General features: G+C 53.4%; 52 protein-coding genes and 2 tRNA genes (2 of these 54 running past the window's edge). 20 read left to right on the forward strand and 34 right to left on the reverse strand.

The genetic code is table 11. The features are described from left to right. A protein-coding gene (gene mtnC, locus SynPROSU1_RS02855; protein ID WP_186571423.1) for an acireductone synthase crosses the window boundary here: on the reverse strand, positions 1–73 show its 5' end (the start). Its footprint begins 677 nt before the window's first position; the window shows 73 of its 750 coding nt (coding positions 1–73); its start codon is at positions 71–73; the stop codon falls past the left edge of the window. Next, complete coding sequence (mtnB, locus tag SynPROSU1_RS02860) at positions 70–690, reverse strand: methylthioribulose 1-phosphate dehydratase (protein WP_255444756.1); 621 nt, start codon at positions 688–690, stop codon at positions 70–72. The genes mtnC and mtnB overlap by 4 nt, the downstream gene beginning before the upstream one ends. A gap of 50 nt (positions 691–740) precedes the next feature. Between mtnB and mtnA the strand changes: the two genes are divergently transcribed. Next, positions 741–1754, forward strand: a complete 1014-nt coding sequence (gene mtnA, locus SynPROSU1_RS02865) for an S-methyl-5-thioribose-1-phosphate isomerase (protein ID WP_186571425.1) — start codon at positions 741–743, stop codon at positions 1752–1754. On the opposite strand, the gene SynPROSU1_RS02870 is transcribed toward mtnA, so the two are convergent. Further along, a complete protein-coding gene (locus SynPROSU1_RS02870) occupies positions 1745–2581 on the reverse strand; it encodes a DNA-formamidopyrimidine glycosylase (protein WP_186571426.1) in 837 nt (278 codons plus the stop codon). The two genes, mtnA and SynPROSU1_RS02870, sit on opposite strands and share 10 nt — an antisense overlap. A gap of 5 nt (positions 2582–2586) precedes the next feature. Beyond that, entirely contained in the window at positions 2587–2796 is a 210-nt protein-coding gene (locus tag SynPROSU1_RS02875; RefSeq protein WP_115022698.1) for a photosystem I reaction center subunit IV, read from the reverse strand. Between the two features lie 41 nt (positions 2797–2837). Here SynPROSU1_RS02875 and SynPROSU1_RS02880 point away from each other — a divergent pair, with 41 nt between their 5' ends. Further along, on the forward strand, positions 2838–3941 hold the full coding sequence (locus tag SynPROSU1_RS02880) for a hypothetical protein (protein WP_186571427.1): 1104 nt from the start codon (positions 2838–2840) through the stop codon (positions 3939–3941). 69 nt (positions 3942–4010) lie between these two features. Next, positions 4011–5471, forward strand: a complete 1461-nt coding sequence (locus tag SynPROSU1_RS02885; RefSeq protein ID WP_186572195.1) for an ATP-dependent DNA helicase RecQ — start codon at positions 4011–4013, stop codon at positions 5469–5471. Between the two features lies 1 nt (position 5472). Here the strand turns inward: SynPROSU1_RS02885 and SynPROSU1_RS02890 are convergent, their stop codons facing one another. Both SynPROSU1_RS02890 and SynPROSU1_RS02895 read right to left on the reverse strand, forming a co-directional pair. Further along, positions 5473–6498 (reverse strand): LysM peptidoglycan-binding domain-containing protein, encoded by a 1026-nt coding sequence (locus SynPROSU1_RS02890; protein WP_186571428.1) that lies wholly within the window; start codon positions 6496–6498, stop codon positions 5473–5475. A 99-nt stretch (positions 6499–6597) separates the two neighbouring features. Next, entirely contained in the window at positions 6598–7977 is a 1380-nt protein-coding gene (locus tag SynPROSU1_RS02895) for an aldehyde dehydrogenase family protein (protein ID WP_186571429.1), read from the reverse strand. A 54-nt stretch (positions 7978–8031) separates the two neighbouring features. Here SynPROSU1_RS02895 and SynPROSU1_RS02900 point away from each other — a divergent pair, with 54 nt between their 5' ends. Then, entirely contained in the window at positions 8032–9693 is a 1662-nt protein-coding gene (locus SynPROSU1_RS02900; RefSeq protein ID WP_186571430.1) for an alpha-amylase family protein, read from the forward strand. On the opposite strand, the gene SynPROSU1_RS02905 is transcribed toward SynPROSU1_RS02900, so the two are convergent. Together SynPROSU1_RS02905 and SynPROSU1_RS02910 are read right to left on the reverse strand one after the other, a co-directional pair. Further along, a complete protein-coding gene (locus tag SynPROSU1_RS02905) occupies positions 9636–11213 on the reverse strand; it encodes a glycerol-3-phosphate dehydrogenase/oxidase (protein WP_186571431.1) in 1578 nt (525 codons plus the stop codon). The genes SynPROSU1_RS02900 and SynPROSU1_RS02905 overlap by 58 nt on opposite strands. Further along, positions 11206–12711: a glycerol kinase gene (locus SynPROSU1_RS02910; protein ID WP_186571432.1), complete on the reverse strand. Its 1506-nt coding sequence runs from the start codon at positions 12709–12711 to the stop codon at positions 11206–11208. Before SynPROSU1_RS02910 ends, SynPROSU1_RS02905 begins: the two co-directional genes overlap by 8 nt. A gap of 51 nt (positions 12712–12762) precedes the next feature. On the opposite strand from SynPROSU1_RS02910, the gene SynPROSU1_RS02915 reads away from it, so the two are divergent. After that, positions 12763–14226, forward strand: coding sequence for a glycoside hydrolase family 13 protein (locus tag SynPROSU1_RS02915; protein ID WP_186571433.1), 1464 nt, complete (start codon positions 12763–12765; stop codon positions 14224–14226). Here the strand turns inward: SynPROSU1_RS02915 and SynPROSU1_RS02920 are convergent. Both SynPROSU1_RS02920 and SynPROSU1_RS02925 read right to left on the reverse strand, forming a co-directional pair. Beyond that, positions 14226–14297, reverse strand: a tRNA-Thr gene (locus tag SynPROSU1_RS02920). The genes SynPROSU1_RS02915 and SynPROSU1_RS02920 overlap by 1 nt on opposite strands. A 10-nt stretch (positions 14298–14307) precedes the next feature. After that, a tRNA-Tyr gene (locus SynPROSU1_RS02925) sits at positions 14308–14389 on the reverse strand. An 84-nt stretch (positions 14390–14473) separates the two neighbouring features. Here SynPROSU1_RS02925 and aroQ point away from each other — a divergent pair. The 4 genes from aroQ to SynPROSU1_RS02945 all read left to right on the forward strand — a co-directional run bounded on the left by aroQ (position 14474) and on the right by SynPROSU1_RS02945 (position 20206). Beyond that, a complete protein-coding gene (aroQ, locus tag SynPROSU1_RS02930; RefSeq protein WP_186571434.1) occupies positions 14474–14914 on the forward strand; it encodes a type II 3-dehydroquinate dehydratase in 441 nt (146 codons plus the stop codon). Further along, a complete protein-coding gene (locus SynPROSU1_RS02935; RefSeq protein WP_186571435.1) occupies positions 14911–15552 on the forward strand; it encodes a tRNA-(ms[2]io[6]A)-hydroxylase in 642 nt (213 codons plus the stop codon). The genes aroQ and SynPROSU1_RS02935 overlap by 4 nt, the downstream gene beginning before the upstream one ends. Before the next feature lie 106 nt (positions 15553–15658). Continuing rightward, a complete protein-coding gene (locus tag SynPROSU1_RS02940; RefSeq protein WP_186571436.1) occupies positions 15659–17860 on the forward strand; it encodes a hypothetical protein in 2202 nt (733 codons plus the stop codon). Between the two features lie 87 nt (positions 17861–17947). Beyond that, positions 17948–20206, forward strand: coding sequence for a hypothetical protein (locus tag SynPROSU1_RS02945; protein ID WP_186571437.1), 2259 nt, complete (start codon positions 17948–17950; stop codon positions 20204–20206). 252 nt (positions 20207–20458) lie between these two features. Here SynPROSU1_RS02945 and SynPROSU1_RS02950 read toward each other — a convergent pair whose 3' ends face one another. Further along, positions 20459–22147 (reverse strand): SulP family inorganic anion transporter, encoded by a 1689-nt coding sequence (locus SynPROSU1_RS02950; protein ID WP_186571438.1) that lies wholly within the window; start codon positions 22145–22147, stop codon positions 20459–20461. 1 nt (position 22148) lies between these two features. After that, positions 22149–22553, reverse strand: a complete 405-nt coding sequence (locus SynPROSU1_RS02955; RefSeq protein WP_186571439.1) for a vitamin K epoxide reductase — start codon at positions 22551–22553, stop codon at positions 22149–22151. Between the two features lie 116 nt (positions 22554–22669). Between SynPROSU1_RS02955 and SynPROSU1_RS02960 the strand changes: the two genes are divergently transcribed. Genes SynPROSU1_RS02960 through SynPROSU1_RS02975 form a run of 4 tightly spaced genes read left to right on the forward strand, consistent with a single transcriptional unit; the run spans position 22670 to position 27486 of the window. Then, a complete protein-coding gene (locus SynPROSU1_RS02960) occupies positions 22670–23641 on the forward strand; it encodes a DnaJ C-terminal domain-containing protein (protein WP_186571440.1) in 972 nt (323 codons plus the stop codon). Between the two features lie 39 nt (positions 23642–23680). After that, positions 23681–24682 carry a porphobilinogen synthase gene (gene hemB, locus SynPROSU1_RS02965; RefSeq protein ID WP_186571441.1) on the forward strand — a complete coding sequence of 334 codons (1002 nt, stop codon included), beginning with the start codon at positions 23681–23683 and terminating at the stop codon, positions 24680–24682. 4 nt (positions 24683–24686) lie between these two features. Then, positions 24687–25085 carry a VOC family protein gene (locus tag SynPROSU1_RS02970; protein ID WP_186571442.1) on the forward strand — a complete coding sequence of 133 codons (399 nt, stop codon included), beginning with the start codon at positions 24687–24689 and terminating at the stop codon, positions 25083–25085. After that, a complete protein-coding gene (locus SynPROSU1_RS02975; RefSeq protein WP_255444758.1) occupies positions 25048–27486 on the forward strand; it encodes an endonuclease MutS2 in 2439 nt (812 codons plus the stop codon). Before SynPROSU1_RS02970 ends, SynPROSU1_RS02975 begins: the two co-directional genes overlap by 38 nt. 32 nt (positions 27487–27518) lie before the next feature. Here the strand turns inward: SynPROSU1_RS02975 and SynPROSU1_RS02980 are convergent, their stop codons facing one another. The 3 genes from SynPROSU1_RS02980 to SynPROSU1_RS02990 form a co-directional block, all read right to left on the reverse strand. Further along, positions 27519–31934, reverse strand: coding sequence for a multicopper oxidase domain-containing protein (locus SynPROSU1_RS02980; protein ID WP_186571444.1), 4416 nt, complete (start codon positions 31932–31934; stop codon positions 27519–27521). 86 nt (positions 31935–32020) lie between these two features. Further along, a complete protein-coding gene (locus SynPROSU1_RS02985) occupies positions 32021–32824 on the reverse strand; it encodes a VOC family protein (RefSeq protein ID WP_222929898.1) in 804 nt (267 codons plus the stop codon). A gap of 57 nt (positions 32825–32881) precedes the next feature. After that, entirely contained in the window at positions 32882–34438 is a 1557-nt protein-coding gene (locus SynPROSU1_RS02990; RefSeq protein WP_186571446.1) for a TolC family protein, read from the reverse strand. 135 nt (positions 34439–34573) lie between these two features. On the opposite strand from SynPROSU1_RS02990, the gene SynPROSU1_RS02995 reads away from it, so the two are divergent. Continuing rightward, positions 34574–35476, forward strand: a complete 903-nt coding sequence (locus tag SynPROSU1_RS02995) for an EthD domain-containing protein (protein ID WP_186571447.1) — start codon at positions 34574–34576, stop codon at positions 35474–35476. A gap of 5 nt (positions 35477–35481) precedes the next feature. Here the strand turns inward: SynPROSU1_RS02995 and SynPROSU1_RS03000 are convergent, their stop codons facing one another. From SynPROSU1_RS03000 to SynPROSU1_RS03055, 12 genes are all read right to left on the reverse strand, one after another. Next, entirely contained in the window at positions 35482–37146 is a 1665-nt protein-coding gene (locus SynPROSU1_RS03000) for an alpha-amylase (RefSeq protein ID WP_186571448.1), read from the reverse strand. Between the two features lie 108 nt (positions 37147–37254). Further along, a complete protein-coding gene (locus SynPROSU1_RS03005; protein ID WP_186571449.1) occupies positions 37255–39279 on the reverse strand; it encodes a PP2C family protein-serine/threonine phosphatase in 2025 nt (674 codons plus the stop codon). Positions 39280–39456: 177 nt separating this feature from the next. After that, positions 39457–40020, reverse strand: coding sequence for a hypothetical protein (locus SynPROSU1_RS03010; protein WP_186571450.1), 564 nt, complete (start codon positions 40018–40020; stop codon positions 39457–39459). Positions 40021–40063: 43 nt separating this feature from the next. After that, the gene (locus SynPROSU1_RS03015) at positions 40064–40423 is read right to left on the reverse strand and encodes a carboxymuconolactone decarboxylase family protein (RefSeq protein WP_186571451.1); all 360 of its coding nucleotides are present in this window, start codon (positions 40421–40423) and stop codon (positions 40064–40066) included. A 41-nt stretch (positions 40424–40464) separates the two neighbouring features. After that, positions 40465–40923: an ATP-binding protein gene (locus tag SynPROSU1_RS03020; protein ID WP_186571452.1), complete on the reverse strand. Its 459-nt coding sequence runs from the start codon at positions 40921–40923 to the stop codon at positions 40465–40467. A gap of 3 nt (positions 40924–40926) precedes the next feature. Then, a complete protein-coding gene (locus SynPROSU1_RS03025) occupies positions 40927–41250 on the reverse strand; it encodes an anti-sigma factor antagonist (RefSeq protein WP_186571453.1) in 324 nt (107 codons plus the stop codon). 20 nt (positions 41251–41270) lie between these two features. Continuing rightward, positions 41271–43376 carry a glycogen debranching protein GlgX gene (gene glgX, locus SynPROSU1_RS03030; RefSeq protein WP_186571454.1) on the reverse strand — a complete coding sequence of 702 codons (2106 nt, stop codon included), beginning with the start codon at positions 43374–43376 and terminating at the stop codon, positions 41271–41273. A gap of 6 nt (positions 43377–43382) precedes the next feature. After that, entirely contained in the window at positions 43383–43703 is a 321-nt protein-coding gene (locus tag SynPROSU1_RS03035) for an STAS domain-containing protein (RefSeq protein ID WP_186571455.1), read from the reverse strand. Between the two features lie 2 nt (positions 43704–43705). Further along, positions 43706–45529, reverse strand: coding sequence for an AGE family epimerase/isomerase (locus SynPROSU1_RS03040; RefSeq protein ID WP_186571456.1), 1824 nt, complete (start codon positions 45527–45529; stop codon positions 43706–43708). A gap of 37 nt (positions 45530–45566) precedes the next feature. Continuing rightward, complete coding sequence (locus SynPROSU1_RS03045; RefSeq protein ID WP_186572196.1) at positions 45567–46148, reverse strand: DJ-1/PfpI family protein; 582 nt, start codon at positions 46146–46148, stop codon at positions 45567–45569. 64 nt (positions 46149–46212) lie between these two features. Continuing rightward, positions 46213–46554 (reverse strand): hypothetical protein, encoded by a 342-nt coding sequence (locus tag SynPROSU1_RS03050; protein WP_186571457.1) that lies wholly within the window; start codon positions 46552–46554, stop codon positions 46213–46215. Beyond that, positions 46526–47710 carry an ABC transporter ATP-binding protein gene (locus SynPROSU1_RS03055; RefSeq protein WP_186571458.1) on the reverse strand — a complete coding sequence of 395 codons (1185 nt, stop codon included), beginning with the start codon at positions 47708–47710 and terminating at the stop codon, positions 46526–46528. The genes SynPROSU1_RS03050 and SynPROSU1_RS03055 overlap by 29 nt, the downstream gene beginning before the upstream one ends. Before the next feature lie 58 nt (positions 47711–47768). On the opposite strand from SynPROSU1_RS03055, the gene cgtA reads away from it, so the two are divergent. Together cgtA and SynPROSU1_RS03065 are read left to right on the forward strand one after the other, a co-directional pair. Beyond that, on the forward strand, positions 47769–48758 hold the full coding sequence (gene cgtA / locus SynPROSU1_RS03060) for an Obg family GTPase CgtA (RefSeq protein ID WP_186572197.1): 990 nt from the start codon (positions 47769–47771) through the stop codon (positions 48756–48758). A gap of 95 nt (positions 48759–48853) precedes the next feature. Further along, on the forward strand, positions 48854–49036 hold the full coding sequence (locus SynPROSU1_RS03065; RefSeq protein WP_186571459.1) for a hypothetical protein: 183 nt from the start codon (positions 48854–48856) through the stop codon (positions 49034–49036). 30 nt (positions 49037–49066) lie between these two features. Here SynPROSU1_RS03065 and SynPROSU1_RS03070 read toward each other — a convergent pair whose 3' ends face one another. The 4 genes from SynPROSU1_RS03070 to SynPROSU1_RS03085 form a co-directional block, all read right to left on the reverse strand. Further along, on the reverse strand, positions 49067–49285 hold the full coding sequence (locus SynPROSU1_RS03070) for a CP12 domain-containing protein (protein ID WP_186571460.1): 219 nt from the start codon (positions 49283–49285) through the stop codon (positions 49067–49069). Between the two features lie 138 nt (positions 49286–49423). Continuing rightward, positions 49424–51325 carry an ABC-F family ATP-binding cassette domain-containing protein gene (locus SynPROSU1_RS03075; RefSeq protein ID WP_186571461.1) on the reverse strand — a complete coding sequence of 634 codons (1902 nt, stop codon included), beginning with the start codon at positions 51323–51325 and terminating at the stop codon, positions 49424–49426. Next, on the reverse strand, positions 51322–51960 hold the full coding sequence (locus SynPROSU1_RS03080) for a DUF2301 domain-containing membrane protein (protein ID WP_186571462.1): 639 nt from the start codon (positions 51958–51960) through the stop codon (positions 51322–51324). The genes SynPROSU1_RS03075 and SynPROSU1_RS03080 overlap by 4 nt, the downstream gene beginning before the upstream one ends. Continuing rightward, positions 51957–52931 (reverse strand): glutathione S-transferase C-terminal domain-containing protein, encoded by a 975-nt coding sequence (locus tag SynPROSU1_RS03085; protein ID WP_186571463.1) that lies wholly within the window; start codon positions 52929–52931, stop codon positions 51957–51959. Before SynPROSU1_RS03085 ends, SynPROSU1_RS03080 begins: the two co-directional genes overlap by 4 nt. Positions 52932–53001: 70 nt before the next feature. On the opposite strand from SynPROSU1_RS03085, the gene SynPROSU1_RS03090 reads away from it, so the two are divergent. After that, positions 53002–53946: an aspartoacylase gene (locus tag SynPROSU1_RS03090; protein ID WP_186572198.1), complete on the forward strand. Its 945-nt coding sequence runs from the start codon at positions 53002–53004 to the stop codon at positions 53944–53946. On the opposite strand, the gene SynPROSU1_RS03095 is transcribed toward SynPROSU1_RS03090, so the two are convergent. Further along, positions 53913–54245 (reverse strand): hypothetical protein, encoded by a 333-nt coding sequence (locus SynPROSU1_RS03095; protein WP_186571464.1) that lies wholly within the window; start codon positions 54243–54245, stop codon positions 53913–53915. The genes SynPROSU1_RS03090 and SynPROSU1_RS03095 overlap by 34 nt on opposite strands. Before the next feature lie 27 nt (positions 54246–54272). After that, the gene (locus SynPROSU1_RS03100; RefSeq protein WP_186571465.1) at positions 54273–54419 is read right to left on the reverse strand and encodes a hypothetical protein; all 147 of its coding nucleotides are present in this window, start codon (positions 54417–54419) and stop codon (positions 54273–54275) included. Between the two features lie 187 nt (positions 54420–54606). On the opposite strand from SynPROSU1_RS03100, the gene psbA reads away from it, so the two are divergent. From psbA to SynPROSU1_RS03115, 3 genes are all read left to right on the forward strand, one after another. Continuing rightward, on the forward strand, positions 54607–55686 hold the full coding sequence (gene psbA, locus SynPROSU1_RS03105; RefSeq protein ID WP_186571300.1) for a photosystem II q(b) protein: 1080 nt from the start codon (positions 54607–54609) through the stop codon (positions 55684–55686). 630 nt (positions 55687–56316) lie between these two features. Then, positions 56317–56454, forward strand: a complete 138-nt coding sequence (locus SynPROSU1_RS03110; protein WP_186571466.1) for a hypothetical protein — start codon at positions 56317–56319, stop codon at positions 56452–56454. 63 nt (positions 56455–56517) lie between these two features. Then, a complete protein-coding gene (locus SynPROSU1_RS03115; protein WP_186571467.1) occupies positions 56518–56724 on the forward strand; it encodes a YqaE/Pmp3 family membrane protein in 207 nt (68 codons plus the stop codon). 8 nt (positions 56725–56732) lie between these two features. Here the strand turns inward: SynPROSU1_RS03115 and SynPROSU1_RS03120 are convergent, their stop codons facing one another. Continuing rightward, positions 56733–57474, reverse strand: the 3' portion of a protein-coding gene (locus SynPROSU1_RS03120) for a DUF389 domain-containing protein (RefSeq protein ID WP_186571468.1). Its footprint extends 506 nt past the window's final position; only the last 742 of its 1248 coding nucleotides appear in the window; its start codon lies beyond the right edge, outside the window — the gene reads right to left on this strand; the stop codon is at positions 56733–56735.

A 57474-nucleotide genomic window follows, 5' to 3' on the forward strand; every position in this document is an offset into this window, starting at 1 on the left:
GGAACAAGATGTTGCTCACAAAAGTGACGGGGCATGTCGTTCCTTCGATGTCCAGTAGAAGATGTTGGCTCATGATTGATTGCTTATCTGCATTTGGGTTAAGTGCACATTGAGCAGAAACTCAAGGATTTCGACGTGCCTTTGACTGGTCTCTAGGCTCTCTCCCCATCCGTAGAGGCCGTGGCCTGCTACGAGAAACCCGCATGGTGCCGCTGCAAGGGAAGGGGCGATGGCATGGCCTAGGTCCTGCATCGACTGACTGTTGCTGATCACAGGAATGGTGATGCTCGTGGCATGGGTGGTGATGCCACTCAGCCCTTTCAACATTTCCCATCCCTCCAGTGTGATCCCTCCCTCCTCTTCGTATTGGCGGGACAGCACCGTTCCGGCCACGGAATGGGTGTGAAGCACTGCTCCAGCCTTGGTGGCACCAACGATTTGGAGATGCAACGCCGTCTCTGCGCTGGCATGGCCTGCGCCCGTTAAGACCTCTCCGTTTTCATCCACCTCAATGAGCTGATCAGCATGCACCTGTCCTTTATTCACACCGCTGGGTGCCATCAGGAGTTGCAATGGCTGACGCTGCAGCACAACGCTGAAATTTCCACCGGTGCCATCGCACCAGCCGCGATGGTGTAGGGCTTGGATGGTCTGAACCAATTGGTCGCGTTGGGTTCGGCTGGTCTGCACAGTCCGTGGATCCCTTCGTCTTCTATACAGGAAACAGAGGCCGTTCTGCATTGACCCTTCCTGCCAGTCTTCGCTGGGCCGGAGACCATCTGGAGTTGCTCGATCAGCGAAAACTCCCTGAGTCCATCGTGTTCCTGCAGCTGACGACATGGGAAGAGGTTGTTGACGCCATTGCGTCCATGGCCGTCCGTGGTGCTCCGGCAATCGGCATTGCTGCAGCATGGGGCGTCGTTCTTGCTGCACAGTCCGGAGATGATCTCTCGAGTGCCATACGAGCCCTTCGAGCATCACGACCGACAGCCGTCAATTTGGGCTGGGCTCTCAACAGAATGCAGGCCGTCATTGCATCCACCGGTCCGGTTGACTCCGACTCGCTCGCTGTTGTGGCCGCTGAGCTTCAAAGACAGGATTGCCTGATGACCCAACGGCTGGTTGATCACGGCGTCTCTTTGCTGGATCAGGGCTGTCGCGTCTTGCACCATTGCCATACCGGTGCGATCGCTACAGCAGGGGTCGGCACTGCTCTCGGTGTGGTTTCAGCCGCCCACGCCCGTGGCGCTCTTCGTCATGTCTGGTTGGATGAGACGCGTCCTCGCTTGCAAGGGGCTGCCCTTTCTGCCTGGGAGTTGGGTTGTCTCGCGGTGCCCTGCACGGTAATTGTCGATGGTGCCAGCGGATTGCTGATGCGTCGGGGCGAGGTGGATGCCGTGATGGTGGGCTGTGATCGTGTTGCCGCCAATGGAGACGTTGCCAACAAGATCGGGACCTACAACCTTGCTCTCGTGGCCAGAGCCCATGGCATCCCCTTCTATGTCTGTGCACCTGGCAGCAGCATTGATCGCACCACGCCCGACGGTGACGCCATCACGATTGAGGAACGCGATGCTCAGGAGATCACCCACGTTCAAGGTCTGTCGGTTGCAGCTCCTGGGGCCCAGGCTTGGAATCCTGCATTCGACATCACACCAGCTCACCTGGTGACGGCGCTGATTACAGAGTTCGGCGTGCTTCGCCCGCCTTATCGGGAGGCGATCGGTGTGTTGCCCCTTCCCAATCAGCCCTGACACTGCGGGCACCAGTGGGTGCTTCGACCAGACAGTTTCTCCCTGCGGATTGGCGTTCCACAGGTGCGGCAGGGTTCTCCTCCACGTCGATAGACCCAGGCCTGTCCGCCGTAATTGCCATTGATGCCTTCTAGATCACGGAAATCGCTGAAGGTTGTTCCACCGGCACCAATGCTGATGGTCAGAACATTGACCAAGGCATCGCGCAGCCTTTCCAGTTGTTCGAGTTTCAGCTGACCCGCAGGCGTGAAGGGGGCGATGCCTGACGCGAACAGACATTCATCGGCATAGATGTTGCCAGCTCCGGCCACAAGAGCCTGGTCCAACAGAGCTGTCTTGATCGGGCGGCTGCTGCCCTTGAGCTTGTGCTTGAGATAAGCGGCGGAGAAGTCTGGGCTGAAGGGTTCAGGGCCGAGTCGCGTTAAACCACTGATCACTGCCTGAACTGCCTGCCCAGGGGGAACCCACCACATTTCCCCGAAGCTGCGCACATCCACAAAGCGCAATTCCTCCTCCTTGGTGTTCCAGAAGCGAACACGGGTGTGCTTGCACGGTTCTGAAGGCTGTCCATGCCATTGGAATTGGCCCGTCATCCGCAGATGAACGCCCCAGACACCGCCATGCGGATTCAGGGATGCCATGAGGTATTTGCCCCTGCGTTGCCACTCGCCCACTGTTTCGCCACAGAGACCGTGGACAAAGGCGTCAGGGCCTCCCGGGCTTGCTATGGCTCTCGGTCGGCAGACCTCAACCTGTGCAATTTTGAAGTCGACAAGACGATCTGCCAGTCCTCGACGGACCGTCTCGACTTCAGGGAGTTCAGGCAACGGCCTCAGGCCGGCTCGAGTTCCGCTTCAGCGAAATTGTTGGTGTTGATGCCGCCATCAACGCCCTGCAGGCCGCTGTAGTTGACCTTCTCAAAGCGGACTACAACGGGATACCGGATTCCCGAAGTGTCGATCGTGGCAACGGTGCCAACTTCGTTGAACCAATAAGACTCTGGACGCTTGATGCGCACCTTGGCGCCGCGGGTGATCGCCATCGCTGGGCATGAGGAGATGCAAATTGAGCGTATCTCGCTGAATGGATGCAGATCACCGCTACGTCACAGAATGTCGTCCCTTCGTTGTTCGCGTCCCTTTGAACAGTTCCATCGCGCCTGATCCAGATCCGTCCCTGCTTCAACTGGATTTGCCGGACCCAGAGCGGGACGACATCAGCACGATGGAATTTCTGGCCCGCCTGGAACAGGCATGGGCTGTTTGCGACCGCTTTGATCTTCAGACCGAGATCTGGAGGGGTCGCATCCTCCGAGCTGTGCGGGACAAGGAAAAGCGCGGCGGCGAAGGGCGGGGTGCCGGATTCCTGCAGTGGTTGCGGGAGCAAGAAATCAGCAAGACCCGCGCCTATGGCTTGATTCAACTGGCGGAATCCGCCGACAGCATGCTCAGCGATGGCACCCTGGAGGAGAGCAGTGTGAATCAGTTCTCCAAGCGTGCCTTCATGGAAACCGCCCAGGCGGTTCCAGAGGTTCAGTTGATGATTTCCGAGGCCGCCAACGAAGGTCAGGAAATCACCCGCAAGCAGGTGCGTCGTCTGACCGATGAATTCACGGCGGCCACAAGTCCCTTGTTGCCTGAAGAGATTCGTCAACGCACCCAGGAAAATTTGCTGCCACCCCGTGCGGTGGCTCCCCTGGTGCGTGAATTGGCCAAGCTTCCGGAGCCCCAGCAGGAGGATTTGCGCAAGGTGCTCCGCGATGAGCCCGAACTCGATCGCATTAAGGACGTCACCAGCACAGCGCGTTGGATCACCAAGGCAACGGAGTCGGGCATTGCCGTGCGGGCGTTTCAGCAGGGAGAACTGGATCTCGACCGTGCCATGCAAGAGGCCCAGCGCCTGGATGCCCTCGGCCTCTTGGCTGATGCTGTAGGCCAGGCCCAGGCCCTTGAGTCGGCTGTACTCAAGCTGCACACCTCCTGGCGGCGTTTGGGCGGTCTGCAGGAGCGCCTATGGGTCGAAAGCGGAAGTAGCACGCCCTACTTGCGCGATGTGCTGAACGCCCTGCAGACCCTCAGTGGCGCCACGCTACGGGTGTCGCTGGGAGAGCTTGCTGGAGGAAAGCGGGTGCGGTTGCAGCTGGTGGAGGAGGCTCCAGATCAATTGGATCCCCCACCGATGCCCTGACTCCAGATCTTGTGCTCGATAATCTGAAGCCTCCACATCTGGTGTGTTCTGGCTTCGCTCGAGCGTGCTCTGCAAACCCACTTCGGGTGGGATGGCTTTCGCCCCGGGCAACGGCCTGTGGTGGATGCTGTGCTGGAGGGACGGGATGCGCTGGCGGTGCTGCCCACCGGCGGCGGGAAATCGCTTTGTTATCAGCTTCCAGCGCTGGTGCGTGAAGGGCTGGTGGTGGTGATCTCACCGTTGGTTGCTCTGATGGAGGATCAGGTGATGGCCCTGCAGCGACGGGGGATCGCTGCGGCCTGTCTGCATGCCGGTCTGGATCCGGCTCGACGCCAGCAGGCCTTGGAGCAGCTGCGGGATGCCACGCTCCGTCTCCTCTACATCGCGCCGGAACGACTCCAGGGTGAGCAGACCCGGCTCATGCTGGAACGCCATGCCATGGAGGGGCGTCTTGTGGCTCTGGCCGTGGATGAAGCCCACTGCATCAGTGCCTGGGGGCATGATTTCCGCCCCGATTACCGCCGCCTTGGCCAGATCCGCAGCCTCTGCCCAGGGGTTCCGATGCTGGCCCTGAGCGCGACGGCAGCCCCGCGGGTGCGGGCCGACATCATCCGCCTGCTTGATTTGCGTCGGCCGCTTGTGCAGGTGAGTTCGGCCCGCCGAGACAACCTCCACTACACGATGCAGCGGCGCCCGCGGGATCCCATGCCCCAGGTGTTGGAGGCACTGGAGGGGGCTCGTGGAGCAGCGCTGATCTATGCCCGCACCCGTCGTTCTGTGGAGCAGTGGGCAGAACGTCTCAGTGATCAAGGGGTTGCTGCAACGCCTTATCACGCCGGACTCGATCCGCAGACCCGGCAACAGGCCTTACGGCTGTTTCTCGAGCACAAGCGGCCGGTTCTCGTGGCAACGGTGGCGTTTGGGATGGGAGTCGACCGTGGGGATGTCGGTTTGGTTCTTCACCTTGATCTTCCAGCCACGCCAGAGGGCTATCTGCAGGAATCAGGTCGCGCCGGCAGAGACGGCAATCCGGCCCACTGCCATGTGCTGTTCTCCCCGGGGGATCGCACCAGCCTGGGTTGGGCCATGCAGGCCTCAGCCCGGGGCAGTGACGCGTTGGAGGATCGTCGGCGGTTGGATTTGGCGCAGCAACAGCTGCGTCGGATGGAGGCTGTCGCAGAGGGCGAGATGTGTCGTGAACAGGCCCTATTGCTCGCTGTTGGCGAGTTGGTGGGTCCCTGTGGTCGCTGTGATCGCTGCATGGAGGCACCCAAACGACGCGACTGGTCAGAACAAGTGGAGACGCTTTTGGCCCATCTGGCTGAGCAGGACGGGACGGAGATGCGGCGCCTCGGTGAGCACTTGAGCCTGCATGAACCCGGACGCCATGACCGCTGGACCTGGTTGGCCCGGCGGCTCGTGCAGGAGGAGTTGATTCAGGAAAGCAATGACGGCGCGCAACGTCTTTATCTCCGCGAGAGCGGCCGGAGATTCCTGGATTCACCCTGGACGCTTGATTACGCCGCCTGAGTCAGGCCTTGGCCTGACAACGATCCTTCACCAGATCTTTTTCGAACCGGTTCTTCGGAGCCTCCCAAACTTTCCAGCTCCCATCGGCACCGGTGGCATTGATCTTTTTGGCGGAACAATTCACGGCCAGGTAAAGGGCCTGACCTTTGGCATTCAGGGTGGGCACCACCTGACTGCCACCCATGGGCTGCCAGTTGGCCCAGTCCACCTGGAGTGGGCCATAGGTGCGCCAGTCAGCGGATTTGGCCAGGGTCTGCTGGGGCTTGGCGGCCTGGACCGGCTTCGCCTTGGCCGCAGGCTTCTTGGTCTGCACTGGTTTGGTTTGAACCGGCTTGGCTGCCACAGGCTTGGCCTTGGCTTGAACCTTTGGCTTCACCGTCACAACTGGCTTGCTCGCGGTTGCAACCGGTTGGGCTTGTACAGGCTGGGTTTGAGTGGTGATGGGTGTCTGGAAGGAGGGATCCGTCAGATAAAGGCGCGTTCCCACCTCCACCTTGTTCGGGTCGCTCAACTGATTGATGCTGATCAGGCTGGCCACTGGAAGCTTGTAGGCCTTGGCGATCTGCGTGAGGGTCTGCCCTTTGGAAACAGTGTGTTCAGTGGCTCCTGGGATCGGGGTCACGGCCACCGGTTTGAAGGCCGGACGCGGCATGACCGCATTGCTGGGGAGTCGGAGGGTCTGCCCGACTTCCACGTGGTTGGCATTGCGCAGATTGTTGAGGGCCATCAGGTCGCGCCCACTGACCTGGTATTTCCCGGCAATGCTGCTGAGGGTCTCACCACTCTTGACGCGATGGCGACCCGAACCCGCCGTCACCGTGGGGCCTGGCACTTGCAAGCGGCTACCGGCTTCGACGAGATCGGGGTTGCGGATCCCATTCATCCGCATGAGGGTGCCGACACTCACCCCGTAGCGGTCGGCGATATCGGAGAGCGTCTCGCCGGATCGCACCGTCACCGAGGCAGCTGTGGCTGACAGGGGGAACCAAGCCGTCAAAAGCAGGGCGGCAAGAGCGGTACGGCGCATTCGTCTCCGGCAGATCTCCGCAAGATACGGTGCCTGACGTAAAGCGCCAGCCCTCCAGAGCACTTGCTGCAGCTGGGATGTGGTGGCGATGAGCGCGCCTTATCCCGCCAGCCGCTTCAGCAGGTTGAGATCCACCTTGTAGGGCGGGTAGCGCAGTTTGAAATCAAACCGGAACGGGCGCTTCAGCACCGCCTTGTGATGGCTGAACGTGTCGAAGCCGCTTTGGCCGTGGTAACTCCCCATCCCGCTGGCGCCGACGCCGCCGAAGGGCAACTGGGGCACGCCGGCCTGCATCACCACATCATTGAGGCACACCCCGCCTGAGCTCGTTGTGGTGAGCACCTGCTGCTGCTGGGCCTCATCCCCACCGAAGAGGTAAAGCGCCAACGGTTTGGGACCTTGGCGGATCTGCTGGAGGGTTGTCGTGAGGTCGTCCAGCACCAGCATTGGCAGGAGGGGACCGAAGAGTTCCTCCGCCATCAGCGGATCGTTGCGGTCATCCACGCGGATGACGGTGGGGGCGATGCGCCGCTGCTCCCGGCTGATTTCACCTCCGATCAGGATGCGGCCGTCCGCTCTGGCGGTCTCCAGAAGCTGCTCCAGCCGATTGAACTGGCGCTCATTGATGATCTGCCCCAGTTGTTGCGAGCTGAGGGGGTCGGCGCCGTACATCTCGGTTCGGGCGGCCTCCATCGCCTGGAGCAGCGGCGAGCGCAGCTCGGGTTGCACCAGCAGGTGGTCTGGAGCGATGCAGGTCTGACCGGCATTGATCCCCTTGCCCCAGATCAGGCGCCGGGCCCCCACCGTGAGGTCGGCTCCGTCCAGAACGATGGCGGGGCTTTTGCCGCCCAGTTCCAGGGTCACTGGCGTGAGGTGTGCAGCGGCCCCCTCCAGTACCTTCCGTCCGATGCTGCCGCCACCGGTGAAAAAGATGTGGTCAAAGGGCATGGCCACCAGGTCTGCAGCCACGGCACCATCCCCCTGGACGACCTGCACCACGTCAGGGGCGAAGTGCTCAGGGATCAGTCGCGCAATGAGATCGGCAATGGCTCCGGCGTGTTCGGACGGTTTGAGTACGGCGGTGTTGCCAGCGGCCAAGGCACTGATCAAGGGCCGTAGCGTCAGTTGAAAGGGATAGTTCCAGGGGCCGATCACCAGAACGCAGCCGAGCGGCTCCGGCATCACACTGGCCTGGCCGGGTCGGAGAGAGAGGGGTACAGCGACGCGCCGAGGACGCATCCATCGCTCCAGCTGCCGCCCGGTGAGCTTGAGCTCCTGCCGCAGGGCCACCAGCTCAAAAAAGGCTTCTGTGGGTGGTTTGCCGAGGTCAGCGGCGAGGGCCTCCAGCACCTCTGATTCATGTTCCTCCACGAGGGCGGAGAGGCGTTGCAATTGCTCTCGGCGCCAGGCCAGGGGACGGGTCAGCCCCGCTCCCACAAGCTCCTGCATCCGGCTCAGTTGCGTTTGGGTGAGGGACACGGGGCTGACGATCAGGCCAGTCGGGTCTAGCAGTGGTGAATCTGCAACCGGGGGATGACCCCAGCGCTTCCGTGGTGGTCAGGGACGGTCATCTACCAGTTGATCGTTCGGAGTTATTCCGATGGGAATGGCGATGGCATCGGTGATTTCAAGGGGCTTGCGGCGCGGTTGCCTTATCTGCGCTGGCTGGGGGTTAACACCCTCTGGCTGACCCCGATTTATCCGTCCCCCTTGCGGGACGGGGGGTATGACATCACTGATTTCACCGGAATTCATCCGGATCTGGGTGATCTCGCCTCATTTCATCGGTTCCTCACGGCGGCCCACAGCCAGGGAATGCGGGTGATCTTGGACCTGGTCCTCAATCACACCAGTGACCTTCATCCCTGGTTCCAGCGCGCCCGTTGGGCTCCTAAGGGCAGTTCGGAGCGGGATGTTTACGTCTGGAGTGACGACCCGAAGCGCTACGCCGAGGCACCGGTTCTGTTCCGGCACTTCGAGGCTTCCAACTGGGAGTGGGATCCGGTTGCCGAGCAGTACTACCTGCATCGTTTCCTTCGTCATCAGCCCGATCTCAATTACGAGAATCCCTGGGTGCAGGACACGATGCTGGAGGTGGTCGACTTCTGGCTGGACCGCGGTGTGGACGGCTTTCGTCTGGATGCGGTTCCGTTCCTGTTCGAGTCAGAGGGCAGCCGCTGTGAAGGGTTGCCCGAGACCCACACCTTCCTCAAGCGGTTGCGGGAACGGGTGGATCGGCATGGCCGTGACGTGCTGTTGCTGGGCGAGGCGATTCAGCCGGTGCAAGAGGCCGCTCCATATCTGGCAGATGACGAACTGCATGGTGCGTTCAACTTCGTGCTGACGGCTCATCTGTTCGCAGCCATTGCCAGTGGCCGCATCCAGCAGCTTGGGGAGTGCCTGATGGAGGCCGAGCAGGCGGTGTGTGGTCCTCGCTGGGCTCTGCCGCTGCGCAACCACGATGAACTCTGGCTCGGGGATGGTCATCTCATCAGCGATGAGGTGATTCAGACCATTCGAGTGGGCTTGCCCCAGGGGCAGGGGCACTGGCTGAACTGGGGGATCAACCGACGCCTGGCTCCCCTCCTTAACGGTGATCCGCGCTCCAACCGGTTGCTGCATGGTCTGCTGTACAGCCTTCCGGGGATGCCTTGCCTGTATTACGGCGATGAACTGGGCATGGGCGACTGGCCCGGTTTGCGGGACCGCGATCCCAACCGCACGCCGATGGCCTGGACGCCGGCCCGCAACGGTGGCTTTTCAACCGCCCCCGATCCGTTGTTGGTGCTGCCACCGATCACAGCTCCCGGATATGACTATCGCGTGGTGAACGTGGAGGTGCAGAAGCAGCTGCCAGGGTCGCTGCTGAACTGGCACCGGCGCATGCTCACCTGCCGCCGTCTCCTGCCAGCGCTCAGGCATGGAAGCTTCCGCTTGCTCCACAGCCCCCACCCCGGGGTGTTGGTGTACCTCCGCTGCACCGAGGCGATGACGGTGCTGGTGGCCGCCAATGTCACCGCCGCAGGGGCATCCCTCAGTCTTGATCTGTCGGAGTGGGCGGGCGAGCGCACCCGTGAGGTGATGTGGGGCTGTGAGTTCCCTCCCGCCGCAGCGGAGTGGTTCGTGAATCTTCCGCCCTACGGATTCAATTGGTGGCTGATCGGGGAGGTGGAACCCGCCGCGACGCCGGCTTGATCCAGGAGGGCATCGACCTGGGGCCTGAGCCGTTCGGCATCGTCCAGGTCCACCATGGCCAGCCGGCAGCGGCGGGCCAGCACATCGCTGCTGCTGCGTGCATGTTCCCGCTGAATGGCGTGGTCCAGTTCGGCTGCACAGAGGGGGATCACCGTGCTGAGGGGCTCGCGCTGGCTCGCCTCGGCTGGTTCGATCAAGGCCACAGCATCCAAGCCGTAGGTGCTTTGGAGATGGGCGACTTGCGCGGTTCGTAGGGGGGTGTCCGGAAGCAGAGCTTCGAGTTGGTGGCTTTGACGTTGAAGGCCGTCCAAGGTCGCTTGCAACGACTCCGCTGCACCCCGAAGCGGCATCGGTTCAGGCTTAGGTAGAGGCCGCCCGAGCTGGCGTTCCACCGCGGCCAGGGTGTCCTCGGCCATGGGGCGGCAGGTGGTCCATTTGCCTCCCATCACGCTCACCAGGCCGCAGCTCAGGGTTTCCACCTCGTGTTCCCGCACCACACGGCTGCTGTCCATGCCCTGGTCGGCTGGCTTCAGCAGCGGTCGTCCCCCCGCCCAACGGCTGGTCACCTTCGGATTCTGGAGTTGGGGAAACCAGTCGCGCACGTAGTCGAGCAGGTAGCTCTCCTCCTCAGGTGAGGGGGATGTGGCGCTCTCCTTCGTGCAGGCTTCATCCGTGGTTCCCACCAGCGTGCGGCCGTGGAAGGGGAGCATGAACAGCACGCGTCCATCCGCGGTGGATGGCACCAGAAGCCCAAGACCCTCTGGGCAGAGGGTCTGCTCCAGCACGATGTGTGAGCCACGGCTGGTGAGCATCCGTGGTGGGGCATCAGCCTCCGCCATCTGTCGGATCTCATCAGTGCGAATGCCTGTGGCATTCACGAACGCCGATGCACACCATCGCTCCCGTTGGCCATTCGCAGATTCGCTGATGGCTGCCTTGAGCTGGCCTGTTGCGTCCGTTTCCAGTTGCACCACCCGACAACGGGTGCGCAGCGTTGCCCCCCGCTGTTCGGCTGTGAGGCCCAACAGCAGGTTGAGGCGTGCATCGTCGAACTGCCCATCGCTGTAGGCCACGCCGCCTTGACATTCTTTCAACAGAGGCAGGGCCTGAAGCATTTGCTGCTGCGACAGCAGACGGCTGTGGCCGATGCTTCGCTGACCTGCCAGGGCGTCGTACATCCCCAGCCCAAGCCGGTAATAGGCCTGTTCACAGAGGTGTTGTGTGGGTAGGGCCAGCTCGAGCCGGCGGGCCAAGAATGGAGCCTGTGCCAACCAGTGGCTGCGTTCGAGCAGGGCTTCTCGCACCAGCCTGAGCTGAGCCAGGTCCAGGGTTTTGAAGGCCAGCTCCAGATAGCGCACCCCTCCATGGAGCAACTTCGTGCTGCGGCAACTGGTGCCGCCGCCCACATCCCCGGCCTCCAGCAGGGCCACGCTGAGGCCTCGCCGCGTGGCCTCATAGGCCACGCTCGCGCCACTGGCACCAGCCCCGATGACCAGCAGGTCCACCTGTTGATCAGCCATGCCACCCCAGGCTTCTGGTCACGGCGTCCTGCCAGCGTGCGCGCCAGCGGCTGCGCTGGGATTCGTCCATCTGGGGCTGAAATCGTTCCGCGCCGTCACTCCGCGCGGTCGCGAGATGTTCCAGGTTGCTGATCACCCCCGCTTGCAGGCCTGCGAACAGCGCTACGCCCCGTGCGGTGCTCTCAAGGCTGGCGGGCCGCCGGACCGTCAGCCCTGTGCAATCTGCCTGCGCCTGCAAGAGGGGATCGGAGGCAGCGGCGCCACCATCCACGGCGAGTTCTCCCAGGCTGGTGCCGAGGGCCTGTTCCGCAAGGTCCACCAATGTCGCCACCGATAGGGCGATTCCTTCCAGAGCCGCACGGGCGATGTGACCGCGCCCACTGTCACGGGTGAGGCCCACCAGAACACCGCGAGCCTGGGGATCCCAGTGCGGTGTCCCCCAGCCGGTGAAGGCGGGCACGAGCATCACACCTCCCGAATCCGGCACAGAACGCGCCAGGTCGTTGACCTGAGGGGCCTGATCAATGATCTGCAGCCCGTCCCGCAGCCACTGGATCACGGTGCCGGCGTTAAACAGACTCCCCTCAAGGCAGAAGCTGGGCTTGCCGGTGGCATCGGTCCAGCCGAGGGTGCTCAGCAGACCCGCATCCGAGCGACGGAGCACGTCGCCGGTGTTGATCACCAGAAAGGCCCCCGTCCCGTAGGTGCACTTTCCTTCCCCGGGTTGGAGGCACAGCTGGCCAAGGGTGGCGGCCTGTTGGTCGCCGAGCATCGCCTGAATCGGTAGGCCTGCAAAAGGCAGATCTGATCCAATGTGCCCGAACTCCCCGCGGCAGGGCAGCAGCTCCGGCAGAGCGTTGGCGGGTAGCCCTGTTGGGGTTCGGAAGTCATCCACCCAGCGCTGCTGCTCCAGATCCATCAACAGCGTTCGGCTGGCATTGCTCATGTCGCTGCCGTGGCGCTGGCCACCCGTGAGCTGCCAGAGCAGCCAGCTCTCCACCGTTCCGAAACAGAGGTCATCGCTGGCCGCAGCGGATTGGGCGTCGTCGTAGTGATCGAGCATCCAGCGGATCTTGCTGGCACTGAAATAAGGGTCGAGTAGCAAGCCCGTGCGTCGGCGCCACTCCTGCTCCAGACCCTGCTGCTTCCAGGCCTCGCAGATGGCGGCGGTGCGGCCGTCCTGCCAGACGAGGGCCGGTCCGCAGGGGAGGCCGCTGCTGCGTCGCCAGAGCACGGTGGTTTCCCGTTGGTTGGTGATGCCGCAGCTCACCACCGCCTTGCGCTGCCCATCGCTGAGTTTTGAGTCAAGTTGCACCAAGGCCTGCCGCTGGCTGGTCCAAATCGCCATCGGGTCCTGTTCCACCCATCCATCGGCGGGGTAGGAAATTGGCAGCGGTGCACTGGCGCTGATCACCAGATCCCCCGAGCTACTGAACAGCGCTGCCCTGGAGCTGCTGGTGCCCTGATCGAGGGCCAGAAGAAGAGGCTGTTCAGCCATGGCCAATGTCTTTCTCTCCTGCTAGCCAGGAGATGGCTGACTGCAAAGGTTTTGGGAGCGATTACTCCGTTTCGAGACCCACCCGCTTGGGTTGCCGATGCGGTGATCTATCAGATCTTTCCCGACCGTTTCCGGCGGAGTGGACGGGTCGATGCCCAGCGTCATCTCGCTCTGAAGCCGTGGGGGGCCGACCCTCGGGAAGAGGGATTTCAGGGCGGTGATCTCTATGGCGTGATTGATGCTCTTGGTGAGCTTCAAGGCATGGGCATCACTTGCCTTTATCTCACGCCCATCTTCAGCTCAGCCGCCAACCATCGCTATCACGCCTACGACTACTTCGAGGTTGATCCTCTTTTGGGGGGCAACGCAGCCCTTACGGAACTCATCGACGCTGTGCACCAGCGCGGCATGAAGCTGGTTCTGGACGGTGTGTTCAACCATTGTGGCCGCGGCTTTTGGGCCTTTCATCACGTGGTGGAGAACGGTGCGGATTCGCCGTACCGGGATTGGTTCCATGTGCACCGCTGGCCCCTCCAGCCCTATCCCGCTGAAGGCGAGGACTGCGGATACGACTGCTGGTGGGCACTGCCTGATCTGCCCAAGTTCAACCATGGGAACCCTGGGGTCCGGGAGCATCTTCTGGCGGTCGGCCGTCACTGGCTTGAACGGGGGATCGATGGTTGGCGTCTCGACGTTCCAGCAGAGGTCCCTGCGGATTTCTGGGTGGAGTTTCGGCAGATGGTTCGTTCCACCAACCCGGATGCCTGGATTGTTGGAGAAGTGTGGGGTGACGCGACGACATGGCTGCAGGGCGACCACTTCGATGGCGTCATGAACTATCGGCTTGGTTGGAGCAGCATTTGCTGGGCAGCCGGTGAGACGCTGCGTCAGGACTATCGCAACCCTGAATACCCCCTTGATCCCCTGGATGGCCAGGCCCTGTTGCCCATCTGGACGGCGACAGCGAGCTCCTATCGGGATGTGGTGAACAGGGCTCAGATGAACCTGCTCGACAGCCATGACGTCCCCCGCGCGCTTCACAGCCTCAGCAATGACCAGGCTGCCCTGAAGTTGGCACTGCTGCTGCTCTTCCTTCACCCAGGAGCGCCCTGCATCTACTACGGGACGGAAGCTGCTCTTGCAGGTGGTCCTGAACCAGGCCCATCCGGCGGGCCCGGACCAGCTTGCCGTGAGGCTTTTCCCTGGGATGTTCCCTGGACAGCGGACCTTCGTCCTTTCATGCGATCTCTCGCGGAACTCCGTCGAGCCCATGGAGCTCTGCGTCGGGATGGCCTGCAGTGGTCAGTCCATGGAACTGACGGACTGGAGGGAGTCGCGGATGGCCTACGGGTTCTGATCAACCGCAGTCGCTCAGAACACCTGCCCTTCTCCCTGGAGCCCGACAGTTCCATGCTCTGGACCCTCGGATCAGCCGACAGCCGAGGTCTTGGTCTGCAATCAGCAGTTGTCCTCGGGTCGAGAGAAGTCTCCCCTGGTGCCGAGGGGAGCAAGTAAGCCCTTGTCGAGACTTGAACTCGAGACCTCTCCCTTACCAAGGGAGTGCTCTACCGCTGAGCTACAAGGGCATGTGGAGGATGGGCCGGGTTGGATTTGAACCAACGTAGGCAGAGCCAGCGGATTTACAGTCCGCCCCCATTAACCACTCGGGCACCGACCCGAACCACACCGCAAGAACTTACCAGTCGGTGTGTCCTTCCCCACGATCTCGATACGATCTGGCGAACTGAGGCGGCCTACAGCCATGCACGTTCTGCTGCTGAACGGTCCAAATCTGAACCTGTTGGGCCAGCGTGAGCCAGGGATCTATGGCCAGTCCTCTCTGGCTGATATCGAGGCAGCACTGACCCGAGAGGCGGCGCAAGAATCAATCCAACTGGACTGTTTCCAAAGCAATTTCGAAGGTGCCCTGGTGGATCGGATTCACCAGGCGATGGGGCGTAGCGATGGAATCCTGATCAACGCTGGGGCTTACACCCACACGTCCATCGCGATTCGCGATGCCCTTGCCGGTGTTGCAATCCCCTACGTGGAACTTCATCTGAGCAACACCCACGCTCGGGAAGATTTTCGCCATCACTCGTTTCTTGCCGAGCGCGCCGTCGGTGTCGTCTGCGGATTCGGACCAGCGAGCTACAGCCTTGCTTTGAAAGGATTGCTCAGCCACCTGAGGCCGAACGCATGACCCTCACCGTGCCGCCGAAAACGGTCGCGTCGATTCGCTGGTTGGCTGCGCCCACCAGTTGGAGCTGGGTGGAGCAGGCCAATGCCCGGCCGATGGAGGTGTTGATCGATCACGCCCACTGCGAACGCAAAGCTGCTGGTGCTGCGGTGCAGATGATGTTCCGCTATCTCTGTGAACCGGGTCTGGGTGAAGCGCTCAGCCCTCTGGCGCGGGAAGAGCTGGAGCACTTCGAGCAGGTGCTGGCGCTGATCAAAGCGCGGGGGCGCTACCTGGAGCCGCTGCCTTCTCCGGGCTATGGCGCTGAGCTCGCGCGGCAAATTCGCAAAGGTGAGCCGCAGAGAATGCTCGATTCCTTTCTTGTTGCAGGGCTGATCGAAGCCCGCAGCCATGAGCGCATGGCTCTGCTGGCGGAGCACAGTCCGGATCCCCAGCTTCGTGAGCTTTACAGCGATCTACTGGCCAGTGAGGCACGCCATTTCGGCCTCTACTGGGTGCTGTGTGAGCAGCGTTATCCGCGCGAGGTGATCACGGAAAGGCTGGATCAACTCGCTGCTGCCGAGGCTCATGCTCTGGTGGGTGAACTGGAGCATCCAGAGAACGTGCGGATGCACTCCAGCGGCATTAAGCTCAATCCTTAAGTAGAACCGTCTTATTATTTTCTTCCGACTTTTGAAGAAAATATATCGAATAGGTTAAGTTCGAATTCCCTGGATACGTTGAGAATTGACCATTCTCTAACTGACTGTGGCTCAAACGATTTCCCAGGCTTCACAGGCTCTTGATTCGACCCTCCAGAAGCAGCTCACTGCTCTCTATACTTCAGATACGAACGGAACATTTCAATCCACTGGGCAAAACGGCTCTACAATTGTTTACCCGCAGGGAACCGTCAGCTCAAACGTTAATGATGGCTATTACTATCCATCTTTTCAGTCGTTTGATGTCACGGTGACAAATAACGATGGAACTTATTCCACTGGGCCGGGGACTTTAACAAGTTACCTGAACGGAATGTACGGCACAATGGTGTATGCCGTTAGTGCTTCCGATCAGCAGCAACAGAACTCAAACGCTAATGCGCAAACCTCCAACATTAATACGTTTTTTGGAGGAAGTTGGAGTTCCGGGTTTGGGTCGAACAGTACGACATATTCAAATAACGAAGACTCCCAATGGAGTTGGGTGACGGGTCAGGCTAACGGTATTGCCAACATCGGCGAATCTCAGAAATTCGCTATGATCCAAAACTCTCTGCAGTGGGTATGCTTGCAGGCAACAATGTCTAGCAATGCATCTGTAGCTCTTCAAAAGAGTTATCAGAATTACTCATTTTCCGAGCTCCAGACAGCCGTTAACGGTGGAACATTTAAGTATACCGATATTTTTACAGGATTGCTGACTGCAGAGGGTGAACAGAACCCATGGACGCAGCAGATGTATACCTCCTATCAGACACTTAATAATGAGATCACTAATAATTCTAAGAATTCCCAGGACGCTGCGATGAACAGCGGTATTATTAATACCGCTGGCAGTTATCTGGCGAATTACGTAACTGGCAATGATAGCCAGATGGCGGATTCAAATTATGCAACGGTTTACACAGATGGGCAGGGATCAAACCAATATCCTGGTTATCTGCCACAAGTAACGTACAGCAAAACTCCTCAAGCTGTTGCATCCATTATCACGGATACATCTGGCAGTGGTGACAGTGTTTCTGCGGGTGTTTATACAGCAGACGGTAGCTCGAATACGGTCAATATTGGTTCTAGCTCTTCATCCAGCTCGTCTGTCACGGCGACTGCTTCTGATTGGTTCTGGACGACATCTGTTTCGGCTTCGATGAGTTCTTCGAACCAGCAGTCGTTCAGTTCATATGATTCTGCCGCTGCTGCTACGACAGGAACATTTGATTACGGTAATCTTTCCTACCAGAGCTGGGATATTCCTCAGACAGGCAACAACGCCTGGTTGTTGGTCACACAGATTCAACAAGCCGTCGCTAACAGCACGCCGTATGTTTATTCCCCAAGTTTTGGAGGTGGGTACGGCTGGACCAACTCGCAAGATGCTTCGACTTATACAGCGGAAGGTTTGAGCTACATGAAATCCCTTGCATTCTCAGGGGATCCCACCACAACGATCACGGTTCAATCTAATTCCAATGGCTCGACTTATTGGTCTGAGAGCAATTATTCAAGTTCCAGTTACGCTGCATCAGGTGGCTTCTCTTTTGGTGATTGGTTTGGAGGGGTAGGTGTTGGTGCATCAACTAGCAGCAGTTCGACGTATGCAGATGCTCAAAGTAGCTCAACGTGGAATGCTGCTTCCAACACAGCAACTCTGGTCAGCCAGCCGTTAGGTCCTATTGCCACAACGGTGAACAATCCAAATGCTGGTTATCCTGCGATGCAGGTTGGTGCAGGAATTGTTGATGTGGTTGCAGCCAACTCTAATTACAGCTCTTCTGCATCTTCCAGAGGAAAGGTCAAAACGAATTGGCATAATGTTGACCCTGCCAATAGTGGTAAGAACATCAGGATGGACGCCGAAGACAATATTGTCTTTGGAAGTTCAAAGCGGGATGTTATTAAGGCTTCTAAAGGTGATGATGAGCTCTTTGGTCACTCTGGCCGTGATGTGCTCAGTGGTGGTAAGGGCGATGACTTTCTCTCAGGCGGTAAAGGCAAAGATACTTACCAGGGTGGACCTGGTAAAGATTACTATGAACTGAATGCTGATCACTTTGGAACAGGCTTGATTACAATTATGGACTTTAACCCAAGGCGCGATACTCTCTGGTTTGTGCATGTTAACGATGATCTGTTGACTACAAAAAATAAGGGTATTTACTATGATGGCGAAAAAGTGGCTAAAATTTCTAATCTCAATAAAGTCCAAGTAGCTTCTATTGTTGAGGACAATTCGTCCTTCGTTGGTTGATCTAATTCCTCAAGATTAACTTCTTTGTTTCAGGCGTCTGCCGAGAGGTAGGCGCTTTTTCTTTACTTGATTTCGCATATTCTCAAGATGGTAGTTCAAAGTGTCAGCGAGGCTATTGATCTAGTTCTTCAGGACAACGTGCAGGCGTTATACGGTAATCTTCAGCCTGGGCTTCAATTTCAAACTGTAGGCGCGGGTGGTAGTCAATTGGTATATCCACAAGGAACCCTAGAGGTTGACTCTGTTGCACAATATTACTATCCAACTTTTGCTAGTTTTAATAAGCGCGTAAATATTGGAGACGGCCCTAGTTTTCAGGTTTCAAGTGCGAATTTTGCCTCCTACTTGGGGCAGTTTTATTCGACGCTTGTGTATGGACTGTCTAGTGCTCAATATCAGCAATTAGCAGATGAGCAGAATCAGCAAAATCAGTCAATCAGTGACTTGTTTCAATCCATGATTGGTGGGTTGGGGGTCGAATCACCATTGTGGGCTGAAGCGGGTGGATTGCAGTCGTCATGGTCTTGGCCAAGCATTCAGTACGGATTTGACGATCCGGAGACGCCAAGCGATCAAGACTTGCCTGTCAACACGCAATGGTCTGTCTTGACCAATTCCATTTCATACATTTGCAAAGTTGCATCAATTAATAGCTCTATCGCTCTACAGCCTGCCTACCAATCAATCCCCTGGTCTTCCCTCTCGTCTCAATTGTCGGGGGGATTGATCGATAACTGGGATCTGGTCTTTACGGAAGACTTGACGAGCGATTTCAAGAATCCTTGGGATAATGATTCGTATCAAGACTACAAGAATATTCTGTGGAGCCTGGATCAATCAAGTCAGTTGGTGACGGATCAAGCCGTGTACTCCGCTGAGGTGAATAGTGCATCTTCTTATTTGAATAATTACATCACTGGAAATGAATTGCAGTTGGAGAATAATTCTTTGTACGTTGAAGTTGCAAATGCATCCACGAGTGGATATCCGTCAGTTATCCCTTCTGTGTCTTATTATTATACGTCAGATTATGTTCAATTCATTCTGGATGGTTTGGGGGACACGATTTCGATGCAAACGTTGGCAGTAGATTCTGCTGATTTTGAAGGTGTTGACATAACATCCCAAGGTGTTTCGGATCAGCGTGCTCAGTCCAGTATTAATGATTGGGGATTTGTTCAAAATAGTTCGAATGGATCTGCCTCAGGACAGACCGATATCAGTTCTTATGATGCTACGGTTTCTGTTGTTTCTGGAGCTTTTGATTTCGAAAACGTTGGTGTTCAGTTATGGCTCCCTGTCACGCAGGGCAATTCTGCTTGGTTGTTAGTCGATGCAATTCAAGATGCTGTGGATAATCAGACGCCATATATTTATTCCTCAAATTTTCAAGGGGGATATGGCTGGACAAGTAGTAGTGATGCGCAGGTATTTACAGAGCAGGGTGTTGCATATATTTCTGCCATAGTATACGCGGGGTCCGCGGTTTCCACGATAACGGGCGAGTCTTCTGATATTCAGATGTGGTCTCAGTCAGCACTTGATTCTGCTGGTTTAAGTACCAATCTGGGTGTCAATTTTGCGGATTGGTACGGTTCCTCCATCACGAGTTCTCAATCTTCTGCTCAGAATGTTGAGTCGAACTTGTCGACGATAGCTAGCCAATCTGGTTCACAGTTTCAGCTCGTGAGTAACCCTATGGGGCCAATATCATCTCTGGGTGCAACTCCTGCGGGCGGTATGCCCGCAGTTCAATTGGCTATGGGGTTTCAAGTAATTGCTGAGCCCAACAGTGCCTATGATCAATCAGGGTCTCAAAATCGCACTTTTAGGGCATCCAGTCCCAAGCGTTCAAAGGCTCGGCGGTGCTCCTGTGCAGCTGATGTGATCGAAGACAGTTTATGGGTTTGGGCCAGTCAAAAAAAATCATGCAAAAAGATTATTCTCAATGATGACGATAATATTTTGTTCGGATCGCGTTCTCGGGATCATGCCAGAGGTTCCGACGGAGATGATGATTTATTTGGGCATGAACGTGCCGATATCTTAAAAGGTGGACGTGGGAGTGATTTCATATCCGGTGGTGTCGGTGTGAATCAGCTTCACGGTGGAGCTGGGCCTGATTCTTTTGAATTTGATGCGCATAATTTTTCAAAAGGTTTTAAGCATAAAATTAAAGATTTTAAGACCCATAAAGACGTTCTTTGGTTTACAAAAGGTTGGCAGCCGTCACAGATTACTGTAAGGAATAATAAATTGCGTTTTGCGGATAAAACGATTGGCATCTTGGAAGGTCTGCAAAAGAGTGAAGTTATCGCTGCTTTAGAGGACGCGGTGTTTCTCTAGTGATCTATTTTGGCTGTGTTTATAAGTATGCTCTCCATTCCTTACTTGCTCTTTTTTCACTATCCAATGTTAACTGATTTTTCTTGCAATATCTTGTATTGAGCTTATTGCTTGTGTTTTTGCATTATCTTTTGTTCTATTTTGCTGCGCGTTGTTTGGGTGGTTTTTGTTTGACCTGAATCCAATATTCTTCTCTCTGCTTTGATTTGTTGTGCTGTCTGGGCTTTGATGGGGGCGAGTTGGTGTTGAGAATCAAGAAGTAAGGCTGTTGCAGCTCGTGACGGCGGCCTCCAGTGCAGCAATCCTCGTGCTTTGCAGATTTGTGAAGCCAAAGTCACGTAAGCGGCGTTGCAAAGCTGGTTTGGCTCCAGCAACAATGGTTTGCCGTCCCAGGTTCTGTGCTTCATCGATCATTCGTTCGATAGCCAATGTGGCGGTAATTCCTATACGGGGAACATTGGTTAAATCCAGGATCAGGCATTTGCAGGTTCTAATTTTTCCTATGCGTGAAGATATCCCTTTAGCGGCGCCGAAGCTGAGGGGGCCATCCAGTCGGAAGTACATCAGCTGATCCCCGCAGGACCGGATCAGGTCTTTTTCGTGTTCCGTGAGGTTGTGATGTTGTTGGTCCTTGTGGTTCTCCGGATTGGCTTGATCAATTTCATCCAGTTGTACCTGGGTGATCGAATCGACAGTCAACAGATTGGCCACGAACATCCCCACCAACACGCCCCAGATCAGGTCCCAGAACACAGTCATCAACAGAACGGCGTACATCAGGGCGGCCGTTTTCGCTGACAGGCGATGGGCGCGCAGCAGAAAGCCCCAGTCGATGATGTCAAGCCCGACTTTGATCAGGATCCCCGCAAGCAGTGCCGTGGGGATCTGGGCTGCGAGAGGTCCTGCCCCCAGCAGCACGAGCAGAAGAACAAGGGAATGGGTCATGCCTGACCAGGGCGTCTGTCCCCCGGACTTGATGTTGATGACCGTTCGCATCGTGGCTCCAGCGCCCGGGAGGCCAGACAGGAACCCGGCCGCTGTGTTGGCGATTCCCTGGCCGATCAGTTCACGGTTGGAGTCGTGGTTGGTCTGGGTGATGTTGTCGGCCACCAGGGAGGTGAGCAACGAGTCGATGGCCCCTAGCAGAGCGAGAACCATCCCCGCTTTCACCAGCTCCGGCAGGTGCCGGCTGAAATCGGGTATCACCAGTTGCAAGCCGCCTCCGGGGATCGCTCCGATCCGGGCGATGGGTTCAAGGCCGAGTTCCAGCAGCCGGTTGTCGTTGAACAGCACCAACGACAACGGCGTCACGATCAGCAGCGCCAGCAGAGGCGTCGGCACCCATTGACGGACGCGGAGAGGGGTTAGAAACACCACCGCGAGCGTCATCAATCCAACGGCGAGAGCGGCAGGATTCCAGCTTGGTGAGCTGATCAGCGATTGGAGTGATGCAACGACGCCGCCCCGCGTGCTCACCCCAATGAAGGGCCCGAGTTGCAGCACCAGGATGATGAAACCGATTCCCGACATGAAGCCGGAGACCACCGAATAGGGCACCAGGGTGATGAAGCGCCCCAGCCGCAGCACCCCAAGCAGGGCCTCAAACACACCACCGATGACCACGGCGGCCATGACCAGCGGCAGCATCTCGCCGGCACTTAGGTCACGACTGATTCCGACAGCGGCCAGGCTGGACACAATGCCCGCCACGGTGACGCTCATCGGTCCGGTGGGTCCGCTGACCTGGGCGGGAGTTCCCCCAAGCAGGGCCGCCAGAAATCCGGTAACGATGGCGCCGTAGAGGCCATAAATGGCGCCTCCTGGCCCAAGAGCCGCATTGCCGAAGGCCAGGGCGAGGGGCAACGCGACCACAGCTGCCGTCAGGCCTCCGAGCAGGTCGCCTCGGATGTTGCGTTGATGCAGACCGTTAATCAGAGCCATGTCAGTTCAGGCCGCTCCAGCGGCTCAGAACATCCAGGGACTGAACGCCAACTTTTTGGCGTCCATCGCGAAGAACCCACGTTGGATAGGCCCGGATCTCTGCTGCGTTGCAGGCTTCGGCTTGCTTCGGCAGCTGCTTGGGCTTGCGGCACTCCACGTAGGGCAGCTCCGCTCCAGCCTGTTTGCCGAAAAGATTCATCTGTTTGAAGCAGGCCGGACAGGTCCAAGCGCCGTAAAACCGGGCTCCTATCGCCTTGAGATGCTGCGTCAGTTCGATGGCCTCGGGGCTGGAGGCGCGCAGGGGCTCCCCGATCGTGCTGGTCCATGGAGCGGCAAGGCCCCGCAGGACGTCTCCGCCGGCTGCGAGCAGCACGGTTGCCAGCAGGGATGAAGCAACGCCTCTCATGCTGATGCAGCTAATGGCCCGAAGCTAGGTCGCATTGTTGCGTTCGGGCTTCCCTCCATGCGGAAGCAACAACGCGGGGCTTGTTGCGGTGAGACTGGGGGCACCACTGAATGGGTATGGCAGGCAGCGGATACAAGGACTATTTCCAGGTGCTGGGTGTCGATCGCAGTGCCGACGCCAATGCCATCAAGAAAGCTTTCCGCAGCCTGGCGCGCAAATATCACCCTGACGTCAACCCCGGCGATGCGCAGGCCGAGGCACGTTTCAAGGAGATCAGTGAGGCTTATGAAGTTCTCTCCGACCCGGAGAAACGGCGGCGTTATGAGCAATTCGGTCAGTACTGGAATCAAGCCGGCGGCATGGGTGGGGGTGGAGCCCCCGGTATGGACGTCGACTTCGGCCGCTACGGCAACTTCGACGATTTCATCAACGACCTGCTGGGCCGATTCGGTGGACCGGCCGGAGGTGGTTTTCAAGGAGGTGGATTCCCCGGAGGCGGATTCGCAGGGGGCGGATTCCCCCGTGGAGCCCAGCCCTCACGCCCTCCGGTGAATCTGGATGCGGAGGCCTCGGTGAATGTGAGTTTTGCTGAAGCCTTTCGAGGTGGCGAGCGCAGCCTCTCGGTGAACAACGAGCGCGTTCAAGTTCGCATTCCTGCCGGCGTGAAAAACGGCTCTCGATTGCGTCTGAAGGGCAAAGGAAACCTGCAACCCGGAACAGGTCGACGCGGCGATCTTTACCTCAATCTGAAGGTTCAGGAGCACCCGATCTGGCGCTTGGAGTCAGATCAGCTGCGTGCTGATCTGCCCGTGAGCCTCGATGAACTGGCCCTCGGAGGGATGGTCTCCGTGATGACCCCGGATGGTGAAGCGCAGGTGAGCATTCCGGCAGGCACCGCCCCAGGGCGCAGCCTTCGGCTCAAGGGCAAAGGTTGGCCCGCGACGTCAGGTCGCGGTGATCTCCTTCTGACGTTGACTTTGGCCATGCCCCCGTCTTGGAGTGAGGAGGAGCGTCGTTTGCTTGAGCAGTTGCGGGCCAAGCGCACGGGACATCCACGTCAAGAGTGGCTTCGCTCCGCGGCTCTTTGATCGGGTGACCCTTACGATCACACCTTGTGTTTGGGTCTGATGGAGCTCACCTACCGCCCCCGTCGTCTTCGGCGTACGCCAGCGTTACGCGCCATGGTGCGTGAGCACAGCCTCTCGGCTGCAGATTTCATCTACCCCCTCTTTGTCCATGAGGGCGCCGAGGTGGAGCCGATCGGTGCCATGCCAGGTGCCAGCCGTTGGAGTCTGGAAGCCCTGACCGGCGAAGTGCAGCGCGCTTACGACCTTGGAGTGCGCTGCATCGTTCTCTTCCCGAAGGTGTCCGAGGGCCTGAAAACTGAAGACGGTGTCGAGTGCTTTAACGCCAATGGTCTGATCCCTCGCGCAATACGGCAGATCAAGCAAGCCATTCCCGAGATGGCGATCATGACGGATGTCGCCCTGGATCCCTACTCCTGTGATGGTCATGACGGGATCGTCAGTCCAGACGGAGTTGTCCTCAACGACGAGACGATTGAACTGCTCTGCAAACAGGCTGTTGTGCAGGCTGAAGCGGGTGCTGATCTGATTGGCCCCAGCGACATGATGGACGGCCGTGTCGGGGCCATCCGTGAAGCCCTCGACGATGAAGGCTTCGAACATGTGGGCATCATCAGCTACACGGCGAAGTACTCCTCCGCGTACTACGGACCCTTCCGGGAGGCCCTCGACTCCGCGCCGCGTGCGGCCGGCAGCAAGCCGATCCCCAAAAACAAAGACACCTATCAGATGGATCCCGCCAATGCCCGGGAAGCCATCACAGAAGCCCAGCTCGACGAGCAGGAGGGCGCCGACATCATGATGGTGAAGCCAGGTCTGGCCTATCTCGACATCATCCATCGCCTGCGTGAGGAGTCAGAACTCCCTATCGCTGCTTACAACGTGAGTGGTGAGTATTCGATGGTGAAGGCCGCGGCGGAGCGTGGCTGGATCGATGAAAAGGCCGTTGTGCTGGAGACCTTGCTGAGCTTCAAGCGCGCCGGGGCTGATCTGATTCTCACGTACCACGCTTGCGATGCAGCGGCTTGGTTGAAGGAGGCCTGATCCGATGGCAACAGCTGATCAACCGACGGGTGTGAATCGTCTCGGTCATGTGGCGATCCGCGTTGAGAACGTCGATCGGGCTGTTGCCTTCTACACCGATCTGGGGATGCACCTGGTCTGGCGCGCCGACGACTGGTGCTACCTGGAAGCCGGGGAAGGTCGCGACGGACTCGCCTTGTTAGGCCCGGATTACAAGGCCGCCGGCCCACATTTCGCCTTCCATTTTCGCGATCGTGAACAGGTGGATGTGATCCACGACCGTCTCAAAGCGCAGGGTGTGCACGTTGGTGCCGTCCATGACCACCGCGACGGCACGGCGTCTTTTTATCTGAAAGACCCGGAAGGCAACTGGCTCGAAATGCTCTATGAACCCCCCGGTGGCATCCCCTCCAATTGCAGTTGACTTGAGCTTGGAGGCGGACCGGGCTCAGCAGGAAACGCTCGAATTGCTGGAGTGGCATCGGGTCTGTGACCATCTCAGCGGTTTTGCGAGCACCGGCATGGGCCGTGACGCTGCGCGGGTGCAACCCTTGCCGTCCAGCCTGGAGGAGTCGAGAACACGCCTGGCCGAGACCGTTGAGATGGCGGTGCTCGATGACCTCACCGAAGGTGGACTCAGTTTTCGCGGGGTTCAGAACCTCGAGCCGGTGGTGCTGCGCTGCAGCAAAGGGGGAGTGGCCTCCGGTGAAGAGCTTTTGGCCGTGGCGGAAACCCTGGCAGCGGCCCGTCGTCTGCGCCGTCAGATCGACGACCCCGAGCTGCGCCCGGTGTGCACCACCCTGATTGAAACCATGGTGACGCTGCCGGAGTTGGAGCAGCGGCTCAAATTTGCCCTGGAGGAGGGAGGTCGTGTTGCTGATCGTGCCAGCTCTGCACTCTCAGCGCTTCGGCATCAATGGCAAGGGTTGCGCCAAGACCGTCGGGACAAGCTTCAGGAGTTGCTGCGCCGCCTGGCCTCATCCCTTCAGGACAGTGTGATCGCTGAGCGTCACGGCCGTCCGGTCCTGGCGGTGAAGGCCGGTTCGGTGAGCCAGGTGCCGGGCCAGGTGCATGACAGTTCGGCCTCAGGCAGCACGCTTTTTGTGGAACCTCGCTCGGTGCTCACCCTCGGAAACAAGCTGGTGGAACTGGAGTCCCGCATCCGGGATGAGGAACGCAAGGTGTTGGCAGAGCTGAGTGCTCTGGTGGCCGACGAGGCGTCTGCCCTCAATCAAGTGGTGGCCGTGCTGCGAACGCTTGATCTTGCTCTGGCTCGTGGGCGCTACGGGCGCTGGCTTGGTGGTGTGGCGCCGCAGCTTGAGAGGGCTGAGGAGGCCCCCTTTCATCTCACAGGTCTGCGGCATCCTTTGTTGGTGTGGCAGCACAAACGGGCGGAGGGGCCTCCGGTGGTTCCGATTTCCGTGGAGGTGTCGCCGGACCTGCGAGTGGTTGCGATCACCGGGCCGAACACCGGTGGCAAGACGGTCACGCTGAAAAGCATCGGTCTTGCTGCATTGATGGCGCGTGCTGGCATGCTTTTGCCCTGTTCCGGGCAACCTTCATTGCCCTGGTGTGCCCAGGTGCTGGCGGATATCGGGGATGAACAATCCCTGCAGCAGAGCTTGTCCACCTTCAGTGGTCATGTGAAGCGAATTGGGCGAATCCTCGAGGCGTTGCAGCGGGGCGGTGCCCCCGCCCTGGTGCTGCTGGATGAGGTTGGTGCTGGAACGGATCCCAGCGAGGGAACGGCCTTGGCCACGGCTTTGCTCAAGGCTCTTGCTGAACGAGCCCGACTCACCATCGCCACCACCCATTTCGGTGAACTCAAGGCCCTCAAATATGACGACGCTCGTTTTGAGAATGCCTCTGTGGCCTTCAACCCTGAAACGCTCTCCCCCACGTATGAATTGCTGTGGGGCATTCCGGGGCGCAGCAATGCGCTGGCGATCGCGACGCGGTTGGGCCTTGACCCCGATGTTCTTCAGCAGGCGCAGCAGCTTCTGGCTCCTGGAGGTGATGGTGAGGTGAATAGTGTGATTCGCGGCTTGGAGGAGCAACGTCAGCGCCAGCAGGCCGCGGCGGAGGATGCGGCAGCACTGCTGGCCCGCACTGAGCTTCTGCACGAGGAGTTGCTGCAGCGCTGGCAGAAGCAGAAGCAGCAGACTGCACAACGCCAGGAGCAGGGCCGTCAGCGGCTCGAGGAGTCGATCCGCAAAGGCCAGAAAGAGGTCCGCACGCTGATTCGCCGGCTTCGTGATGAGCGTGCGGATGGGGAAACCGCGCGGAGGGCTGGCCAACGGCTCCGCACACTGGAGGACCATCACCGACCCATCCCCGAACGGCGATCACCCACTCCGGGCTGGTGTCCGGCGGTGGGTGATCGGGTGCGCTTGTTGGTTCTTGGGAAGGCTGCGGACGTGTTGGCCATCACGGATGACGGCCTTCAGCTCACGGTCCGTTGTGGGGTGATGCGCACAACTGTGGATCTCGCAGCGGTGGAAAGCCTTGATGGTCGCAAGCCTGAACCGCCTCCAAAGCCGGTGGTGAAGGTGCAGGCTCGTTCTCTTGGCGGAGGTGGTGCTCAGGTGCGCACCAGTCGCAACACCCTTGATGTGCGCGGCATGCGGGTGCATGAGGCCGAAGCGGCGCTCGAGGAACGCCTGCGCAGTGCCAATGGACCGGTGTGGGTGATCCATGGCATCGGAACGGGCAAGCTCAAGCGCGGCCTGCGCACCTGGTTAGACACTGTTCCCTATGTGGAACGGGTCACGGATGCCGAGCAGGGGGATGGGGGGCCCGGCTGCAGCGTTGTGTGGGTGCGCTGAGTGTGATCAGTTGTTTGTCAACTTCTTGATGTTCACATCAGGTGATCTTGGAGCTCACTGGGTTTAATCCCGAGCACGAGAACACTGTTGCTCTTGTCTGTCCATTCGATACGACTGTCGTTGCCATCTGCGATGACTTTGAAGTCTCCAGAGACTTCAATGACATCTGTTGTGGGATCAAAATCCTGGATGGTGTCGAAGCCATTTCCAGCAACAAACGTGTCTTGTCCTGGCCCTCCCTCCAGGGTGTTGTTGCCAAGACCTCCAATCAATCGATCGTTGTCAGCACCTCCGTAGATCTCGTCATTACCGTGACGTCCGATGAGTTGATCATCTCCCTTCAATCCTCTCAGGACTTCATTGGCTCGTCTTCCTTTGATTTGGTCATTTCCTGAAGTTCCTATGAGAGGACTGGTTGTGGAATCATCTTTCGCTGCATCAATAGTTGTGCCAGGTGTCAAAGATATTTTTTGGTGCTTGAACGTACTCCATTTCCCTTGTTGCACCTCATTGTCATCGATGGTGTAGGCATATTGTCGGCCATCTGGGTGTTGTCCTATGAGGGCACCATGACCTCTTTCATCGACGTTAGAGGATCGATCAATAAATGTTCCGTTAATCGAGGAAAGTGGATTCTTGATATTCAGTGACGATTCGAGAGTTGGGACGTCATTATTCATTTTCATCGTGCTCATATCGCCGTGGCCTTCATGGCCTTCGTGGCTCCCATGACCATCGTGGCTGCTTCCTCCTGTGTAATAGAAGGTTTTTATTGAGGGAGATTTTTTCGATGATGGTGAATCAACCTTTAATGCAATTAGGTTGGCGAAGCTGGATTGAATCACCTGCGCATTAACTTCTTCCTGGCTTTGACTTTCTTCTGGTGTTGGAAGAATGTAGCCCGAAGAAACATCAACTGCTCCGGTATAATTGTCATCAGCGAAAGGTCTGAAATGATCTGTAAAAAGGCTTGTTGCTTTAGCGACTTTTGCTCCCTTATGAGGGTCAATGCCTTGAACAGACTTAGCACCGATTTTGCTGCCTTGTGAATTTTTTACGACATCAAAAATTAGGCGACCACTAAAGGCTTCGACGGCACCTTGACCACCTTCTCCTTGCCCAACGATGATGTCGACAAAATTGTCACTGTTGATATCGCCAGTGGCTAGGTTGATCGTGGTTTTTCCTTTTGCGTGGAAAGGTTTAATCCGGCCCATGAGCGAGTAGTCTGCGCCGCTATAAATCTCGATTATTGGCTTCATATTGCTACCTCCTATGCCCGCGACAATGTCAGCATGCCCATCACCATCAATGTCACCAACGGCCAATGAGGTTTCACTTTTGTTGGTGTAATTTATTTTTTTGAAAGGGGTTATGTCCTTCAAGACATAGTTGTTGTCTGTTCCGTCGATAAACGTTTGTGGCTTGGCTTGAATAAGTTGTTTCGGATTAGACGCGAGTTTGATATCCGCACCACCCCAGAAGTATTCCTTGCCAATGATTTCTCCGCTGGATGCCCCTTCAAATCGACCGGTACCGCCAGTTATTTGATAATGTTCGATGGCTAGATTGTTCTCGACGTCATTAACTTTATGGTATTCATCTGAGATGAGAGAGTCTTGTTTGTCTGCTGAAGTAAAGACAAATCGCCCATTGTCGTTCGAGTCAGGGATTGTTTCGCCATTTGTTCCTGTTACTTCCTTAGGGTCTGTATTGGCATTCCAGCCGACGTAACCTCCATCTTGGTTGAATACATCATTGATGTAGGTCTCACCCTCAAGATGTGAGATGCCCCAGCTTCCAGGGCCGCCAGTGCCCTTGTGATTATCGAGATCGGTTGATTTTTTGTCTGAATAGACATCTGCACTTACAGCAAGTTTCTTGAGATTGCCTTCTGTACTGATTACATCAGACTCCAATGCGTCTTTCGCTACAGGTGCAAAACCTGCAAACTTGTAATGTCCTGTTGCCGCTTGCTTAACAGCATCTCCATCAAAGATGCGGATCTTGTAGTTTGCATCAGTGGATTTTTGTCTTTGTATTGTCGCAATGTCGGTAATATTGTCGCTGTATCCTTTTGTTCCGCTTTTGTAGTTTGTATCATTCTTAAGATCGCTTTGGCTAAAGAAGTTTCCGTAATTAATGTCGCCTATGGCAACGTTAAAGTTTTCGTTGTCAGACTCGTTTTTATAGGGTTTGAGTTCAAAGTTGGCTGAAGTATCATTCCCAAGACTAAGATCAACAGATTGACTTGCCAGTTTGGGACCTATAAATGTTGAATCAGTGTTGAGTATGACTTTGACTGCCTGCATCATTCCTGCATCTTCATGGAAGAGGATATGGCAGTGATTTACATACGCCCCTGGAAAATCCTCAAAACGCATCCGGATTTTCGTTGAAAAAGGCTTGCTTCGCTTGTTTTTTACGGCAGCAGCTTGTCCGTAAGGATTATCGGCTGTCTGGGTTCCATCGAGGTAGGCAGCTCCGAGTACAACAGTGTCGGAGAGTTGATTTGTTGGGTAGGCTGTGATTTCGTCTGTAGTTAGGCCATTGATTTCGGTGACGACAAAATCATTTTGGTGGATGTGGAATGGGTGAGCTTCTCCCCACTCTCCTTTGCTGTCTCCATAGGATTTATTGACAATACTCCATTCTTCCGTTGTACCCAACATGGGTAACGCCACCACAGTCTGCTGCTGAGGGGTGTGGCCAAAATAACGTCCATTGACTCTGTAAGCACCTTCAAAATCCTGGGGATTATTATCCGATGGAGGGAATGACCCAACTCCACCCTCACCGAAGTAATTGTAAACAGGCTTGCCATCGGCATCTTTAAGAAAGGCACTCCATACAAATTCTCGTTGATTAATCTGGCCAGCTTCAAGTTGCGCGGAAGTTTCCTTCATCCACTTGTTGATTTCTTTCTGCTCCTTTTTGATATAATTCCAGGGCTTCGGATAATCTGGTTTCTTGGATATTGATTTGCCACTAACATCTACAGTTGCTAATACTTGAGGCCCCCAAACCAGGTGACCATCATTAAAGCCATAATATGAGTCGCCAGCGACATTTGATTTTGATTTTTTGTTGGTGTTTGTATTTGTTATTTCTGGTGCAAGATCTTTGCCAAGAATCTCATCAGTACCATTGCTTAGAAAATAATACTTCCCTGGCTTGGTAAACGCATGCTGCAGAGTCATGCGGGCACCTGGTGCCATGACCGGCGTTTCCGTGGAGCTTGTTAGCCCTTCTTTGGCTGCTCCAGCCACGTCTCCATCAACGGCAACAAGTTCAAAGTCTTCAAGACTAAATTTGCCGTTGTGTTCGCGCACCAGCTGGATCACATAATGCGAGTTGACCGTGAAATTAAGGAAGCCAAATAAATTCCATTCACCTACTTTGGCATCAATGGTTGGATTATATTGACCATTAACAGTATGGATTATATTTTCGATCGGGGTTCCATTCAGACCAAATCCATAATGTGGGTTCCCATCAAGCGGACTTTCCTTATCATATCCAAAAGGCATGTAATTATATCCGATATAACCTGCATCGGAAATCTTATAAATAGAATTGCCTTCATTGTCTACCGTAAATTCAGGTGGCGCTGCTATGGCATACGCCGTTCCATTTGGATCTTGATTCACCGGATCATTATCTGATGCAGGTCGGAGCTCTTGCTGTAAGCTCCAGGTTTGCAAATTCATCCAGTAGACAGGATCTTTAACTGGATCAAACTTTCTTAGATCATTGCTTTCTTCTGTCGAAGGTTGAATGAGCAAGGGCCCTGCTAATCCCTTGGAGACCTGAACATTCGTAGCACCATGTAAATGTGGATGGTACCAATCTGGTCCTACAAAATGGTCGTCAGGAACTTTGATTTCTGTTTCCCAAGTTTCACCACGATCAATGGAGATTAAAACATTGTCGCTATCGCCTTGAGCTGATACATGCAGCCCGTGCGTATGAAGGTTGGTGTCGTCATAGTAAGAATATGTTTTGTCTTCCGGCAAGTCGTTGATCAGTTTGACCTTAATGGTGTCTCCCGGATCAACGACAATGAGCGGACCATGTGTCAGACCTGTTTCACCATTGTAAAGTTGAAAATCATTGTTGTAGACAGATGTATCTTCAGCATCACTGGCCGTGAGTTTTCCCAAGCCAGGTATATTGATTTCATTGAAGGATGAAAGAGTGAGTTCAATATCAACTTCATCTATCTCCGGCCCCCAACTGGAGTAATAAAGACCCTTGGGATGTTCGTAAGTGTACTTCCCTTTTTTGTAGCCAGATTGCCCTTTCTGCCATTCTTGCCAGGCACTGTCGTATGGAACTTTTACATCTGGATGAGGAAGAACTTTTAAAAAAGCATCTGGATCAAAAGCCTCGCTCCACGATGAGTGGAGGCGTGTACCAATGGTGTACGTATCGCGGAGCAAAGGCATTAGTGAGCAACTCAATATCTTTTTATTGTAATCAGCCGAGGTAACTCTATTTCTTCTTTGCGGATTTCTTTAGATTCAACTGATCTCTATCCCTTTGGCCAGTTGTGATCTGTTCCATTGAGCTTGTTGTACTGTTCCATTGCTGTGATGAAATTGTCCCGACATACAGATCGAACTTGGTTGAATTCTAATTGCTCCCCATTGGGGCCTTTTGCATAAATAAGAGCCCAACCCTCGAAAGATCCAGGGAACTCTGTGATGGCATAACTCTCTGGTGCTTCTCCGAGTTGATTGCGATTGTCGACCTCCACTTTTTTGTTCACAGAAACTTCAGTTAAACCTCGTTTGTGTGATTCTTCGACAAGTTTGGTAGCGAACTCATCCATATCCACATTTGACTTCATATGAAATGAAACATGCGGAACGTTGCCAAATCCAACAGATGAGGAAACCGGCTTAAAGATATTGGGAGCAAATGGAGTTTCCTTAGCGCCTCTAAAGTGCAACAGCTCTAAGTTAGTATTACCGAATTGAATGAACCTAACATCCAGCGCATCTTTGCTCCCATCCCTCAGGTCTGGCACACCATAAAATTCAGGAGAATGCTCACCTTCTTTACTATTCAGTTCATCTTGTTGAAATAGCAGGTTATGTAATTCTGGTCCGTAGAAGCCGTCACCACCAACAGCTAATCGACCTCCAAGAACCTCGATATAGAACTTCAGTGATTTATCAAGGTCTGGGGTTGTTAGGCCGAAGTGCTGGATGCCCTGAAGCATATGGCCTAGAGCAGAAGGCTTTTCTTGGCTGTCGGGAGAATACAGCTCCATTTTAGTTGAAGAATTTGTAACTACAATATGGCTGAAAAAGAAAGATAGAGCATAATGCACGTACTAATGTCAGGACATCAATACAAAGTTGCTTGAAGTTTGTTCCGACACATTTGACTATTCGCTTTTCATTACAACGACCGCATCGTCAAGGGTTTTGGAGATACCAGATGGCCAGATGGCTGTATAGCGATAAAGCTCAGAAATAGAGTTGTTGTAAACAAATATAGCTTTATTGTATCGACGAGATGCAACTGCTACAGCAGAGGCTGCTGTCGAATAGCTAGATGCAGAAACCTTATTTTGTTTATAAAGCTGCATGTTGGTTTGTCTCGCATCAAGGGCATTCGACAGTGCGGCAGATGTAGTATCTAAACTCATTTTTGCAGTTGTGTATTTAGCAAATGCTGTTGCAGCTTGTGCCTCAATTCTGTCTTTGTGAGACTGTGCTTGGGCGAGGAACTTTTTAGACTGATAATCTAAACTTTTTGCTTTTGCTGCAGCAACTGTCCCATCAAAATTCCAATTGATTTTTAAACCGATGTTGGCCTCTGGTCCATACAAGTAACTTCCATTATTTTTAGTCGTATCTACAGCCCTACTAATTCCACTTTGATTGGTATATCCAGCATATCCATACAGAGATATATTCGGGATGTAGCTGTATTTTAATGAGGTTGCAAGATAGCTTGATGATTTGGCCCTAGTTGTCGCTATTTTGATTTCCTCTCGATGCTCGAGTGCATGCTCAATTGTAGGCATCAGTTCCAACGGCCATGATCCCAGAGGACGCAGTTGGAAATTGCTTGATGGACGGGCCAAGCTGCCTAAGGGTAACCCCATATTCGACGACAACGTAGTTGCAGCCTCAATCAAAGCGATATGTTGTTGGATCAATTCTTGTAGCTGAGTATATAAAGTTGATTTGTTCTGCTGTACTGCATTTAAGTTTTTTAATGATGGATTACTTGCATATTTGTTTTCAGATTCGATCAGTTGCTCCAGGTTATTTTTGTAATCTTTTTCAAGATCATCGAGATACTGCCGAATACTATGTAATTTATAGTAATCGCGATTTATGTCAAGCACAAGGTCCCTTACTGATAAGTTGAAAAGAAGCTCTTCGGCTTTTGCAGATTCTGTAGAACTGTTGATTTTTGCACCACGGCTTAGGTTGAAAAACGTCCATCTTGCTGAAATCCCCGGCGTTAAGGAATCAAGGACTGTATAGCTCTTGATCGGCGTGCTGGGCTGAGTTGATGTCCCGAAACTTCGTCCTCGCGTTGAAACATATTGCTGACCAAGCAATGGCAATGTTGGGATCCGAGTAATGTCACCCATCGGTCCTGCTCCTGAAACAGTAGGCCACCACAATCTTTTGTCACTGATGGCACTCCACTGTTTTGACTGAACACCTTTGTAGGCGGCCTGAATTGTTGAATTATTCGATATAGCATAATTAGTAGCTTCTTCAAGTGTATATTCCTTGGATCGGCCTTGATAGTCAGATCGCATCGCAGCCAATTGTTCACTTGTACCGGAAAACGTGTCTATAGACTTACTTGCTTCGTTTGGTTCGAACTGGTGTTGAGCAGAAGCTTTGACGAAACCCCCAATGCTGGCAATAGTCAGAGCAGCAAAAATACACTTTAATGATGAAGAAATTGCTTTCACTTGACTAGATAAATAATATCCATCTTATGTGAAGTTGCCCTCTGTTCAGCTTTTATTGTCAATTGCGCATATTTATCCTTGGCGTGATCCAATCCCTGAGATTGGCATAAGATAGGTATGCTCAATTAAAGCAGTATGACCGACTTTAACGCTCCTCGAGAAGAAGTTGTTTTTTATGTTCCTCTGTGGAAGAGGAATGGTATTAGCCTTCAACAATTTGACGACTATTGGCGGGATGTACATGGCCCTGTGTGCGCACGTTTGCCAGGTCAGATGGAGTATTGGCAGTATCATTTGTCTGCCTATGATGGTGGCATTTTTCCACAAATTAAGGACATCATTGTTAATGATGATCCTGAAGATCAATTTCTTGGTATTGCTGAGTTGACTTTCTCCAATGTCGAGGACCGTACGACTTGGTTTACTGCTTCTTCGATACTAATGGATGACGAACACAATATTTTCAGTAAGGCCATTGGGTACACGACATCCTTGGGCAATACACGAACGGTCAAAAGTGAATTGGCCAACCCCTATCCAAATGGAGCCATTCCTGCGATCCGTTATCACGTGATGGTGCGTAAGCATGACCAAGTGTCCGTTGATGACTTCCGCGAGTATTTCATCCATACACTCATGCATTCGATTGGGCGCTCTGATGAAGTCCTTCAGTTGAGATATCATGTGTTCGACGAAATAGATACCTCCCGTCCGGATGCTCAGGGTGTTGAGCACGTTGAAAAAGAAGGAAAAGATTATCACGCTGCGTTTGAAATCTCTTTTGCAACGGGATTAGATCGCGAGAATTTCTTTGCATCTGATCAATACATTAAAGCGATGTCAGATGGTGGTTGCATTATCGAAATGATTAAGCCTTGCCTGGAACGATTTGCTTCTACATTTGTTTGTGACCATCAAATGACATTGGCTGGTCAACGAGGTTCCTCAACTGCACAATTAATCACTGATTTGGGTGCTACCAATCAAATTCGAGATGATATTAAAAACCTTATGTTGACCAATCAGTTATCAGATTGATTCCACTAGCTTAAGTTTGCTGCTTGTCTTTGATGGAATTCAAGTGCACTTACCTCAACCCATACAGATACGGATCCGCCTTCACATCTAAAGTCGGCTGATCCGTTATTATCTGTGGTGATTATTTCACTGCACTGTTCAGTTAAATCGACATATGGTGTATTTAATCTTCCTGTGTTCATTGTTTTTACTCCTCCAGGTCCATCACTCATTAGGACTGCTAAGCCAAAAGGATGTAGCTGTGTTCCTATTCTCGTCCAGCCAATGACATCCTGAGAGTCGAGATAGTCATATTGTTCTCCATATGCAAAATATTTTCTGGCCAGCAGCAAGCGATCAATAATGTGACGATGGCTTTTGATTTCTATTGCATGTAGATTTCCATCTGTTCCGTAGTCTGAATATGTAGCTCCATAGTAGTCAGGATAAAAAATACAGGGATATCCTTCAGCTCTTAATAAGATGATTGAATAGGCTAAGGGTTTAAACCAATCGGCTACCGGTGACTCCAGAGCTTGCATTGGTTGGGTATCATGATTTTCTACTAAGGTAACTGCTAACAGAGGTGCCTCTTTAACCAGTGTTCCGTTTAGTATTGATCCCATATCAAAATAGCCTCCTGATTCACTTGCTTTGTGAAAATTAAAATGTAGTGGTGCATCAAATAGAGACATCTGCCCTCCAGTCCTTGATGCATAACTGCATAAAGTATTGATATCGTAAGTCCAAAACTCCCCCACGACAAAGACATCTCTACCAGCATATTTTTCGATATGTTGAATCCAGTCCACGAAGAAGTCGCTGTTAATATGTTTGATTGCATCCAGCCTGAAGCCCCTTGAACCTGTAGTATCCAGAGTCCACTCACCCCATCTTTTTAGTTCATCTTTAACTTCTGGATGGTCTAAATCTAAATCACACCCCATTAAAAAATCGTAATTTCCACGTTCTCCATCTACATTATTTTCAAGAGGCTTGTCTTTTACTTGCCAAACTACTCTCGCTTCTGGTTCAAGAGTGTTGTAGTCAACAGAATCAAAATGTTGCCATCCCCATTTCATTTCTGAGTACTGTGATCCACGCCCTGGGAATGAGAAGCCAGTCCATGCAGATACTTTCCTTGCACTTCCAAGTGCATGGTGTCGGTTGTTATCGTCAAGAGGAACCGCTTCAAATTCTTCCTGTAGATCAGCTCCCATTTTGTGATTGAACACGGCATCGGCATAGACTTCGATGCCGTAGGAGCAGCATTCGCGTACTGCACTTAAATATTCCCCTTTCGTTCCGTACTTTGTTCGCACACTTCCCTTTTGATCAAATTCACCGAGATCAAAGAGATCGTATGTTGAGTAACCTACATCCTTTGCACCATTCATTCCCTTGTATGCCGGTGGTAGCCAAAGTGCGGTGATGCCTGCTTTTGCCAGGTTTGGTGCTTCTTCTTTGAGTCTCTTCCAATGGTTGCCGTCGTCAGCGGTGTACCAGTGGAACCACTGCATCATCACACCATTGAATTCTCCAACATTCTTTTGGTCAATCAGTGTTCGTTCATTTTCTTCTAACCATGCTCGAAGAATCTTTTTAATGTCTTCATTTTGAAATTTTTTACTTTCATCCAAGCTGAGCTCTGTCTTGTCCCGTAGGCTCTCGTGGGGACTGGGATCACTCATCGTAAAGTCTGCATTTAACTAATTTTAGTCTTTCTATAGTCCCGTGCAATGCACTGGATCGTACAAAATTTAGATTTTCCTTCTCCTATATCCAATTCAAAAAAACTCTTATAAGATTACGGTCGCAATAGTGATGTCATCAAATTGCTCAGCATTTTCCATATGAGTATCAAGGTCGAGCACTATTTGATCTCTTAAATCTTCGGAAGAAATTTGTTGTTTTTGTAGCTTCCTTACGAGATCGAGCAGCCTTTGATGGCCATAGGATTTACCTTCTGGATCTCTTGCATCAACCACACCATCGCTGTATCCAACTAGTATTGAACCTTCAGTGAAGTAGAGACTTTTCATGTTGTACTCGGCTTGTGGGAACAGACCAATTGCTGGGCCAGAAACTTCCAAAGTCTGTTGTGTACCATCAGGATTAATAAAAACGGGCTCTTCATGACCTGCTAAGACATAATCCAATCGTTTTGCTGGATGGCTGACACAACCGATAAATACTGTTGCGAACATTGTCATGTCTTCGTGCTCTGTACTCATGTAGTTATTAACACTACTGATCACCTCATCGAGAGGTTCAGTTTCTGACGGATCAGCACACCAGTTCTCTGCGGAATAACGAATAAGGCTTCTAAACACCGACATAAATAGTGCAGCACCCACTCCTTTGTCACAAACATCGGCGACGATTACGAACGTCTTGTTGTCAAGGTCAAATGCGTCGTACCAATCTCCACCTGCATTCAGCGCTGGCCTCATAAATAGACTTACGTCAGGTTTTTGCCCTACATCAGAGCTATCCCCTAGAAAAGCTTGCTGAATTTCACCGGCAGTCGTAAGTTGTTTCTGAGCAATATTATTTAATTCTTCTATTCTTGCCTTCGCTTCATTGATTTCGTCCGTCCTCCGATTGATTTCTTTCGCAAAGTTCTTGATTTCAGTAATAGGAGATAACTCCAGAGACTTGTAGTATCTAGTACTTATTACTTCTGCTTTTCTCTTTTTAGACTTGCCAAGTACCGTTAGGAATTCTTTCTCTAGGCTATATGCAATAGCAATACTTAAGATTATTCCTCCGACAATTGTCAAATTTATAATTGGAAATGCATTTTCAAAAAATCTTCCACTTGCTAGAAAGTCTCTACGGGCTGGCTGTATTATCTTTATTTTTGTGCTGTCTATGTAAAAATTTGCTTCCCACATACTTCCCAAAAATCTATTGACTCTTGCAGGTTCGATTTCTGGTTTTGGCAAGTATAGTTTGAGCGAGCTGTTTTTTCCATCTGCAATTTTTTTCACGATTTTTGAGATTCTTGAACTTGACGTCGCAGCCATATAGTCTTTTCCAAGATTTATGTGTTTGGGTGCCACCTTTCTGAATAAAATATAATCAGAATCATTTTTCTTTTTATAATAAACATCTGCATTGCTTCTCTCCAGTTTTATATTGGCTACATATTCATCTTCTTCGAAGTTTTCTGATGTTGTAGCTTTTGCCACGAGGGTAGCCATCATTTCCATCTTATTGAATATTGATTCAGCCTTCAGTTGCATGACACTTCCGTATAACTTATCGGACATGAATAGGGTGATAAAAACGATTACGCTATAAACGGTTGCTAAAGCCAGAGCTTGAAGGGAAACAGTTTGTCTTTTCTCGGATCTTTTGTTCAAATATAGAGTGATTACTGCATATATCACATAGGCAATCAGTGAATTCATGACTCCATTCACTATTGACTTCTGCGCCAAAAGCAATGTGGTCTCTCTTGTAGCTTTGACGATGTATGTGTAGGTTAAATAGTAAAAAGGCGCTCCTATTAGTGCATTATATATGAAGTCGTATATCAGTATTGATCCATTCCTTAGGATTTTATCCCCCGCTTTGCTATTTCTTATTAACGTTAAGACTATAATCTCAGCCATGAATGATATGCCCGCGTATGGGGCCCCCCACATGTAGTAGGTAGCGATTGCAACAGGTATTGCAATAATGAAACCCCATAATCCTCGTTTAAGAAACAGTGTTGCCAAGGCAACACTCATGCCGAAGATAAATTGTATCCCCCAAAATAGTGGGTAATTATAAACGGTAACGAGTACTGCTATTACTGCCAGAATGGCCACCATAAATGGCATCTGACGACTTATCGATTTCGTTCCCATTGCTTCTCGATGAACGTCTATGTCTATCATAAACGGCTTTACGTGCTGTACAACTTATTCGCAATATTTCACCCAGATTAAAGGGCCAGGTTGAGCAATCAACCTGGCCCTCACTTTCATCTCTTCGATTGGCAGGGATGGTTATGTATTGATCAGTTTGAGTAACTGTTCAGATGCGAACACGTCCCGAGTGAATGTAAGTTGTTCACTCTTGTAATAACAACCGCCACGATGCCCACGTCTGACCCAGCAGACGCTTCCTTTTGCAATTTGTTCACCCGTTACGTCGTCAAAACAGATCCACTCAAAATGAGTGAATTCTCCCCAGAACTGCACAATTGGCCATGTCATGGTGACACCTGGCTGAGCGATAATGGCCCACCAATGTTTCTCTCTTTCGGCTTGTTCTTTGATGCCGAAATATGGCCCATCCTGGCAGTGATATACAAGGTCTGGACGGTATTCCTTGGTTAGTAAGTCTCCCCGTCCTTGGCGCAAGGCTTCACAGTGGGTTGGCCAAAATTCACGGTTCTCGGCTTCAATTTGCTCAAGCGTGTAGTCAGCGCCAATAGCAGGAAGCTCCGCTTCTTGCAGTTCCCCAATTTCCTTTGAACGTTGAATTAGTTTTGCCTGGAGTTCTTCGCTGATAAGACCTGGTCTTGAGTAATCGGCTACCAGATCTTTGTAGTAGTTTTGGCGTGTCATGAGTTCTGTTGTGATGTGGGTCAGCGTTGCTTGATGGACTTACCTAAAACTTAGCCTTGATTTCGTGGTACTTCGCAAAAGCACCTGCTGCTTTGTTGAAACCACAATATGCACAAGTGAACAATAGAAGCTCTTCAATTTCCTCAAATGTGGCACCTTGCTTGATGGCCATGCAAATGTGGGCTTCGAATGGTGTGCCTGGTCCGATGGACTGATTCGCAACATCCAACGCGATCGTGATGAGGCATTTCTCTTTTTGAGAAATAAGGGATTTTCCCCATACTTCCCCGCAAACTCGAATACACAGTTCTCCAAAGTCTTGATCTACATTGAGTAGACTTTCCTTTAGTTCAGTGTCGTCTAATACGGCATTCACTTTCGTGATTTTCGATGCATCGCTCATTGATTGGTGAACTGTAGTTTCCCGAATACAATAGCTTCTTTTTATTCTATTCGCATGCTTATTTGATTAATGTTTTTGCCTTCTCTCCATCCATAATGCGCTAAATCTACAGATTGCTTGATAAGGAAGATCCCAAGCCCGCCTATCTCTCTTTCGTCGATGTGTTGCTCCACGTTCACACTGTCTGTTGTATTGAAGCCAGGATCGAATGGGACTCCATCATCCTCTGTCTGCAATGTAAAAAATTTCCCCCCATTTTGATCTGTTACAGCGCAGGAAATGGCCAAGGAGACAATGTCTCCTTCGTTTCTTTCCTGCGCGGCTCTAATAATATTAGAAATAAGTTCTTCGTAGGCTAGTTTCAATTTATATATCTTGCTCTCGTCTTTGAGATCTTTTTTTATAGCAGAAGCAGCATTTTCAATAAATAATTCCCAGTTCTCCATCGATGCCTTGTTTTCGACTAGCAATGATGTTTTATCTACTGGGATTAATGACATGCCTCAAATCTCATCTTCGCTTGATGCAAACACAACAGCTTGTGACAAACCTGTTTTCTTGACAGTGTCAACGATCATCTCCGATGCTCCGACCAAATAAAGTCGAGCGGAGTGAGGCATCTTTTGCTTTGCAAAAACAATAGCGCGAAGGCCAGCACTGCTCATAAATGCAACTTCTCCCAGGTTGAGTCGCAGTTCTGATAATTCTTTGAGTTCCAGTGATGTCAATTCTTTAAGCAGGTCTGGAGCAGTTTTCGTATCAATATCCCCTGAAATAGTCAGAGTTACGATGCTTTCAGCTCGGTCGACTTTGATTGAGAGTGCCATGTTTGTTTTTTGATTTAGATCTACGTCTCTCTGGGAGACGCAGTGAAAATGACCATTGATCGTTCCCCAACCAATATACCTGCTTCTTTATACAAGCTAGGCTTTTTAAGATACGGTTCAGCTTGATTACCCGTATTAAAGCAAATTCTCCATTCATAGATCTCTGGTAATTGAGGTAGGTCAAACCATGTTGCGTAATGGGCTGAATTGGCTGCGACATACACTGTATCCGGCTCACCGTCCTCTGTTTGGCTGCTCATCATCCATCCAAGTTGTCTTGATTCAGCGCTCCAATCGACACTCCATGCTTTTGTCCCATGGAAGCTGCAGCTCGGTAGGTGATCACTGCCGGCATGATCAAAACGATTGACGCGTAAACATGGATGTTGGTGCCTGAATGCAATAAGTGACTTCGTATATTCAAACAGTATTTCATTACTCTTAAGCAGACTCCAGTCGACCCATGAGATTGGAGAATCGATGCAATATGCGTTGTTATTGCCATGTTGTGACCTTCCAAATTCGTCACCCATCAAAAGCATTGGTGTCCCTCGACTGGTCATGAGTAGCCCCAGTGCGTTCATTGCTTGTTTTGTTCTCAGATTCAAGATCTCAGCATTGTCTGTCCAGCCTTCAGCACCACAATTCCAACTGTGGTTATCATCGCCACCATCTCTGTTGAATTCTCCGTTTGCCTCATTGTGTTTTTGGTCAAACGAGACGAGATCTGACAGAGTAAAGCCGTCGTGACAGGTAATAAAATTAATTGATGTCGCTTGCGACCTTCCATTCCATTGATAGAGGTCGGGAGAGCCTTGTACCCTTTGGGCCATTTCACCCACTTGTCCTTCATCCCCCTTCAGGAAGCGTCGGGCTGTATCTCTATACTTTCCATTCCATTCTGACCAGCGACCGAATGCTGGAAACGTCCCTACTTGATACAAGCCTCCTGCATCCCAGGCTTCTGCGATCAATTTGCATGAGGAGAGGATGGGATCAAACGCTAACGATTCAAGGAGTGGTGGATTATTAAGAGGTGCACCCCATGGGTCTCGCCCGAGAATACTTGCCAGATCAAATCGGAATCCATCAATATGATATTCACTTGCCCAATATCTCAGACAATCTAAGACTAGATTTCTAACAACTGGGTTGTTGCAATTGAGTGTGTTTCCAGTGCCGCTAAAATTATAGTAATAACCCTCCGGAGTTAACATATAATATATTTTGTTATCTAGGCCTTTGAATGAGATTGAAGGCCCGTACTCATTGCCCTCTGCTGTGTGATTAAAAACAACATCGAGAATAACTTCAATGTTGGACCGATGTAATTCTTTGACGAGTTGTTTAAACTCGTCAACTTGCATTCCAAACTTCCCGGTCGATGCGAAACCAGCTTTTGGCGCAAAAAATGCAACTGTGCTGTATCCCCAATAGTTGTAGAGGCGTTCGCCAGTTTCTGGATGGATTCTCGAGTTTTCAAATTCATCAAATTCAAAGACTGGCATCAATTCAACCGCGTTGATCCCCAGTTCCTTCAAGTAAGGGATTTTCTCTACGATTCCTGCATAAGTTCCCTTAAACTTAACTCCTGATGTTTCACTTTGAGTAAATGACCTTACGTGCATTTCGTAAATAACAAGATCTTCGTCATTTATCTCCAGTGGAGAATCCCCTTCCCAGTCAAAGTCATCAAACGATATTCTTGATCTATGTTGATACTGAATTTCCCAGTTTGGTTCTTTTCCCCATTCCTCTCTGCCTGCGGTAGCCCTCGCATAGGGGTCCATTAGGATATTTTTTTCATCAAATCTGTGCCCTTCTTCCGGAGAAAATGGACCTTTGATTTTGTACCCATATTCTATATCCTCGTAATCCAAATTAAAAACTACGATCGAATAGACATCACCTATTCGATAATGATCTGGTATTTTTATCTCCTTTATAATTTTTCTCTCAGAACGGCTCAGTAATACTAATGTGCATGACGTTCCAGCTGACGTATACACTGAAAAGTTCAAACCTCCTGGTACTGTCGAAACACCAAAAGGTAATGGCTTGCCCGGTCTGACCCGGTACCCTTCGATTGTTTCAATTGGCTGGTTGTCAATACGTTCTAATTCCATTTGTTGTTAGGGCAGTGATTCCTTAGTTTCAAAAATTGTGAAATATTGCAGAAAGCCTGTCACTTTCATTGTGTCTTGAATTTCAGAGGCAACTCCAATTAAAGCTAGATCCACTTGCATTTTTGAGGTTGAACGTTGCAGTGTTAGCAACGTCCGTAACCCTGCACTCGACATGAACGGAACATTTGTTAAGTCCAGTGCAACTGCCGTATTTTCAACTAGTTTTTCATCGATAAAGTTACGTAAGGTGCCGACTGTTTTAGAGTCAATTTCACCGGAAACTTTGATGATTTGCCAATTGCCAACGATGTCTTGTTGTACTTCCATACTCAAACAGTTGCCACTGTCACTTTCACTTTGAGTCTCTTGTCTGACTCAGGCAACTTGACAGTGAGTCCCTCTGCATCAAAGTTTTTATAGTCCTGTCCATCAATTTCACACTTGGTGATTTTGATTGATCCTTTAGGTAGGATATCTGGCTCCACCCGTAGCTCTCTGTTCTTAAAGCCATTTGGTAGAGGCTTGAAGAAGAGATCAAGGGGGCGCTTCTTAATCATTAAATCAATGTAGACGGTTGAAAGGAAGCAGAGTTCTGTTGAGTGATACGCGCTCATTGAGTGGCTTCCTTTATATCTTTCGGTTCCCATCAAGTAGGGCACACCATTGGCGAGTACGTTGAAGTAAACACCACCGTCATTATTATCTAAGAAAAATGCGTTGTAATAAGCCGCACTCTCGTCAGAGTATTTTTTATATTCTTGTTTTTCAGGCATGTGACCTTGAAGGATCAAGTAGGCAAGGATTCCCTGTTCTTGTTGCCACCATGCTTTTCTGTCATGCCAGGCATAACGGTGGAATTTCTCATCTTCACCAAGCACTCTTTCGACAACGTCGTACCAACCAAAGCGTTGTGAGTCATATCCTTTCTCTGGCATTAATGCAGCAATTTTTTCTGCAATCTCGACGTATTTTTCTTTAGGCATTTCTGCATAGAAGCGCATAAGGTTCCACGCAATCTTCAGGTTGTGGCCTACGACAGCTCGATTTTGCTGCCAACCCCAAGTTTGGTCTTTGCTCCAATCATCAAAGAATTTTTCCTGAACAAATGGGCTTTTTTCGTAATCAGGAAAATGATCAGTGATCGTATCAAAAGTATCCTCAAGGAACTTTTTATAGCGCTCTTCGCCTGTGGCCAGATAGAGATTAATTAAGTATGCAGGTGCGTGGTCTCCGACTGAATTCCAGTTCTTCTTTGCTTTATTTCTACCAAGACCCTCTTCATGAGCGCTCAGAGTCACAGCATGAATGTGAGAGTAGTAGCCTCCTTTATCTTTGTCTTTAAAGCATTCATCGAACAAGTCGACAGTCTTTTCTGTTGTGGCAAGAATCTCCGGATCTCCATTCAATCGATATGTTTGCACTGGCCCTGCTAGTGCATAGATTTGCTCATAGGCTGGGATGCAATCGTAATCATCATCAAATTCTGAAACAAGAAGCTTTTGCTCCTCTCCATCCCCACTTACTTTTAAACCATGATACCAATAGATTAGTCCAGTATCAGTATCTGTGAATTTCATTTTATCGCTGAGATACTTTGTACCTTTTTCAGCTGCTTCCAAATACAGATCTTTTCCGGTAAGCATGTATGCACATGCCATGCCGTAGACCATTCTCGATATCGTATCTGTTTCCTGTAAATAATCTTCATTCGTTTTCCCACCCGTCAAACTGATGACAGTTCTGTAATTGTGGTAATCAATCGGTTGCTCTGGTGCATTGAATTGCCACTTGCAATATGAGGATGCAATTTGATCAATTTGGTTGATCCACCAGCCCTGTTCATCCGCATATCGATAGTGATCAACTCCCTCCCCAGCAAACACCATGTAGTTGATCTCGAACTTGACTTTATTTTCTGGATAGAAAGTTCCATAGGCAAAGATCATTTGCCCTTTCTGTAATAGTTTCCCTAGATCAGCGCTATTCCAGCCTTCCCCAAGATTCTGTGTTCCTCTTGCATAGGTATTTCCAGTAATCTTGCATTCATATTGTCTTCCGTCAGATGTTTCTATTCCGACTAGTTTATTGGTTTCGTCATAGGAGGTGACGTAACCAGAAATCAGGTCTGAGAAGGAAAATCCTAGATTGTTCATGACTTTTGTTGAGACGTGTAGTTGAATGGGAGCAGAATTAGAATGTGTTAATCACATCTTTGAATTTTTCAACGAATACATCAACACATCCCGGATGCTTCCCTGTAATGAGTAAACCTTGCTGGTGAAGTTCAACTGTTTCACCATCTTCGATCATGATCTTGCCACCTGCATTCGCCACATCGCAGACGATGTTGTGTGCACAAGTGACCTCCCTGCCATTCAAGAGTGTTTTGTCTGCGCAGAACAGCCATAGCGAATGGCAGATGGTTCCTATCGCTATTTTGTTACTATCCATCAGACTTACTGCTCTTCTTAAAAGTTCAACAGCAGGTGCGTTGTTCTTTTCACCTAGTTTTGTTTCATAACGCAGTCGATCCATGGCGTATCCGCCGACCAAAATCAGCCCTGCGTAGTCATTCAGATTGACCTTGCTTACGCAAATGCTCACTTCTACTTTGCTTGTCTTGTCGTTTCCTTCAAAGGTAAGTGAGTCGTTGCCCCATAAATAGGAACCATATTCGATCTCGATTCCGTGCTTTGGAAAAAATTCGTTAAACACATTGTATTCAGTTTCGTCGTAATGCTCCTCCACCAATACAAGTACTTTTTTGGTCATTGCTTTATGACGACTTCTCGTCAAGTTAGCCATTTTAGTCCGATTTGGCTCATGTCATAAATATTTACCGTTGTTTTTCTGCCCTTTTTCGCCCCTGCCCTCTTTTGGTCCAGTTGTCACCGTTGATTCCTTCTGGCCCCATGCTCCATGCACTCGTGCCGACGCCTCCTTCGTGTTGAAATGCGCACTTATCTGTTCTTCGTTGGATTTGATACTGCTTTTCGGCTTGTTTAGGGCTACTGGTATTTTGTTTTTCCTTCTGATTATCTTGCTCCAGTTTTGACGGCCAAAATTCACTACAGCTGCTTTTTTTGCAGCTAATTATTTTCTTCTTTTCCTTCTTTGCTTGAGTTTCTGTTCGCTCTTTTGTTGGCTGATCACTTGTTTTTAATGGCCTCTCCATCATTCTCAAATAATCTCCAGCCTTCTGGGTCTGGTTCTAGGCTTATTTCATCGCCTGCCCTTAATTCAATCTCTGGTGAGCTTCTGACCTGAATGAGATGACTTCCCTCCCGAAGTCGACACGTCAATATTTGTTCGTTGCCAAGTCTTTCGCAGTGCTCGATGTCTGCTTTCAGATTCCGGTTTGTTTTGGGTGCCAGATGCCATTGTTCTGGTCTCAAGCCAGCAGTGAGTTGTTGACCTTCTCGCTTTAGAAGTTCCTCTACTAACTCTCCACTCACTTCAACGCGTTTTCCACTGAGGTTCAGCGTTGCGTTTGCTCCCACGGTGACTGGCAGCATGCACATTGATGGACTCCCGATGAACTGGGCGACAAAGATGTTGGATGGCCACTTGTACAACTCCATCGGTGTCCCGATTTGTTGCAATCTTCCTTGGTTTAGAACTGCAATTCTGTGCCCCATTGTCATGGCCTCTACCTGATCATGGGTGACGTAGACCGTTGTTGTCCCTAACTCCCGCTGTAGATCGACGATTCTTTGGCGCGTGCTTGTTCTCAGTTTGGCGTCCAGGTTGCTGAGTGGTTCATCCATCAAGAACACTTCTGGATTCCGAGCCATGGCGCGTCCCAGTGCCACGCGCTGCTTTTGTCCCCCTGATAGTTCCTTCGGCCATCTATCGAGTAGTTCACTCAGTTCCAGCGCTTTTGCGACGGTGGCAACTCTCGCTTCAATCCTTTCTTCTCTGACTGACCGCAGCCGCATCCCACGCGGGAGCCAACGTGTTGCCCGAACACCTTGATCCTGAACCTTTTGGACGACCGTTCTCGCTTGGCTTCTGCGGAGTCCGAAGCTGAGGTTGTCCCTCACACTTAGATGTGGGTAAAGGGCATAGCTCTGGAACACCATGGCGACGTTCCGGCGAGCCGGACGGACTTCGCTGACGGGCCTGTTTCCAATGCTGATTTCGCCGCTGGTTGGTGTGTCAAGTCCAGACAGCAGTCGCAACAACGTGCTTTTCCCGCACCCTGATGGGCCAACAAGGACCAGAAACTCGCCATCTTCAATGGTCAGATCCAACTGGCGAATGACCTCCACAGGGTCTCCACCACCTCGCCCGGGGTAGGTCTTGCTGAGATCTTCGAAACGGACGCCGGCCAACGGCTGAACTGCAGCGGCTGAATCCTAGGGTTACGGATTGGATTCAACCGGCAGCACCGTGCAGTTCATCGATCAGGCACGGATTACGGTCCGAGGTGGGCGCGGCGGTGATGGCATCGCTGCTTTTCGCCGTGAAAAGTACGTGCCTGCTGGAGGTCCATCTGGTGGTGACGGCGGTAATGGAGCTCCGGTTGTCCTTGAAGCCGACAGCAATCTGCAAACTCTGCTCGACTTCAAATACAAACGCCTGTTCGCCGGCGATGACGGTCGGCGTGGTGGTCCGAACAAATGTACTGGTGCCTCGGGAAGGGATCTGGTGATCAAGGTTCCTTGCGGCACCGAGGTCCGTCACCTGCGCACCGGCATCCTTCTCGGCGATCTCACTGCACCGGGTGAGCGTCTAACCGTCGCTTTTGGTGGCCGTGGTGGTCTTGGCAACGCCCACTACCTCAGCAATCGCAACCGCGCGCCCGAGAAGTTCACCGAGGGGCGTGAGGGAGAGGAGTGGCCTTTGCAACTTGAACTCAAGCTTTTGGCTGAGGTTGGCATCATTGGCCTTCCGAATGCCGGGAAAAGCACGTTGATTGCAGTGCTTTCGGCAGCGCGACCAAAGATTGCGGATTACCCGTTCACTACCTTGGTTCCCAACCTTGGTGTTGTGCGTCGTCCCAGTGGGGACGGAACCGTTTTTGCTGATATTCCGGGACTCATTGCAGGAGCTGCCCAGGGTGCCGGTCTCGGACATGATTTTCTGCGTCACATCGAACGCACGCGTCTGCTGATCCACCTTGTGGATGCTGGCGCTGAAGATCCTGTGGCAGACCTCAACGTCGTCGAACAGGAATTGCAGGCCTATGGCCATGGCCTGGTCGACCGACCGCGTCTGTTGGTGATCAACAAGCAGGAGTTGGTTTTAGATCAGGATCTGCCGACACTTCTGCATGAGCTTGAAACAGCGAGCGGTCGGCCTGTGATGTGCATTTCCGCTGCGATGGGAACCAATCTTGACCAGTTGCTGGCCTCCACTTGGGACGCACTTGGAGTTTGATTGAGATCACGCCACAAGCATCCGTGTTGTCAGACACACGGATGCTTGTGGGATAGGCGAGGTGGAGCCATAACGGGAGTGGTCTCTCGCATGACATGACCTTCTACACCTGTCTCGACAACAAAGGCGACGTGATTGCCCGTTGTCAAACGAAAGAGGATGTTGCCGTGCTTCAACGCATGGGGCGCCCCATCGCTGAAGTCAAGCCAATGCGCAACGAGGAGGCTGTCGTCTGCAGCCTGACCGGCAGCCCTTCCGACTACAACGAGGACTACTAAGTCCTCGTTGGGTGTCTCGGCAACGTTGGCTCAGTCGTCATAGACGCGGCACTCATCTGCATCGGGGTTGGCCTCGCAATGCAGCTCCAGGGAGGTGGGGTCGTGGCTGTCGTCAGGATGATGCTCCTTGTATTCCTCCAACGACTTGAGTTCCTCGGTGAGGTGGCGAACCTTTGCCTCGTCTCCAGCAGCTTTGGCTGCTTGGATCTCCGATTGATCCTTCTGGATGTGCTCTTCGATGGACTTCATGAATACAGACCGTGGCCTTGACTCACCTTACGGCGATTCATCGGTTTTGGAGTGGTGAAATCCCGACCCATGACCATCCGACAACGTTGGTCTGAAGCAGAGGTAGCTGTCGCTACAGCCGCTGGTCCAGTCCGTTGATCAGGGCGCTAATTCGCTGAGTTCCAGCCAGCGTTCCTCGGCCTCTGCGATTCGCGAGATCAGATCAGCCAGATCGAGGCTCAGCTGGGCCATGTCAGCGCCCTCGCGTGTCATCTGCTGTTCCAGATTCTCCTTCTGCAAGTCCATTTCAGGCAGCTGTTGGTCAAGACGGGCAAGCTCCTTGGTTTCCTTGAAATTCCGACGCCGCGGGCCCTCCCGTTTGGTTTCACGGCTGCTCTCCTGTTTTGGTGTGGAGGATTTCGGCACCATGCTTTGGCTGCGTTCTTCCTGCCGCTGCTGCTCAAGAAATGCGCTGTAGTTGCCTTCAAAACGGTTGAGTCGGCCCTGCTCAAAGCAGAACAGCCGATCGACGGTGCGATCGAGGAAATATCGGTCGTGGGAGACCACGATCACGCATCCCAGGAAGTCTTCGAGAAAGTCTTCAAGAACACTGAGGGTCTGGACATCGAGATCGTTGGTCGGTTCGTCCAGCAGCAGCACGTTGGGCGCCTGAATCAGCATCCGGCAGAGGGTGAGTCGCCGTCGCTCGCCGCCTGAGAGCTTGGCCAAGGGGCTGTGCTGCTGGGCAGGGGGAAACAAAAAGCGTTCCAGCAGTTGTGATGCGGTGATCTGTTCACCTCCCAGGTCGATTCGGCTGGCTGCTTCCTCAACAAATTCGATCACCTTGCGTTCGAGTCCCTTTCCTTCGTTGAAAGCATCGGTGTGCTGGTCGAGGTAGCCGATGTGAACGGTCTCTCCGAGGCGCAGGCTGCCCTGGGTGGGGTCGCGCCGGCCGGCGATGAGATCGAGCAGGGTGGATTTGCCGCTGCCGTTGGGGCCGATGATGCCGATGCGGTCTTCGGGGCTGAAGCTGTAGCTGAAGCCATCCAGTAGGGGGCGACCGTCAGTGCTGCCATCGGCGGTCACGCCAACGGTTTCGGCTTCAATCACCTGTTTGCCGATGCGCCGGCTGATTCCGGCCATTTCCAGTTTGGCCTTGGTCTGGTTCGGTTTTTGCTCGCGCATCGCTTCAATGCGTTGCAGTCGGGCTTTCTGTTTGGTGCTGCGGGCTTTTGGTCCCTGTCGCAGCCATGCCAGTTCGCGGCGAAGCACACTTTTGAATTTGGCTGCTGACGCCGCTTCCGAGGCGTCCTCTTCCGCTTTGTGCTGCAGAAAGGTGCTGTAGTTCCCTTGGTAAGTGCGGGCCTGGCCTCGGTCGACCTCCACCATTCGCCGTGTCACACGATCGAGCACGTAACGGTCGTGGGTGACCAGAACCAAGGCGCCGGGGTAGCGATCCAGCCAGCTCTGCAGCCATTCCACCGCCGCGGCATCGAGATGGTTGGTGGGTTCATCCAGCAGCAGTACATCGGGGCAGGCCACCAGTGCTGATGCCAGTCCCACCCGTTTGCGGTAGCCGCCGGAGAGGTCGTCGACCGGCCGTTGAAGATCGCTGATGCCTAGTTTCTGCAGCACTTCCCGGCATTGCTGCTCCAGGCTCCAGGCTTCCTCCTCATCCATGCGTTGGCTGAGCTGACCCAGCTCTGCCATCAGGGCGTCATTGTTTGGGTCTGCGGCAATGGCTTCGCTGAGGGCGCTGAAGCGGAGCAGCAGATCCCGTTTGGCACCGCAGCCTTCCAGCACCTGCTCAAGAACCGAGAGCCCTGGAGTGATGCGGCTCTCCTGACCCACCAGCTCCACCCGTAGTCGGGGTGAACAGCGCCGTTCCCCCTCCCCGAGGGGTTCCTGTCCCGCCAGAACCTTCAACAGGGTGGATTTACCGGCGCCATTGGGCCCAATCAGCCCCAGTCGTTCTCCGTCCCCGATATGGAGATCGAGGTCGGAGAAGAGGGTGCGGACGCCGAAATCCTTGGCCGCACCCACCAGGCTGATCAGACTCACGGCGTGCCTGCTGGCTGTTGACCGTCCAGATAAGCAAACACACTCTTATCTCCCACATCCGCTGCCGCCTCCATGCCGAATTTGCGCAGGGCCAGCAGCACAAGCAGCAAGGCGGCACTCTCCAGCAAGGCCAGGCAGACGGGGGCATTGATCAGTCCCAGTAGACGCCCCAACAGTGCTGCTGGCAGCAGCAAGGTCAGGCCGATCGCTTCGGGCCGTTGGAAGCAGAAAAACTCTTTGAAGCCGATCCCTGCCAAGGCTGCGAACAGGGGTCCGATCGCCAGGATCCAGAGCGGTTGCTCTCGCAGGGTTGAGAGCGTTTCGGCGGGTCCGGCGATCAACAGCAAGCCAGCCCATCCCAGACAGCCCAGCAGCCAGAACAGTTGCAGTGCTCGGTGCAGCGGGCGCAGATAAATATGGATCCACTGAAGCGCGAGCCCGAGGGCGGCGGCCAGAGGCACAACCCAAATCCAGGCCCAGCTGCCGCCGATCTGCCACCAGTGCAGCAGGCCCAGGCTCATGGCCAGTCCTGCCACCAGCAGGGCGATGCGGTAGCGGCGAACTTCGTCCCGATCGGCAGCGGTGATGGTGTAGCTGCCGTAGGCACCGTCAAAGGTTGGATCTGCGCTGCTCATTCCGACGCGGCCGTGCTGTTTACCAGTGTGCTCAGGTCTGGACCGGCCGGAACGATGCCACTGGGATTGAGGGGGAACAATGCTCCGAAGTAATCGTGTCGCCAAGCGTCGCCATCGCAGGTGTCGGCCACGCCGGGCAAGGCGTAAAGGCGTTGTCGCCAGTCCCAGAGGTGCGGGTAGTCCCAGAGGGGGCGCCGACTGCAGCCAAACAGCGGGGCATAGACCAGCTCCCAGCGGATCAGGGTGGGGAACAACCGCACGTCCGCCAGGGTCAGTGAGCTGCCACACAGCCAGGGGCCGTTGGTCTCCAGGCTCTGCTCCACCGCATCCAAGGCGGCAAAGAGATTGCTTTCGGCACGGTCGTAAGCCGCTTGGTTGCGGGCGAAACCACAGCGGTAAACACCGTCATTCACCGCTGGTTGCAGCAGGGCCTGCCAGGCCTCGATCCTGTCGGCCGATTCCGGCGGTGCGAGGTCGACAATGGAGTCTCGGCGGGGCCAGCGGTTCAACAGTTCCACCAGGGGAGCACTGTCGTTGCCCAGCAGGACGCGGGTCTTCGGGTCCACCAGCACAGGAACGGTGGCCCGGTAGGTGGGTGGAGCGTCGCAGTGCCGGTAGAGCTTCAGCAGCGTGTCGCATCCCTCCCAGGCTGGAGTGAGGGCCCAGCGTCCTGCGTTGTGATCCGCTGTCGCCATCAGGACGGTGACGCTGTCGTGCAGATGGCGCAACTGATGCACCAGCCAAGTGCGATGGGCCCAGGGACAACTGCGCCCGATCACGAGGAGAGGGCGCTGAGCTGGGCTGCGTTGGAGCAGCTCCTCGCGGTTCAGGGCCTGCGGGGGGAGGGGATCGCTGTTTGGGCGGGTGTAATTGCCGGCGGCATCGGCTGGCCCCAGCCCACCCATGAGCTGTTGCCATTGCCAGCGCCAGCCGCGACGGGCGGCCGTAACCACGACAGGTGGGATCGACATGGCGCGGTTTGGATCGCTTTCATCCTCGCTGGGAGTCGTGCTTCAGTCAGAACTCTCTTTGTTGATGTCCATGACCACCTGTGGCGTTCTGGTGGTAGCCGGCACCCATGGGAATGAGGTGAACGCCCCCTGGTTGCTGCAGCAGTGGCAGTCCAACCCTGATCTGATTGATGCGGCTGGGTTGTCGGTGCAGAGGGTGATCGGCAACCCCGAGGCGTTGCGCCGTCGCTGCCGCTACGTCGATCGCGACCTCAACCGTTGCTTCCTTCCGGAACAGTTGGAGAGGGATGCCTCGGGCTTGGAGTTCCAGCGTGCTGGCGATCTCCTGCGGCTCCATGGCGCCAATGGGGAGCATCCCTGTGCGGTGGCCATTGATCTGCACAGCACCACAGCGGCCATGGGCAATTCGTTGGTGGTGTACGGGCGCCGCCCCGCTGATCTGGCCCTCGCCGCTCTGGTGCAGGGGGCTCTTGGCTTGCCGATTTATCTGCATGAAGCGGATGCTCAGCAAACCGGTTTTCTCGTCGAATCCTGGCCCTGCGGACTGGTGATCGAGGTGGGTCCCGTTCCTCAGGGGGTTCTTAACGCCAGGGTCGTTGAGAAGACCCGTCTTGGCTTGGAAACGTGCCTGAAGGTTTTGGACCAGGTTCATCAGGGATCAGCTCGGCTGCCGGCTGCTCTTGTTGTGCATCGCCATCTGGGGAGTCGCGATCTTCCGAAGTCGGACAACGGTGAGCCGCAGGCCCTCGTTCATCCCGAGCTGCAGGGGCGCGACTGGCAGGACATCACTCCTGCGCAGGCTGTGTTCCGAGCCGTGGACGGGACCGATTGCGGTGAGGGCTTGGTTGAAGGAGAGATCCCGGTGTTTGTGAACGAAGCGGCCTACGCGGAAAAAAGCATCGCTTTCTCCCTCACGCGCCGGGAGGTCTGGCCTGTGCAGCCCACCTGGCTACCGGCCCTGAAGCAGCTGCTCACCCGAGCTCAACCGCAAGCCCACACTCCCTTGCCCTCCTGAGAGCAGATGAGATTGCTCGTCTGACCATCGGCCCAGTACATGCGGAGTCGGTCGTCCTCTGTGCCGATCCTCAGGGTGAGGGAGCGGAGCGGGCCTGCTGGTGTCTTGCTGTCGGCGTCACCGGCGGGTGACTTCAGCTCCTGAAGCTCCTGCTCCAATTGGTTGATCCGTCGTTCCAGCTGTTGGAGCGAAGCGCTCGAGCTGGCGTCTGGTGTGTCGCCGCCGGAGTTCATCAGCCCACAGCCGGTTAGGCCAATGGAGGCAACCCCAAGACAAAGCAGTTGGATCAAACGCTGCATGGGCCCTCTTTGCGTGGCCCCAGCCTCTCAGCAGAGCTGGCCTTGGGCCAGCCGTTCACTCCAGTACACCGTGGCACCTTGAGCCTCCAGCTCCAGTCGCCTGTGACGGGCCTGCGCCAGGGGAACGGTCTCCTCCAGGCGATGGCCGGCTTGCATCCAGCGGATCAGAACCAAAGATTGCCCTGGCGAGTCTCATGAATCTTAAGCCTTTCGAAAGCCTGGCTCTTTCGGGGCGCCGCGCTTTGGCCTTGGTTTCGCAATGTGTGGACACACAGCGCAAACTTCCGTTACACTCCCGATCAGGCAGGGCTCTCCTGCCCTTCCTTAAACCGTTCCTTCGGGAACATTCCTTTCCGTTCTCATGACCACCACCCTCCAGCAGCGCTCCGGCGCTTCCAGCTGGCAGGCCTTCTGCGAGTGGGTCACCTCCACCAACAACCGTCTGTATGTCGGTTGGTTCGGTGTGCTGATGATCCCAACTCTGTTGGCTGCCACCATCTGTTTCGTCATCGCCTTCGTCGCCGCACCTCCGGTTGACATCGATGGCATCCGCGAGCCTGTCGCTGGCTCCCTGATCTACGGAAACAACATCATCTCTGGTGCTGTTGTTCCTTCTTCAAACGCCATCGGCCTGCACTTCTACCCCATCTGGGAAGCTGCTTCCCTCGATGAGTGGCTGTACAACGGCGGCCCCTTCCAGCTGGTTATTTTCCACTTCCTCATCGGCATCTACGCCTACATGGGTCGCGAGTGGGAACTCTCCTACCGCCTGGGCATGCGCCCCTGGATCTGCGTTGCCTACAGCGCACCTGTCGCTGCAGCCTCCGCTGTCTTCCTGGTTTACCCCTTCGGTCAGGGTTCTTTCTCTGACGCAATGCCCCTGGGCATCTCTGGCACCTTCAACTACATGTTGGTGTTCCAGGCCGAGCACAACATCCTGATGCACCCCTTCCACATGATGGGCGTCGCAGGTGTCTTCGGCGGCAGCTTGTTCTCCGCCATGCACGGCTCCCTGGTGACCTCCTCCCTGGTGCGTGAAACCACCGAGAGCGAGTCCCAGAACTACGGCTACAAGTTTGGCCAAGAGGAAGAGACCTACAACATCGTGGCTGCCCACGGTTACTTCGGTCGCCTGATCTTCCAATACGCCTCCTTCAACAACAGCCGTAGCCTTCACTTCTTCCTGGCTGCCTGGCCTGTTGTCGGCATCTGGTTCACCGCCCTTGGCGTGTCAACCATGGCCTTCAACCTGAACGGCTTCAACTTCAACCAGTCCATCCTTGATGGTCAGGGCCGTGTCCTGAACACCTGGGCCGACGTGTTGAACCGTGCCGGCCTCGGCATGGAAGTGATGCACGAGCGCAACGCTCACAACTTCCCCCTCGACCTGGCTGCTGCTGAGTCCACTCCTGTGGCTCTGCAGGCTCCCGCCATCGGTTGATCTGGAATCAACCTGTTCCATTCGGAACAGCAAAAACGATTCAGATCAACTGAATCGGAAAGCCCCCTCCTCGGAGGGGGCTTTTTGGTGTGTCAGACAGTAATCACCGTCTATTTTCGATTTCTTTGACTTTTTGGATTTGCTATCTCGTGGTAATTCATTAAAAGGCTTTGGATTGACAACATCCCATCTTTGATGCTGCATGTCCCCTTAGGGCAATAGCCATAGTGATAATCAATCTCCAGGGCATCAAAATTGGTGACCCCAGGTAAAACTAGGCCATGCTCGAACTCAATTCTTTTGTTGAACTTAAGAGGGAGTGTCTCTTTCTATACAGATGGGATTTGGCCTGGGATTGGAATAGAGAATGGTCATGTTTTGGCTATAAGAAATGCTGTCTTTTCTGCGTTTCAGCTTGAGGGTGGTGGAGGTGTATTTGCCGTGTTGAGCAAGAAGCCTGAGCTCGAGGCCGCGGATATTGCTGACACGAGCATGGCGTGAAGTGTTTAATTGATCCCTCAGTTGAGGGAAGGATGACAAGCCCCATGTCCCTCAAAAAGGGGATGTGGGGTTTGTTTGTTGACAGGAAGCTGGTGGGGAGCCGTTGTTTGTTGAATGCAACCCAGTCGGATGGGTCAAGCCGCGATCACGATTTTTGTGCCTGCCGAGGCCAAGCCCCGCATTCGTGCGGCCCTCGCTGATGTAGGGCTTGGCACGAGTTACCAGGCTGGCGTGGTGGCGTTGCTGGATGAACTTCTGATCAGATAGGGGCGTGAACCGCTCCGAACGCGGAGCTGATGACTAAGACAAGGGCATTGCTTTGATCACCCCATGACCTGCGGCGATATCTTTCGAATCATCATTGCTCTGTTCATCCCACCCCTTGGTGTCTTCACCCAGGTGGGGCTTGCACGGGCCTTTTGGATCAATCTGGTGATCTATCTCTTTGCAGTGGGCGGGCTTGGTTTTCCTGTGTTGTTCGGCATGTGGCCCGCCGCTGTGATCCACGCGTTGTTTGTGATCCTCACCCGCAAGTGAATCTCGCCTTAGCAGTCTGGTTCTGAACAAGCCTTTTCTTCGATTGGAATGTCCAGTTTTTTGGGGATGGGATCTTCCACTCTTTCAATGATCAATCCCTCCGGTTCATCATCCAGCACTTGCACCGGCGCCAGGGCTGTGTCGGCTTCAGTGAGAATCTTCTCGACATCCACATCCTCGTCCACTTGATTACCTTCCACCACACTCACATTGATGCGTTGCACCTGCATCTGCAGTTCGAGGCCCGGGTATTGCCCTGAAACTCTGCTGTTGATGGTGTCTTGAATTTTTTGGACCTGTTTGAAACTCGGTAGCTGTGGATCGACCGATCGAACAACCACCTGAAAGGTTGGGGCTCGATTTTGCTCCCAGTAATTGGGCCAGTCGAAAATGACTTTTTCAAGCTCGACGGCGTCGTTGGCACCAAATGTCAAAGTCTCATTTTTGAGGAAGCGGCTGATCTCCTTTTCGATCTGCCCTTTCGCGGCCTCTTGTCTGAGCGTTAAAAGGTGTTGTTCATACCTCCCATACAGCTTTTGGCCCACTGGCACCGCCAAGCCCAGGGCCAGCAGTACCGGCAGGCGGGAGCGTCGCCGTCGCCGGAGTTTCTCGCGAAAGTATGGCTCACGAACCGCCAGCACAGTGATCCCACCAATCAGGATGCCCAGCAGGTTGGCGGCATAGAGCAGTGCAGCCCCTTGGGCGCCGTCCATGTCCGAGGCGGCGAGCATTAATCCCATCACGCACACC

This window comes from Synechococcus sp. PROS-U-1, assembly GCF_014279755.1.
Lineage (GTDB): Bacteria > Cyanobacteriota > Cyanobacteriia > PCC-6307 > Cyanobiaceae > Parasynechococcus.

Bases quoted from the DNA above. Each gene is read 5' to 3' on its own strand.
- SynPROSU1_RS02875 (WP_115022698.1), bottom strand. From the start codon at position 2,796: ATGGCGATCACCCGCGGCGCCAAGGTGCGCATCAAGCGTCCAGAGTCT.
- SynPROSU1_RS02880 (WP_186571427.1), top strand. From the start codon at position 2,838: ATGGATGCAGATCACCGCTACGTCACAGAATGTCGTCCCTTCGTTGTT.
- SynPROSU1_RS02890 (WP_186571428.1), bottom strand. From the start codon at position 6,498: ATGCGCCGTACCGCTCTTGCCGCCCTGCTTTTGACGGCTTGGTTCCCC.
- SynPROSU1_RS02900 (WP_186571430.1), top strand. From the start codon at position 8,032: ATGACCCCAGCGCTTCCGTGGTGGTCAGGGACGGTCATCTACCAGTTG.
- SynPROSU1_RS02905 (WP_186571431.1), bottom strand. From the start codon at position 11,213: ATGGCTGATCAACAGGTGGACCTGCTGGTCATCGGGGCTGGTGCCAGT.
- SynPROSU1_RS02910 (WP_186571432.1), bottom strand. From the start codon at position 12,711: ATGGCTGAACAGCCTCTTCTTCTGGCCCTCGATCAGGGCACCAGCAGC.
- aroQ (WP_186571434.1), top strand. From the start codon at position 14,474: ATGCACGTTCTGCTGCTGAACGGTCCAAATCTGAACCTGTTGGGCCAG.
- SynPROSU1_RS02935 (WP_186571435.1), top strand. From the start codon at position 14,911: ATGACCCTCACCGTGCCGCCGAAAACGGTCGCGTCGATTCGCTGGTTG.
- SynPROSU1_RS02945 (WP_186571437.1), top strand. From the start codon at position 17,948: ATGGTAGTTCAAAGTGTCAGCGAGGCTATTGATCTAGTTCTTCAGGAC.
- SynPROSU1_RS02950 (WP_186571438.1), bottom strand. From the start codon at position 22,147: ATGGCTCTGATTAACGGTCTGCATCAACGCAACATCCGAGGCGACCTG.
- SynPROSU1_RS02955 (WP_186571439.1), bottom strand. From the start codon at position 22,553: ATGAGAGGCGTTGCTTCATCCCTGCTGGCAACCGTGCTGCTCGCAGCC.
- SynPROSU1_RS02960 (WP_186571440.1), top strand. From the start codon at position 22,670: ATGGCAGGCAGCGGATACAAGGACTATTTCCAGGTGCTGGGTGTCGAT.
- hemB (WP_186571441.1), top strand. From the start codon at position 23,681: ATGGAGCTCACCTACCGCCCCCGTCGTCTTCGGCGTACGCCAGCGTTA.
- SynPROSU1_RS02970 (WP_186571442.1), top strand. From the start codon at position 24,687: ATGGCAACAGCTGATCAACCGACGGGTGTGAATCGTCTCGGTCATGTG.
- SynPROSU1_RS02975 (WP_255444758.1), top strand. From the start codon at position 25,048: ATGAACCCCCCGGTGGCATCCCCTCCAATTGCAGTTGACTTGAGCTTG.
- SynPROSU1_RS02980 (WP_186571444.1), bottom strand. From the start codon at position 31,934: ATGCCTTTGCTCCGCGATACGTACACCATTGGTACACGCCTCCACTCA.
- SynPROSU1_RS02995 (WP_186571447.1), top strand. From the start codon at position 34,574: ATGACCGACTTTAACGCTCCTCGAGAAGAAGTTGTTTTTTATGTTCCT.
- SynPROSU1_RS03000 (WP_186571448.1), bottom strand. From the start codon at position 37,146: ATGAGTGATCCCAGTCCCCACGAGAGCCTACGGGACAAGACAGAGCTC.
- SynPROSU1_RS03005 (WP_186571449.1), bottom strand. From the start codon at position 39,279: ATGGTGGCCATTCTGGCAGTAATAGCAGTACTCGTTACCGTTTATAAT.
- SynPROSU1_RS03010 (WP_186571450.1), bottom strand. From the start codon at position 40,020: ATGACACGCCAAAACTACTACAAAGATCTGGTAGCCGATTACTCAAGA.
- SynPROSU1_RS03015 (WP_186571451.1), bottom strand. From the start codon at position 40,423: ATGAGCGATGCATCGAAAATCACGAAAGTGAATGCCGTATTAGACGAC.
- SynPROSU1_RS03020 (WP_186571452.1), bottom strand. From the start codon at position 40,923: ATGTCATTAATCCCAGTAGATAAAACATCATTGCTAGTCGAAAACAAG.
- SynPROSU1_RS03025 (WP_186571453.1), bottom strand. From the start codon at position 41,250: ATGGCACTCTCAATCAAAGTCGACCGAGCTGAAAGCATCGTAACTCTG.
- glgX (WP_186571454.1), bottom strand. From the start codon at position 43,376: ATGGAATTAGAACGTATTGACAACCAGCCAATTGAAACAATCGAAGGG.
- SynPROSU1_RS03035 (WP_186571455.1), bottom strand. From the start codon at position 43,703: ATGGAAGTACAACAAGACATCGTTGGCAATTGGCAAATCATCAAAGTT.
- SynPROSU1_RS03040 (WP_186571456.1), bottom strand. From the start codon at position 45,529: ATGAACAATCTAGGATTTTCCTTCTCAGACCTGATTTCTGGTTACGTC.
- SynPROSU1_RS03045 (WP_186572196.1), bottom strand. From the start codon at position 46,148: ATGACCAAAAAAGTACTTGTATTGGTGGAGGAGCATTACGACGAAACT.
- SynPROSU1_RS03050 (WP_186571457.1), bottom strand. From the start codon at position 46,554: ATGATGGAGAGGCCATTAAAAACAAGTGATCAGCCAACAAAAGAGCGA.
- SynPROSU1_RS03065 (WP_186571459.1), top strand. From the start codon at position 48,854: ATGACCTTCTACACCTGTCTCGACAACAAAGGCGACGTGATTGCCCGT.
- SynPROSU1_RS03070 (WP_186571460.1), bottom strand. From the start codon at position 49,285: ATGAAGTCCATCGAAGAGCACATCCAGAAGGATCAATCGGAGATCCAA.
- SynPROSU1_RS03080 (WP_186571462.1), bottom strand. From the start codon at position 51,960: ATGAGCAGCGCAGATCCAACCTTTGACGGTGCCTACGGCAGCTACACC.
- SynPROSU1_RS03085 (WP_186571463.1), bottom strand. From the start codon at position 52,931: ATGTCGATCCCACCTGTCGTGGTTACGGCCGCCCGTCGCGGCTGGCGC.
- SynPROSU1_RS03090 (WP_186572198.1), top strand. From the start codon at position 53,002: ATGACCACCTGTGGCGTTCTGGTGGTAGCCGGCACCCATGGGAATGAG.
- SynPROSU1_RS03095 (WP_186571464.1), bottom strand. From the start codon at position 54,245: ATGCAGCGTTTGATCCAACTGCTTTGTCTTGGGGTTGCCTCCATTGGC.
- psbA (WP_186571300.1), top strand. From the start codon at position 54,607: ATGACCACCACCCTCCAGCAGCGCTCCGGCGCTTCCAGCTGGCAGGCC.
- SynPROSU1_RS03110 (WP_186571466.1), top strand. From the start codon at position 56,317: ATGGGTCAAGCCGCGATCACGATTTTTGTGCCTGCCGAGGCCAAGCCC.
- SynPROSU1_RS03115 (WP_186571467.1), top strand. From the start codon at position 56,518: ATGACCTGCGGCGATATCTTTCGAATCATCATTGCTCTGTTCATCCCA.